General features: G+C 72.8%; 59 protein-coding genes (2 of these 59 only partly in view). 32 read left to right on the forward strand and 27 right to left on the reverse strand.

Annotated elements, in window-relative coordinates; all coding sequences use genetic code 11:
- The 6 genes from ACIA8L_RS08880 to ACIA8L_RS08905 form a co-directional block, all read right to left on the reverse strand.
- Positions 1-93 carry the beginning of an RICIN domain-containing protein gene (locus ACIA8L_RS08880; RefSeq protein ID WP_395902093.1) on the reverse strand. It extends 1,701 nt beyond the left edge of the window, so the window shows 93 of its 1,794 coding nt (coding positions 1-93); its start codon is at positions 91-93; its stop codon lies beyond the left edge, outside the window.
- Positions 94-402: 309 nt separating this feature from the next.
- A complete protein-coding gene (locus ACIA8L_RS08885; RefSeq protein WP_395902095.1) occupies positions 403-1,404 on the reverse strand; it encodes an ABC transporter permease in 1,002 nt (333 codons plus the stop codon).
- Entirely contained in the window at positions 1,401-2,882 is a 1,482-nt protein-coding gene (locus tag ACIA8L_RS08890) for a sugar ABC transporter ATP-binding protein (RefSeq protein WP_395902096.1), read from the reverse strand. The genes ACIA8L_RS08885 and ACIA8L_RS08890 overlap by 4 nt, the downstream gene beginning before the upstream one ends.
- Positions 2,882-3,916: a sugar ABC transporter substrate-binding protein gene (locus tag ACIA8L_RS08895; RefSeq protein ID WP_395902097.1), complete on the reverse strand. Its 1,035-nt coding sequence runs from the start codon at positions 3,914-3,916 to the stop codon at positions 2,882-2,884. Before ACIA8L_RS08895 ends, ACIA8L_RS08890 begins: the two co-directional genes overlap by 1 nt.
- Positions 3,913-5,223 carry an L-fuconate dehydratase gene (locus tag ACIA8L_RS08900; RefSeq protein ID WP_395902098.1) on the reverse strand — a complete coding sequence of 437 codons (1,311 nt, stop codon included), beginning with the start codon at positions 5,221-5,223 and terminating at the stop codon, positions 3,913-3,915. Before ACIA8L_RS08900 ends, ACIA8L_RS08895 begins: the two co-directional genes overlap by 4 nt.
- A gap of 200 nt (positions 5,224-5,423) precedes the next feature.
- Entirely contained in the window at positions 5,424-8,192 is a 2,769-nt protein-coding gene (locus ACIA8L_RS08905) for a fascin domain-containing protein (protein WP_395902099.1), read from the reverse strand.
- A 188-nt stretch (positions 8,193-8,380) separates the two neighbouring features.
- Between ACIA8L_RS08905 and ACIA8L_RS08910 the strand changes: the two genes are divergently transcribed.
- Complete coding sequence (locus ACIA8L_RS08910; protein ID WP_395902101.1) at positions 8,381-9,988, forward strand: methyl-accepting chemotaxis protein; 1,608 nt, start codon at positions 8,381-8,383, stop codon at positions 9,986-9,988.
- Positions 9,989-9,994: 6 nt separating this feature from the next.
- On the opposite strand, the gene ACIA8L_RS08915 is transcribed toward ACIA8L_RS08910, so the two are convergent.
- The 5 genes from ACIA8L_RS08915 to ACIA8L_RS08935 form a co-directional block, all read right to left on the reverse strand.
- A complete protein-coding gene (locus ACIA8L_RS08915; protein WP_395902103.1) occupies positions 9,995-10,480 on the reverse strand; it encodes an SRPBCC domain-containing protein in 486 nt (161 codons plus the stop codon).
- Complete coding sequence (locus ACIA8L_RS08920; RefSeq protein ID WP_395902105.1) at positions 10,477-10,800, reverse strand: ArsR/SmtB family transcription factor; 324 nt, start codon at positions 10,798-10,800, stop codon at positions 10,477-10,479. Before ACIA8L_RS08920 ends, ACIA8L_RS08915 begins: the two co-directional genes overlap by 4 nt.
- 24 nt (positions 10,801-10,824) lie before the next feature.
- Positions 10,825-11,469: a response regulator gene (locus ACIA8L_RS08925; protein WP_395902107.1), complete on the reverse strand. Its 645-nt coding sequence runs from the start codon at positions 11,467-11,469 to the stop codon at positions 10,825-10,827.
- Positions 11,460-12,566 (reverse strand): sensor histidine kinase, encoded by a 1,107-nt coding sequence (locus tag ACIA8L_RS08930; RefSeq protein ID WP_395902108.1) that lies wholly within the window; start codon positions 12,564-12,566, stop codon positions 11,460-11,462. Before ACIA8L_RS08930 ends, ACIA8L_RS08925 begins: the two co-directional genes overlap by 10 nt.
- A 63-nt stretch (positions 12,567-12,629) precedes the next feature.
- The gene (locus tag ACIA8L_RS08935; protein WP_395902110.1) at positions 12,630-13,202 is read right to left on the reverse strand and encodes a hypothetical protein; all 573 of its coding nucleotides are present in this window, start codon (positions 13,200-13,202) and stop codon (positions 12,630-12,632) included.
- A 106-nt stretch (positions 13,203-13,308) separates the two neighbouring features.
- On the opposite strand from ACIA8L_RS08935, the gene ACIA8L_RS08940 reads away from it, so the two are divergent.
- The 19 genes from ACIA8L_RS08940 to ACIA8L_RS09030 all read left to right on the forward strand — a co-directional run bounded on the left by ACIA8L_RS08940 (position 13,309) and on the right by ACIA8L_RS09030 (position 29,281).
- Positions 13,309-13,890, forward strand: a complete 582-nt coding sequence (locus tag ACIA8L_RS08940; protein WP_395902112.1) for a hypothetical protein — start codon at positions 13,309-13,311, stop codon at positions 13,888-13,890.
- 9 nt (positions 13,891-13,899) lie between these two features.
- Positions 13,900-14,661 (forward strand): DeoR/GlpR family DNA-binding transcription regulator, encoded by a 762-nt coding sequence (locus ACIA8L_RS08945; protein WP_395902114.1) that lies wholly within the window; start codon positions 13,900-13,902, stop codon positions 14,659-14,661.
- Positions 14,658-15,608 (forward strand): 1-phosphofructokinase, encoded by a 951-nt coding sequence (gene pfkB / locus ACIA8L_RS08950; RefSeq protein WP_395902116.1) that lies wholly within the window; start codon positions 14,658-14,660, stop codon positions 15,606-15,608. The genes ACIA8L_RS08945 and pfkB overlap by 4 nt, the downstream gene beginning before the upstream one ends.
- 13 nt (positions 15,609-15,621) lie before the next feature.
- The gene (mtlA, locus tag ACIA8L_RS08955) at positions 15,622-16,764 is read left to right on the forward strand and encodes a mannitol-specific PTS transporter subunit IIC (protein WP_395902118.1); all 1,143 of its coding nucleotides are present in this window, start codon (positions 15,622-15,624) and stop codon (positions 16,762-16,764) included.
- A 5-nt stretch (positions 16,765-16,769) separates the two neighbouring features.
- Positions 16,770-17,078 (forward strand): PTS lactose transporter subunit IIB, encoded by a 309-nt coding sequence (locus ACIA8L_RS08960; RefSeq protein WP_395902120.1) that lies wholly within the window; start codon positions 16,770-16,772, stop codon positions 17,076-17,078.
- Positions 17,071-17,505, forward strand: coding sequence for a PTS sugar transporter subunit IIA (locus ACIA8L_RS08965; RefSeq protein WP_395902122.1), 435 nt, complete (start codon positions 17,071-17,073; stop codon positions 17,503-17,505). The genes ACIA8L_RS08960 and ACIA8L_RS08965 overlap by 8 nt, the downstream gene beginning before the upstream one ends.
- Positions 17,502-18,542 carry a zinc-dependent dehydrogenase gene (locus ACIA8L_RS08970; RefSeq protein ID WP_395902124.1) on the forward strand — a complete coding sequence of 347 codons (1,041 nt, stop codon included), beginning with the start codon at positions 17,502-17,504 and terminating at the stop codon, positions 18,540-18,542. Before ACIA8L_RS08965 ends, ACIA8L_RS08970 begins: the two co-directional genes overlap by 4 nt.
- Before the next feature lie 12 nt (positions 18,543-18,554).
- On the forward strand, positions 18,555-18,833 hold the full coding sequence (locus ACIA8L_RS08975) for an HPr family phosphocarrier protein (RefSeq protein ID WP_395902126.1): 279 nt from the start codon (positions 18,555-18,557) through the stop codon (positions 18,831-18,833).
- Entirely contained in the window at positions 18,826-20,463 is a 1,638-nt protein-coding gene (gene ptsP, locus ACIA8L_RS08980) for a phosphoenolpyruvate--protein phosphotransferase (protein ID WP_395902128.1), read from the forward strand. The genes ACIA8L_RS08975 and ptsP overlap by 8 nt, the downstream gene beginning before the upstream one ends.
- A 91-nt stretch (positions 20,464-20,554) precedes the next feature.
- Positions 20,555-21,799, forward strand: coding sequence for a hypothetical protein (locus ACIA8L_RS08985; RefSeq protein ID WP_395902129.1), 1,245 nt, complete (start codon positions 20,555-20,557; stop codon positions 21,797-21,799).
- Entirely contained in the window at positions 21,796-23,646 is a 1,851-nt protein-coding gene (locus ACIA8L_RS08990; protein WP_395902131.1) for an AAA family ATPase, read from the forward strand. Before ACIA8L_RS08985 ends, ACIA8L_RS08990 begins: the two co-directional genes overlap by 4 nt.
- Positions 23,643-24,290 (forward strand): 4Fe-4S cluster-binding domain-containing protein, encoded by a 648-nt coding sequence (locus ACIA8L_RS08995; RefSeq protein ID WP_395902133.1) that lies wholly within the window; start codon positions 23,643-23,645, stop codon positions 24,288-24,290. The genes ACIA8L_RS08990 and ACIA8L_RS08995 overlap by 4 nt, the downstream gene beginning before the upstream one ends.
- Entirely contained in the window at positions 24,278-24,793 is a 516-nt protein-coding gene (locus tag ACIA8L_RS09000; RefSeq protein WP_395902135.1) for an FHA domain-containing protein, read from the forward strand. The genes ACIA8L_RS08995 and ACIA8L_RS09000 overlap by 13 nt, the downstream gene beginning before the upstream one ends.
- Positions 24,790-25,530, forward strand: coding sequence for a PP2C family protein-serine/threonine phosphatase (locus ACIA8L_RS09005; RefSeq protein WP_395902137.1), 741 nt, complete (start codon positions 24,790-24,792; stop codon positions 25,528-25,530). The genes ACIA8L_RS09000 and ACIA8L_RS09005 overlap by 4 nt, the downstream gene beginning before the upstream one ends.
- A complete protein-coding gene (locus ACIA8L_RS09010) occupies positions 25,527-27,539 on the forward strand; it encodes a protein kinase (RefSeq protein ID WP_395902139.1) in 2,013 nt (670 codons plus the stop codon). Before ACIA8L_RS09005 ends, ACIA8L_RS09010 begins: the two co-directional genes overlap by 4 nt.
- 41 nt (positions 27,540-27,580) lie before the next feature.
- Entirely contained in the window at positions 27,581-27,904 is a 324-nt protein-coding gene (locus ACIA8L_RS09015) for an ArsR/SmtB family transcription factor (RefSeq protein ID WP_395902141.1), read from the forward strand.
- On the forward strand, positions 27,901-28,386 hold the full coding sequence (locus tag ACIA8L_RS09020) for an SRPBCC family protein (protein ID WP_395902143.1): 486 nt from the start codon (positions 27,901-27,903) through the stop codon (positions 28,384-28,386). Before ACIA8L_RS09015 ends, ACIA8L_RS09020 begins: the two co-directional genes overlap by 4 nt.
- Positions 28,386-28,697, forward strand: a complete 312-nt coding sequence (locus ACIA8L_RS09025) for a hypothetical protein (RefSeq protein WP_395902144.1) — start codon at positions 28,386-28,388, stop codon at positions 28,695-28,697. The genes ACIA8L_RS09020 and ACIA8L_RS09025 overlap by 1 nt, the downstream gene beginning before the upstream one ends.
- A complete protein-coding gene (locus tag ACIA8L_RS09030) occupies positions 28,697-29,281 on the forward strand; it encodes a carboxymuconolactone decarboxylase family protein (RefSeq protein ID WP_395902145.1) in 585 nt (194 codons plus the stop codon). The genes ACIA8L_RS09025 and ACIA8L_RS09030 overlap by 1 nt, the downstream gene beginning before the upstream one ends.
- A 47-nt stretch (positions 29,282-29,328) precedes the next feature.
- Here the strand turns inward: ACIA8L_RS09030 and ACIA8L_RS09035 are convergent, their stop codons facing one another.
- From ACIA8L_RS09035 to ACIA8L_RS09045, 3 genes are read right to left on the reverse strand one after another with little or no spacing between them, the layout of a single operon-like run.
- A complete protein-coding gene (locus ACIA8L_RS09035) occupies positions 29,329-30,153 on the reverse strand; it encodes a polysaccharide deacetylase family protein (protein WP_395902147.1) in 825 nt (274 codons plus the stop codon).
- Between the two features lie 52 nt (positions 30,154-30,205).
- A complete protein-coding gene (locus ACIA8L_RS09040; RefSeq protein WP_395902149.1) occupies positions 30,206-31,414 on the reverse strand; it encodes an RNA polymerase sigma factor in 1,209 nt (402 codons plus the stop codon).
- Positions 31,411-31,749: a YciI family protein gene (locus tag ACIA8L_RS09045; protein ID WP_395902151.1), complete on the reverse strand. Its 339-nt coding sequence runs from the start codon at positions 31,747-31,749 to the stop codon at positions 31,411-31,413. Before ACIA8L_RS09045 ends, ACIA8L_RS09040 begins: the two co-directional genes overlap by 4 nt.
- 94 nt (positions 31,750-31,843) lie before the next feature.
- Between ACIA8L_RS09045 and ACIA8L_RS09050 the strand changes: the two genes are divergently transcribed.
- Positions 31,844-32,962 (forward strand): PQQ-binding-like beta-propeller repeat protein, encoded by a 1,119-nt coding sequence (locus ACIA8L_RS09050; protein WP_395902153.1) that lies wholly within the window; start codon positions 31,844-31,846, stop codon positions 32,960-32,962.
- Here the strand turns inward: ACIA8L_RS09050 and ACIA8L_RS09055 are convergent.
- Positions 32,950-33,297, reverse strand: a complete 348-nt coding sequence (locus tag ACIA8L_RS09055) for an MmcQ/YjbR family DNA-binding protein (protein ID WP_395902155.1) — start codon at positions 33,295-33,297, stop codon at positions 32,950-32,952. The genes ACIA8L_RS09050 and ACIA8L_RS09055 overlap by 13 nt on opposite strands.
- Positions 33,294-34,034: an SRPBCC domain-containing protein gene (locus ACIA8L_RS09060; RefSeq protein ID WP_395902157.1), complete on the reverse strand. Its 741-nt coding sequence runs from the start codon at positions 34,032-34,034 to the stop codon at positions 33,294-33,296. The genes ACIA8L_RS09055 and ACIA8L_RS09060 overlap by 4 nt, the downstream gene beginning before the upstream one ends.
- 516 nt (positions 34,035-34,550) lie before the next feature.
- On the opposite strand from ACIA8L_RS09060, the gene ACIA8L_RS09065 reads away from it, so the two are divergent.
- Both ACIA8L_RS09065 and ACIA8L_RS09070 read left to right on the forward strand, forming a co-directional pair.
- Positions 34,551-34,697, forward strand: a complete 147-nt coding sequence (locus ACIA8L_RS09065; protein WP_395902159.1) for a hypothetical protein — start codon at positions 34,551-34,553, stop codon at positions 34,695-34,697.
- Positions 34,698-34,947: 250 nt separating this feature from the next.
- Complete coding sequence (locus ACIA8L_RS09070; protein ID WP_395902160.1) at positions 34,948-35,379, forward strand: SPW repeat protein; 432 nt, start codon at positions 34,948-34,950, stop codon at positions 35,377-35,379.
- 35 nt (positions 35,380-35,414) lie between these two features.
- Here ACIA8L_RS09070 and ACIA8L_RS09075 read toward each other — a convergent pair whose 3' ends face one another.
- Positions 35,415-35,930: a DinB family protein gene (locus ACIA8L_RS09075; RefSeq protein WP_395902162.1), complete on the reverse strand. Its 516-nt coding sequence runs from the start codon at positions 35,928-35,930 to the stop codon at positions 35,415-35,417.
- 74 nt (positions 35,931-36,004) lie between these two features.
- On the opposite strand from ACIA8L_RS09075, the gene pgm reads away from it, so the two are divergent.
- Positions 36,005-37,636, forward strand: coding sequence for a phosphoglucomutase (alpha-D-glucose-1,6-bisphosphate-dependent) (gene pgm, locus ACIA8L_RS09080; RefSeq protein WP_395902164.1), 1,632 nt, complete (start codon positions 36,005-36,007; stop codon positions 37,634-37,636).
- Positions 37,637-37,646: 10 nt separating this feature from the next.
- Here pgm and ACIA8L_RS09085 read toward each other — a convergent pair whose 3' ends face one another.
- Both ACIA8L_RS09085 and ACIA8L_RS09090 read right to left on the reverse strand, forming a co-directional pair.
- Positions 37,647-38,294, reverse strand: coding sequence for an adenylate kinase (locus ACIA8L_RS09085; RefSeq protein ID WP_395902166.1), 648 nt, complete (start codon positions 38,292-38,294; stop codon positions 37,647-37,649).
- Between the two features lie 207 nt (positions 38,295-38,501).
- Positions 38,502-38,882, reverse strand: coding sequence for an FKBP-type peptidyl-prolyl cis-trans isomerase (locus ACIA8L_RS09090; RefSeq protein ID WP_395902167.1), 381 nt, complete (start codon positions 38,880-38,882; stop codon positions 38,502-38,504).
- 65 nt (positions 38,883-38,947) lie between these two features.
- Between ACIA8L_RS09090 and ACIA8L_RS09095 the strand changes: the two genes are divergently transcribed.
- Positions 38,948-39,502 carry a hypothetical protein gene (locus ACIA8L_RS09095; protein WP_395902168.1) on the forward strand — a complete coding sequence of 185 codons (555 nt, stop codon included), beginning with the start codon at positions 38,948-38,950 and terminating at the stop codon, positions 39,500-39,502.
- Here the strand turns inward: ACIA8L_RS09095 and ACIA8L_RS09100 are convergent.
- A complete protein-coding gene (locus ACIA8L_RS09100; RefSeq protein WP_395902170.1) occupies positions 39,493-39,921 on the reverse strand; it encodes a DUF6069 family protein in 429 nt (142 codons plus the stop codon). The genes ACIA8L_RS09095 and ACIA8L_RS09100 overlap by 10 nt on opposite strands.
- Positions 39,922-40,026: 105 nt before the next feature.
- The gene (locus ACIA8L_RS09105) at positions 40,027-40,767 is read right to left on the reverse strand and encodes an SDR family oxidoreductase (RefSeq protein WP_395902172.1); all 741 of its coding nucleotides are present in this window, start codon (positions 40,765-40,767) and stop codon (positions 40,027-40,029) included.
- 27 nt (positions 40,768-40,794) lie between these two features.
- Between ACIA8L_RS09105 and ACIA8L_RS09110 the strand changes: the two genes are divergently transcribed.
- Positions 40,795-41,385 carry a TetR/AcrR family transcriptional regulator gene (locus ACIA8L_RS09110; RefSeq protein WP_395902174.1) on the forward strand — a complete coding sequence of 197 codons (591 nt, stop codon included), beginning with the start codon at positions 40,795-40,797 and terminating at the stop codon, positions 41,383-41,385.
- A gap of 53 nt (positions 41,386-41,438) precedes the next feature.
- Positions 41,439-42,998: an MFS transporter gene (locus tag ACIA8L_RS09115; protein ID WP_395902176.1), complete on the forward strand. Its 1,560-nt coding sequence runs from the start codon at positions 41,439-41,441 to the stop codon at positions 42,996-42,998.
- Here ACIA8L_RS09115 and ACIA8L_RS09120 read toward each other — a convergent pair.
- Positions 42,898-43,959: an NYN domain-containing protein gene (locus ACIA8L_RS09120; RefSeq protein WP_395902178.1), complete on the reverse strand. Its 1,062-nt coding sequence runs from the start codon at positions 43,957-43,959 to the stop codon at positions 42,898-42,900. The two genes, ACIA8L_RS09115 and ACIA8L_RS09120, sit on opposite strands and share 101 nt — an antisense overlap.
- A gap of 81 nt (positions 43,960-44,040) precedes the next feature.
- Between ACIA8L_RS09120 and ACIA8L_RS09125 the strand changes: the two genes are divergently transcribed.
- From ACIA8L_RS09125 to ACIA8L_RS09135, 3 genes are all read left to right on the forward strand, one after another.
- Entirely contained in the window at positions 44,041-45,450 is a 1,410-nt protein-coding gene (locus ACIA8L_RS09125) for a sigma 54-interacting transcriptional regulator (protein ID WP_395902180.1), read from the forward strand.
- A gap of 2 nt (positions 45,451-45,452) precedes the next feature.
- Positions 45,453-47,405 carry a VWA domain-containing protein gene (locus ACIA8L_RS09130; protein ID WP_395902182.1) on the forward strand — a complete coding sequence of 651 codons (1,953 nt, stop codon included), beginning with the start codon at positions 45,453-45,455 and terminating at the stop codon, positions 47,403-47,405.
- Positions 47,406-47,484: 79 nt separating this feature from the next.
- Complete coding sequence (locus tag ACIA8L_RS09135; protein ID WP_223092164.1) at positions 47,485-47,640, forward strand: DUF6131 family protein; 156 nt, start codon at positions 47,485-47,487, stop codon at positions 47,638-47,640.
- A 659-nt stretch (positions 47,641-48,299) separates the two neighbouring features.
- On the opposite strand, the gene ACIA8L_RS09140 is transcribed toward ACIA8L_RS09135, so the two are convergent.
- The 3 genes from ACIA8L_RS09140 to ACIA8L_RS09150 form a co-directional block, all read right to left on the reverse strand.
- Positions 48,300-48,569, reverse strand: coding sequence for a hypothetical protein (locus ACIA8L_RS09140; RefSeq protein ID WP_395902184.1), 270 nt, complete (start codon positions 48,567-48,569; stop codon positions 48,300-48,302).
- Between the two features lie 316 nt (positions 48,570-48,885).
- Positions 48,886-50,310, reverse strand: a complete 1,425-nt coding sequence (locus tag ACIA8L_RS09145) for a hypothetical protein (RefSeq protein ID WP_395902186.1) — start codon at positions 50,308-50,310, stop codon at positions 48,886-48,888.
- A 42-nt stretch (positions 50,311-50,352) separates the two neighbouring features.
- Entirely contained in the window at positions 50,353-51,630 is a 1,278-nt protein-coding gene (locus ACIA8L_RS09150; protein WP_395902188.1) for an MFS transporter, read from the reverse strand.
- Positions 51,631-51,719: 89 nt separating this feature from the next.
- Here ACIA8L_RS09150 and ACIA8L_RS09155 point away from each other — a divergent pair, with 89 nt between their 5' ends.
- Together ACIA8L_RS09155 and ACIA8L_RS09160 are read left to right on the forward strand one after the other, a co-directional pair.
- Positions 51,720-52,208, forward strand: a complete 489-nt coding sequence (locus ACIA8L_RS09155) for a MarR family winged helix-turn-helix transcriptional regulator (RefSeq protein WP_395902190.1) — start codon at positions 51,720-51,722, stop codon at positions 52,206-52,208.
- Complete coding sequence (locus ACIA8L_RS09160; protein ID WP_395902192.1) at positions 52,205-54,046, forward strand: tetratricopeptide repeat protein; 1,842 nt, start codon at positions 52,205-52,207, stop codon at positions 54,044-54,046. Before ACIA8L_RS09155 ends, ACIA8L_RS09160 begins: the two co-directional genes overlap by 4 nt.
- Positions 54,047-54,059: 13 nt before the next feature.
- Here ACIA8L_RS09160 and ACIA8L_RS09165 read toward each other — a convergent pair whose 3' ends face one another.
- A complete protein-coding gene (locus tag ACIA8L_RS09165; RefSeq protein WP_395904162.1) occupies positions 54,060-54,818 on the reverse strand; it encodes a leucine-rich repeat domain-containing protein in 759 nt (252 codons plus the stop codon).
- Positions 54,819-55,059: 241 nt separating this feature from the next.
- On the reverse strand, positions 55,060-55,075 hold the final stretch of the coding sequence (locus ACIA8L_RS09170; protein ID WP_395902194.1) for an NUDIX hydrolase. 494 nt of this gene lie beyond the right edge of the window; the window shows 16 of its 510 coding nt (coding positions 495-510); its start codon lies beyond the right edge, outside the window; its stop codon occupies positions 55,060-55,062.

The following is a 55,075-nucleotide window of genomic DNA, read 5'->3' on the forward strand; positions in this document are numbered from 1 at the left end:
CCCGGCCGGCCCGAGCGGGACGGCGGCCGCCAGGATCAGGCCGATCACGATCGAGGCTCTCCCGAGCCGGCTCCGTGTTCGTTCGGACTGCATCGGTGTCTCCTTCCGGGCGTCGCCCTCGGCTTCGGCCGGGCCCGACGGGCCTGTCGAATCGATTCGTGGACACCGTAGAGAGCCACCGGCGTCGATGTCAACGGACAGATGCCACAGACGCCAGGACGCGCTGTTCAGCCAGGCCGTACAGCGCATTGCGTCTCGGGCAGTCCATGCCGCGCCCGCGCCAATGTCTGCGAATCGGTTCGCAACCGCGCCGGAAACTTTCATCGTGCTCGGCCGGGCCGCGGCGGGTGGCGCCTGACGCGCGCGGTGGGGCCGGCCACCCGGAGCCGGCCCCACCGACGCTCACGAGTCCTGGGTCTTGCCCGTGGTGACGCGGGCGATGATCAGGGCGACCAGGATGATCAAGCCGTACACCGCCTGAATCCACTGCGCGGAGACGCCGGCGAGGGTCAGGATGTTGGTGATCAGGCCGAGGACGAGGACCCCGCACAGCGCCCCGAACAGGGTGCCCTTGCCGCCGTTCATGCTGACGCCGCCGATGACCGCGGCCGCGAAGACCTGGAAGATCATGCCGTTGCCCTGGGCCGAGGCGATCGAGCCCAGCCGGCCCGTCATGAGCAGGCCGGCCAGCGCCGCGAGGAGACCGGCGACCATGAACACCGCGTACATGACCCGGTCGGTGCGGATGCCGGCGGCCCGGGCGGCGTCGACGTTGCCGCCGATGGCGTAGACCGCACGGCCGTGGCGGAACCAGCCGAGGAACGCGATGCCGGCCGCGAACAGGACCGCGCAGATCCAGATCGACAGCGGCAGGCCGAGCCAGGCGGTGTTGCCCAGGTACATCACCGACGGGGGCAGGTCGAACAGGCTCTGGCCGCCGGTGACGCCGATCTGCACCCCGCGGACGGTGATGAGCATGCCGAGCGTCACGATGAACGCCGACAGCCCGAACCGCAGGATCAGCAGCCCGTTGACGGCGCCGATGGCCACGCCCACGAGCAGGCAGATCGGCACCGCGAGGGCCGGGGACCACTCGGTGCCGAGACCGTGGCTCGCGGCCGGGATGACCAGCGCGACGCCGAGTGCGGGGGCCAGGCCGACGGTCGACTCGAGGGACAGGTCGAACCGGCCGCCGATCAGGATCAGCGTCTCGGCGAGGACCAGCAGGGACAGCTCGGTCTGCTGCTGCAGGACATTGACCAGGTTGTTGTGCGACAGGAACACCGGGTCGATCAGCGCGCCCACGATGAGCAGCACGATGATGGCCGGGACCAGGGTGAGGTCGCGCAGCCGGGCGAGGCGCGGGGCCGACAGCCGGCGGCCCGGTGACTCGATGGTGGTCATGCGGCGATCCCTTCCACGGCGGCGACCACGTCGGTGTCGCTCCAGCCGGCCGGCAGTTCGGCCGTGACCCGGCCGTGGAACATGACGAGGACGCGGTCGCAGTGGCGCAGGTCGTCGAGCTCGTCGGAGACCATGAGCACGCCGGTGCCCGCGTCGGCGGCCGCGCGGACGGCGCCGAGCAGCGACTCCTTCGAGCGCACGTCGACGCCGGCGGTCGGGTTGATGAGCACCAGGACCTTGGGTTCGGCGGCGAGCGCCCGGGCCAGGACGACCTTCTGCGCGTTGCCGCCCGAGAGGCTGGCGACCGGTGCGTCCGGACTTTCGGTGCGGATGTCGTAGCGCCTGATGAACTCCTCCGCCACGCCCGTGCGCCGCGACGGGACGACGGCGCCGAGGGGGCCGAGCCGGTCGGCGATCGGCAGGGTGGCGTTCTCGGCCACGGACAGCAGCGGGATGAGCCCCTCGCGGTGCCGGTCCTGCGGCACGAGGCCGATCCCGGCCTTGAGCGCGTTGGGCACGCCCGGCCGGACCGCGGACCCGTCGACCGACACGGTGCCGGCGGTGGCCTTCCGCAGCCCGCCGACCGTCTCGGCGAGGGAGACCTTGCCACTGCTGCCGGAGCCGGTCACCCCGACGATCTCGCCCGCACCGACCTCCAGCGTCAGCGGTTCGAAGGCATCCGCGAGCGCGAGGCCGTCGAGCCGCAGTACCGATGCCGCCGCCTGGAACTGCCGGGGCGCGGTCGACGTCAGGCCGGCCGCTTCACCGGTCATGGCGGCCACCAGCTCGTCGTGCGAGATCGAAGCGACGGGCGCGGTCAGGACCCGGCGGGCGTCGCGCAGGACGGTGACGGTGTCGCACACGGAGTACACCTCCTGCAGGTGGTGCGAGATGAACAGCATCGTCACGCCGGCCTCGCTCAGCGACGTGAGCCGGGCGAACAGCCGCTCGATCGCGGTCGCGTCGAGGCGGGCGGTGGGCTCGTCGAGGATGATGAACCGGGCCCCCTGTGACAGGGCGCGGGCGATCTCGACCAGCTGCCGCTGTTCGACGCCGAGGTCGCCGGCGAGCGAGCGGGGGTCGACGTCGACGGCGTACTCGTCGAGCAGCGCCGCGGCCCGGCGGCGCAGCGCCGGCCAGCGGATGACGGTGCCCTGGCGGTTGAGGAACAGGTTCTCGGCCACGGTCAGCGTCGGGATGATGGTGGAGCGCTGGAAGACGCAGGCGACCCGGGCCCGCCAGGCGCCGCGGTCGGCGACCGGCGGGGCGGGCTCGCCGCCGAAGCGGATCTCGCCGGCGTCGGGCTTGTGCAGGCCGGTGAGCAGCGAGACGAGCGTGGACTTGCCGGCGCCGTTGCGGCCGACGAGCGCGTGCGTCTCGCCCGGCGCGATCCGCATCGACACCTCGGACAGCGCCGTGGTGGCGCCGAAGCGTTTGGTCACTCCGGCGGCCACCACGGCAGCGGTTTCGACGGTCATTACTTCCCGATCTGGTTGCCCCACAGGGCCTTGTCGTCGACGTTGTCCTTGGTCACCAGCGGGGCCGGGAGCTGGTCCTCGAGGACCCCGGCGCGGACCTGCACGATCGTGCTGTCGTGGTCGGTCGGGCCCGGCTGGAACGTCTTGCCGTCGACGGCGGCCTTGGCGTAGAAGAGGGCGTACTTCGCGTAGAGGTCGGCCGGCTGCGAGACCGTCGCGTCGATCTCGCCCTTGCGGATCGCGTCGAACTCCTGCGGGATGCCGTCGTTGGACACGATGAAGACGTGCTTGGGGTCGGTCGCCGGCACCAGGAGGTTCTTGGAGCGCAGCAGCTGCAGCGTCGGGGCCAGGAAGACGCCGCCGGCCTGCATGTAGATGCCGTTGATGTCCGGGTGCTGGGCCAGGCGGGTCTGCAGGGCGGCCGAGGCCTTCGCCCCTTCCCAGTCGGTCGGCTCGGCGAAGACGGTGATCCCGGGGTACTGCTGCTGCATGCAGGCGGCGAACGCGTCGGACCGGTCGCGCCCGTTCACCGAGGACAGCGCACCTTGAAACTCGACGACCTTGCCCTTGCCATTGAGCTTCTGGCCCAGAAACTCGCAGGCCTTCTGGCCGTACGCCTTGTTGTCCGCGCGCACCACCATGAACACGTTGCCCTTGTCGGGCCGGGTGTCGACGGTGACCACGGGGATCTTCTTCTGCTCCAGGGTGGTGAGGGTGGTGGCGATCGCGCCCGTGTCCTGCGGTGCCATCACGATGGCCTTGGCGCCCTGGCTCGTCAAGGCCTGGGTGTTGGCGACCAGCTTGGCGATGTCGTTCTGGGAGTTCGTCGGCGTCATCAGGTTGAGGCCGGTCTCCTTGGCGTACTGCGGGATGTACTTCGCGTAGGAGTTCCAGAAGTCGGAGTCGGCCCGGGGCAGGTCGACCGCGATCGGCGGGTTGCCGGTGCCGGTGTCGCCGCTGGACGACGGGGAGTCGCCGCAGGCGGCGAGGGACACGAGGAGGGTGGCGGCGATGAGAGGCGGGAGCATTCTCATGACGGGGTCTCGTTCCAGATAGGGCCGTCGGGGTAGGCGTACTGTTCGCGGCTTTCGGGCCGCATGGTGGAGCTGAACCCGGGCGCGGTCGGCGCCAGATAGCGGCCGGCGCGTATGCGGACCGGGTCCACGAAGTGCTCGTGCAGGTGGTCGACGTACTCGATCACGCGGTTGTGCGTGCTGCGGGACACGGCGACGTAGTCGAACATCGACAGGTGCTGCACCAGCTCGCACAGCCCGACGCCGCCCGCGTGCGGGCAGACCGGGATGCCGAACTTGGCCGCCAGCAACAGGATCGCGACGTTCTCGTTCACCCCGGCGACGCGGGCGGCGTCGAGCTGGACGAACGAGACCGCGTTGAGCTGCAGCAGCTGCTTGAACACGACCCGGTTCTGGACGTGCTCGCCGGTGGCGACCGGGATCGGGGCGATGCGCCGGGCGATCTCGGCGTGGCCGACGACGTCGTCGGGTGAGGTGGGCTCCTCGACCCACCAGGGGTGGAACGGGGCCAGGGCCCGCACCCACTCGACGGCGGTGCCGACGTCCCAGCGCTGGTTGGCGTCGACGGCGATGCGCACGTGCGGCCCGCAGACCTCCCGGGCGATGCGCATCCGCCGCAGGTCGTCGCCGAGGTCGGCGCCGACCTTGAGCTTGATCTGGGTGAACCCGGCGGCGATGGCCTCCTGGCAGAGCCGGGTCAGTTTGGCGTCGTCGTAGCCGAGCCAGCCGGGGGAGGTGGCGTAGCCGGGGTAGCCGTCGGCGAGCAGGGTGGCGATCCGCTCCTCGCGGCCCTCGGCGCCGGGCTTCAGGATCGCCAGTGCTTCGGCCGGGGTGAGCGCATCGGTGAGGTACCGGAAGTCGACGAGGTCGACGAGCTCTTCCGGCGACATGGCGGACAGCAACTGCCAGAGCGGGAGGCCGGCCCGTTTGGCCTTGAGGTCCCACAGGGCGTTGACGACGGCCGAGATGGCCATGTGCATGACGCCCTTCTCGGGGCCGAGCCAGCGCAGCTGGGAGTCGTGGACCAGCTCCCGCCACAGGCCGCCGAGGTCGTCGAGCACGCCGCCGGTCGGCCGTCCGACGAGATACGGCCGCAGGGCGAGGATCGCGGCGGTCTGGACCTCGTTGCCGCGGCCGATCGTGAACGCGAACCCGTGGCCTTCGTGGCCGTCGGCAGCGTCGGTGCGCAGCACCACGTAGGCGGCCGAGTAGTCGGGGTCCGGGTTCATGGCGTCGGAGCCGTCGAGCTGGCGCGACGTGGGGAACCGCACGTCGTAGGTGTCGAAAGACGTGAACCGATCGCTCATACATCGGATGTTTAGCAGGTGTCGCCCGGCGCTGGCAAGGCTTTGTTCCGCCGTGACAGAAGTTCGGCGTGTGCTTGACGGACGGATACCTCGGATGTTCACTCTTACGTCGAGGGTCGCCGATCCATGGGCGGAGCCACCGCCGTGGGCTCGGGGACTCCCGGGGTGCCGTGACGCCGACGCGGCACCCCGGATCTCACTCAGCCGTTGACGAGGTCGAACTTCTCCCAAGGGCCAATGGCGTCCCGGTTGGCGATCAGTGGATTGGCTCCGGCGCTCTCGGCCGTCACGTACTTGCTGTTGACCGTGGCTTGGAGGCTCACACTGTTGTCGCTGTTGCGAATCAGCCTGAACGTCTCCCACGAACCGGCCTGAGCCCGGTTGGCGATCAGCGGGTTGGCGCCCGCGTTCTCGGCGCAGACGAACTGGCCGTTGACCCGGGCCTTGAGCGCCACCAGGCCGCCGCCCAGGTCGACGACGTCGAACTGCTCCGCGGTGCCGATGGTGGTCTTGCTGGCGATGAGCGGGGCGGTACCGCCGCTGTCGGCCGTCACGTAGCGGGTGTTGGCCTGCGCCCGCAGTGCCTGACCGGCCGGCGGGGGCGTCGTGCCGCCGGTGGAACCGAGCGTGGAGGCGGTGCCCGGCAGCGTCTTCCGGCCCTGGTTGGCCGTCCCGGTCAGCGTGGTGCGGGTGTATGCCGACAGTGGTTTCGCCGTGCGCTCCACGACGTACACGGTGTTCGCGGCGGTGGCGAACGTGACCTCACCGGCGGTGGTGGTGGCCAGGATCGCGCCGTCGGAGACGCGGCGGACGCGCAGCTCCTGCCCGCTCCACGGGTTCACCACCCGGGCCTGCTTGCCGTACAAACTCTTCAGTCCGATGTATTTGGTCTCGTTGCCCTCCCGCTCGGCGGTGACGAGGAAGCCGTCCTTGGCCAGGAGCGTGAACTTGCCGGTGAAGTTCGCGTCGTTCGGCGCGGCCGGGAAGACGCGGATCTTGTCGTTGTAGGACTGCATGAGCGCCTCGTTGGTGGCGGCGAGGTGCACGCCGAGGTACTCGAAGACGCCGTTGGTGTTGTTGGTCATGCCGTTGGGGTAGTTCTGGTAGCGCTGCAGCATCAGCTTCATCCCGGACAGCGCCTGGTCGCCCAGGCCCAGCCGGGCCGCCTGCACGGCGTCGTTGGCCCACACGTTGCTGTACGGGTTGGGCCGCGTGTTCCAGCTGTTGAGGGCCGTGGAATAGTCGGCGGCGCCGATGCCGGTCAGGTCGTAGGGCCAGATCAGCTCCGACGTCACGTTCTCGCCGTTGCGCTGCTGGGCCGGGGCCGGCGGGTCGTGCGGCAGCCACGCGCCGTTGCTCACCTTGTAGGGCTCGATGTTGTTGAGCACGTTCTGCCAGCCGGCCCGCAGACCCGCGTCGAGGCCGAGCTGGTTGCTCACCGCGATCGTCAGCGGGAAGATCAGCCGGACGGCGGCCAGGTCGGTGATCGCGTTCTTGACGTCCCAGTAGGTCTCGTGTGCGTTGGAGCTGGCCATGAAGTAGCGGCCGGTGCTCGGGTCGCGGGACAGCTTGGCCTGGTAGAACTTCACGACCTCGCGCATGAACGGATATGCGGTCGCCTGCAGGTAGGCCGTGTCGTTCGTGTAGCGGTACTGCAGGTACATGTTGTAGGCGGCCTCGGTGCCGGTCGAGTAGATGTCGTTGACGAAGTCCGAGCCGACCGTGCCGCGCGCGTTGCCGTCCCAGCCCATCGTCTCCGGCGTCCAGATGCCGTCGATGGCGTACCGCGTCTGCGTGAGCGACTTCAAGGCGGCGTAGTTGCGGCTGTAGAGCTTGTTCTCGGTGGCGAAGACGTCGACGTGGTTGGAGGCGAGCAACGAGTTGTAGACGTCGCGCTGGTTCCAGTACCAGTAGCCGTTGCTCCACTTCGTGTTGTCCTGCGTCGCCCGGAACACGCCGTTGATGAAGTGGAACGGGTAGTTGCCGTGGCCGCCCGCGGCGATCATGTAGGTGGCCAGGTAGTAGACGTTCTCGAGGTAGTCGCCGGTGCCGGCGGCGCCCGAGTACTGCACGAAGGACTTCTGCCAGAACGCGTGCCACCAGCTGCGGTAGTTGTTCGCGGCGGTCAGGTAGCCGGTGCTCTTCGCCGCGGCCAGCTGGCTGCGGGCGGCGGCGAGGGAGTCGCGGTTGGCCGCGTTGATCCGGCTCGCGGCCGTGAACCAGATCGTGTAGCTCGCCGTCGGGGTGATGTTCAGCCGCACCTGGCGGCCGCCGACGACCTGCGTCGTGTACGCGGCCCCTTCGACGGTCGCGGCCAGGGTGTAGCCGAAGCCGCCGGGGTCGTTCTGGCCGCGACTGAACCCGGCGACACCGCTGTCGGCGAACGTGCTGATCTGCTTCCAGGTGTCCAGGTTGGGCACGTCCCCGCTGTTGGTGACCGTCGCCGGGTCCCACATGCTCAGGTCCAGGGTCGTGGTGGCGAGGCCGGTGCGGGCGTCCTCGACGTGCAGGCCCATGACCTCCGTGCCGGGCACACCCAGTACCGTCACCGTGCGGTTGTTGTCGTACTTCGTGGTGAGCGTGCCGTCGTAGAGCGACAGCCGCTGCTGATAGGCGGTGGAGCCGCTGTCGAGGCCCGGATTGGTGTTGAGGTTGACCAGGCCCGCCGCGTAGGCCGACTGCTCCGAGAGGTCGGCCCCGGACACCTGCATGGTCAGGCCGTTGGCGCTCCACACCATGGCCCCGGTCTTGCCGTTGCCGACGGTCAGGCCGTAGAGCGGATTGGTCTGCGGGGTGTTGTAGACGATGTCATGCTTCGACAGGTAGCCGGCGTAGTCGACGTCGAGCGCACCGGTGGCGGGGTTGAACGCCTGGTCGGTGCCGGCGGCGGTGGCGACGCTGCCCGGCGTGACGGCGGCGGTGAGGGCGGCGACGGCCGCCAGGAGGGCGAGTCGGCGGATCTTGCCCACGCTGGTTCTCCTTCTGCATTGGCGCTCTGGCCCGCACCCGCCGAAAGCGCGAAGCCCTTGCGTGCAGTCAACATGGGAGGTTTGCGTTCGTCAATGGCCATCGGCGCCGGTTTTGTCAGCATTCATTGTGTCAGACATTGGATGGGTACATCATTCAGTTGCGGCCGGCCGCTGCCGATCGGAAGGGTATGCGTCGCTGGCGGATCACCACCCGGATTCTGCTGCTCGCCGTGATCGGCGTGCTCGTCTCGGCCGCGCTGCTCAGCACGGCCGTCATCGGCTTCGGCGCGCAGAACACCGCGGCCGCCGAGACCAGCACCCTCATGCGGCTGTCCCGGCTGGCCATGGAGGCCAAGTTCCGGGCCGCCGACATCGCCGGCTGGCAGACCGGCTACGCGTTCGACTTCGCCCGCGGTGTGCCGGGCGCCCTCGACGACACCGTCGGGCAGCGCAAGGAGTTCCTCGACTCCGCGGCCGCCCTCCGGCCCGTCTTCGCCGAACTCGCCGCGGGCACCCTGACCGCCGGTGAGCGTACGAAGCTGCAGCAGGCCACGACCGCCTTCGACACCTTCATGGCCATCGACGCCAAGATGATCCAGTTGTACCGCCAGGGCGCGCCCGCGGCCACGGCGACCGCCGACGACCTGGCCTCCGGCGACTCCATCGACGCCTTCAACGTGATGGCCACCGCCACCAACGGCATGGCCGCCGACGTCACCGCCCGCGGCCTCGCGGTCGCCGCGTCGGCCCAGCGCACCGCCGGCACCGGCCGCCGGACCGTATGGATCGCCGGGCTCGCCGGCCTGCTCCTCGCCGCGGCCGTCGCGGTCGCGGTGGTGGCCAGCATCGCCCGGCCGCTGCGGGCCCTGGACGCCCGGCTCACCGACATCGCCGACGGCGACGGCGACCTGACCGCCCGCCTCGAGGAGCACGGCCGCGACGAACTGGCCACGGTGGCGGCCTCGTTCAACCGGTTCGTGGCCGGCCTGGCCGACGCGATGCGCTCCGTCGACGACCGGGCGAAGGTCGTCGCCAGCCACTCCGGCGACCTGTCCGGCGTCTCCGCCGACCTGGCCGTCTCCGCCGAGTCGTCGGCGGCCCGGGCGGCCGCGGCGACGACCGCGACCGAGGACATCTCGCACAGCGTGCAGACGTTCGCGGCCGGGACCGAGGAGATGGGTCAGTCGATCGCCGCCATCTCGGCCAGCGCGCAGGAGGCGGCCGCGGTCGCCGTGGCCGCGCACGAGCTGGCCGGCACGGTCACCACGACGATGGCCCAGCTCGGCCGCTCGAGCCGGCAGATCGGCGAGATGGCCCAGGTGATCAGCGGCATCGCCCGGCAGACGAACCTCCTCGCGCTCAACGCGGGGATCGAGGCGGCCCGGGCGGGGGAGCTGGGCCGGGGGTTCGCGGTCGTCGCCGGTGAGGTCAAGGACCTGGCCACGGAGACGGCCCGGGCCACCGAGGACATCTCGGCCCGGATCACCGCCATCCAGGACGACACCGCCGGTGCGGCCGGGTCGATCGAGCGGATCGCCGAGGTGATCGGCCGGATCAACGACCTGCAGGTGACGATCGCGTCGGCGATCGAGGAGCAGAGCGCGACCACGGCCGACCTGTCCCGGACCATCACCGGCGTGGCCCTCAGCACCGACGAGGCCCGCCAGGACGTGGCCGCGGTCGCCGACGCCACGCGCGCCACCACGGTGACGGTCGCGGGCGTCGGCTCGGCCGCCGGCAGCCTGGCCCAGGTGTCGTCGGACCTCCGCGGCCTGGTGGGCCGGTTCCGTTACTGACTTCGTTTACCGATCGGCCAGGGACTTGCCGGTCTCGAGCAGGGACTTGAGGTCGGACAGGACCCAGGCCCAGCCGCCGCCGGCGCCCATCTCCTCGAACTCGCCGGCCATCAGGCGGGCCATGTTGGGGGCGTCGCTGAGCTCGTGGGTCACGGTGAGCGCGGTGACGCCGTCCTTGCCCTCCTTGAGCTCGTAGGTGAGCCGGGTGAACCCCTCGGCCGCCATGGTGGGGTCCATGAGCATGCGGAACGTCTGCACCAGCCTGTGCGGCGGGTCGACCTCGACGACCTCGCCGTCGGTGCCGATCTCGGGCGCGCCCATGGCGAGCATCCCGGCGTTGGACCGCCCGACGACCGCGCCGCCGGGCCGCAGGTCCAGCTCGGTCCGGCCGCGGAACCCGTAGCGGGCGGTCCACTCGGGCGTGGTGATGGCGTCCCAGACCTGCTTGGCCTCGGCCTTGATGTACACCTTGTAAACCTGTGTGCCGCTCATTCGTCGTCCTCCAGGGCATGCTTGAGATCGAGCAGGGCTCGGGCGTGGTCGGTGGTGTACTTGTCGATCCACCGGTCGTGGACCTGGCGGATCGGCACCGCGTTGAGGAAGTGCAGCTTCTCCCGGCCGCGGCGCCGGGTGACGACGAGGTTGGCCTCTTCCAGGACCTTGAGGTGTTTCATCACGCCGAACCGGGTCATGTCCGGCCGCTGCCCCTCCAGCTCGCTCAGCGTGCGGCCGTCACGCGCGAAGAGCAGGTCGAGCAGGAATCGCCGGGTCGGGTCGGCGAGCGCCTTGAAGACGCGGTCGTCGTCGTCCACGCTCCTTATTATGTGACCTCCTGGTCACATGTCAAGGTTCCTCCGCTGGCGCGCCGCGATCGCGGCCTGCATCCGGCTCTGGAGTCCCAGCTTGGCCAGAATGCGGCTCACGTGAGTTTTCGTGGTCGCCTCCGCGATGCCGAGCCGGGCCGCGATGGCCGCGTTGGACAGACCCTCGCCGAGGCACTCCAGGACCTCGCGTTCCCGGGCGGTCAGGAGTCCGATCGGCACGGCCACCGGCGCCGACTCGCGCACCGGGCCGGCGAACGCGCCCAGGACCCGGCGGGTGACGGCCGGCGCCACGACCCCGTCACCGCGGGCCACCGTCCGCACCGCGGCGACCAGCTCGTCGGCCGAGGCGTCCTTCAGCAGGAAGCCGGCGGCACCGGCGCGCAGGGCCCCGAAGAGGTACTCGTCCAGGTCGAACGTGGTCAGGGCGAGCACGCCGGTGACGCCGTTGCGGGTCAGCTCCCGGGTGGCGGCGACACCGTCGAGGCGTGGCATCCGCAGGTCCATCAGCACCACGTCGGGCCGCAGCCGCAGCCCCAGCTCGACCGCCGCGGCGCCGTCGCCGGCCTCGCCCACGACCTCGATGTCGGGGTGCGAGTTGAGGATCAGCACGAGCCCCGCGCGTACCGCCGGCTGGTCGTCCACAACGATCACCCGCACGGGAGCCTCGCCTCGACGACCCACTGACCGCCGCACGGGCCGGCCGTCAGCTCCCCGCCGAGCAGCGCCGCCCGTTCGCGCATCCCGATCAGCCCGGCGCCGTCGTTGACCGCGCGCCCCGGAATCACCCCCGAGGCGACCCGCACCGTGACGGCCTTCGGCCCGCCGCCGACGTCGACCGTGACCGGCCCGCCGTCCCCGTGCTTGAGGGCGTTGGTGAGGGACTCCTGGATGATCCGGTAGGCGGCCAGGTCGACACTCACCGGCACGTCCCCGGGGCCGAGGTCCACCGCGAGCCGGACCGGCAGCCCGGCCCGTTTGGCGAGGTCGTCGAGGGCGGTGAGCCCGCCCGGCGCGTTGTCGGGCAGCGCCGCCGGATCGCGCAGGAACCCCACCATCCGCCGCATCTCGGCGAGGCCCTGGACGCTGTTCTCCCGGATGACCGACAGCGCCCGCTTCGTGCCGTCGGCCCCGAGATCGGCGGAGAGGGCGGCCGTGGCGTGGATGGCGACGGCGCTGAGATGGTTGGCGATCACGTCGTGCAGCTCCCGCGCCATCCCGGCCCGCTCGGCCGCGACCGCGTTGGCCCGGTCGGCCGCCGCCAGCCGCGCGACCTGCTCCGCCGACCGCCGCGCGGTCTCGGCCTGGTCCCGATGGTGGCGCACATGCGACCCGGTCAGGATCGGCACGACGGTCACGAGCGCGAGCAACACTCCGAGCCCGACCGCCTGCACGTCGCGGATGACGACCAGGCACACGATCGCGGTGACGACGGACCCGACGACACTGGTGGCGAGCAGCACCTTCGCCAGCCGGGCACTACCGTGCAGGCAGGCGTCGTAGAGCACCTGCGTGTAGACCAGCGGCGTGGCCAGCGAAGGTCCGATGACCACATCCCCGGCCACGGCCACCGTCCCGACGAGCACCGACGTGACGGGCGCACCGCGCCGCAGCAACAGGGCCGAGCAGCACACGACCAGCGGCACGAACAACCACCGGGCGTCGACCCGCGCCTGATACTGCCCCGTGAAGAACATGAGCGCGCCGGCCGCCAGCCCGCTCCCGGCCAGCACCCGGTCAACCGTCCGCCCACGCACCCCACGATGGTTGCATCCTTCGCGATCAGGCGACATGCGACCAACGATGTACGCGGCCGCTCCTCAGCCGGCCAGCAGGACGGCCAGGACCTCGGCGATCAGGGCGGTGACCAGCAGGCTGACCGCGGTGTGCAGGTATCGCGCCTTGCGCTGGCCGACGTCGTGGGCCACCGCCCACAGCGCCAGGCGGGTCGCGGTCGTCTTCGCGAGAGGGTCGTCGCCGGGGTGGCCCCATCGCGCCCAGACCTCGTCCGGCAGCGTGGCCGGGTTGATGGTCCGGGTCCGCCACGCGGCGCCGGTCTGCGCGGCGACGGCGGCCGCGACGAGCAGGAAGAGGACGGCCAGGACGGCCAGGACGGCGGCCGGGGCCGAGACGTCCGGCGGGTCCGACGCCCGCAGCAGGAGCAGCCAGCCCAGCTGGCTCAGCAGCAGCACGGCGGCGACGGTGACGACGGCGAAGGCCCGCGCGTCGAGGCTGCGGTCGCGCCGCTCCTCGGTCGCGAGGAGGTCCCGGATCAGCGCGGCGTACTCGGCGCCGGCGGCCGTGGCCGCGGGCGGCGCCGGGGCCAGCACCGCCGGGTGGCCGAACGAGGTGTGGTTGGTGCCGGCGATCGAGGCATCGGTCGGGGTCGACATGGCTGCATTGTGGGGTATCGGGGGAAGCGCGGGTGCGACCAAGGATGTAGAGGAACCGTCAGCGGTGGCGACGTAATCGGGGGTTGCGGGCGCGAGGCTCGTAGGCATGTTGATTGCTTGGATCGTCGGGTGCGAGATCGCGTTCTGGGTGGTGCTGGCGGCCGGGCTCAGTGCCCGGTATCTGTTGCGGCGCAAGCGGCTCGGGGCCGTGCTGCTCGCCCTCACGGCCGTTGTCGACCTCGTGCTGCTCATCGTGTCCGCCATCGATCTGCGGGGTGGGGGAGTGGCCGGGCGGGCGCATGCCGTCGCGGCGGTGTTCCTCGGGTTCTCCGTCGCGTTCGGGCGCTCGATGATCAGGTGGGCGGATGTCCGGTTCGCGCATCGGTTCGCCGGGGGGCCGCCGCCGCGCGTTGTGCCGAAGCGGGGGCCCGAACGGGTCCGGTACGAGTGGCGGGAGTGGGGTAAGGCGGTCGTCGCCGGCGCCGTGGCGGTGGCGCTGTTGCAGGGCGGGCGGGCCTGGATCGGGGATGACGAGCGGACCGAGGCGTTGCAGGGGATGACGCGGTTCGTGGGGTTTGCGCTGGTGGTCTGGCTGCTGGGGTGGCCGGTGTGGGTTTCTGTGGTTCAACTCTTGACTGCCCACACAATCGGGCGTAAACAAAACACAAGCAAAACGAAACGGCGGTGAAACCACATCATGTACGCCGAGGAGCGGCAGCAGGCGATCGTCCGGATCGCCCGTGAGCAGGGGCGGGTCGAGGTGGCCGGGCTCGCCGACGAGCTCAACGTCACGTCGGAGACCATCCGGCGGGACCTGACCTCGCTGGAGCGGGCCGGGGTGCTGCGGCGGGTGCACGGCGGGGCCATCCCCGTCGAGCGGATCGGGTTCGAGCCCGCGCTCGCCACCCGCGACGCGGTGCTCGTGGAGGAGAAGGAGCGCATCGCCAAGCTGGCCCTCGCGGAGGTCCCCGAGGAAGGCGCGATCATCCTCGACGCCGGCACCACCACCGTCAAGCTCGCCAACCTGCTGCCCGCCGACCGGGAGCTGACCGTCGTGGTCAACTCGCCGGTCATCGCGACCGCACTGGGCACCCGCACCAACCTCAACGTGCTGCTGCTCGGCGGGCGGCTGCGGGGCAAGACCCTGGCCACCGTCGATGACTGGTCGCTGCGACCCCTGGCCGACCTGTACGTCGACGTCGCCTTCGTCGGCACGAACGGCATCTCCGTCGAGCGCGGGCTCACCACGCCCGACCCGGCCGAGGCGGCGGTGAAGCGGGCGATGATCCGCGCCGCCCGCCGCACCGTCCTGCTCGCCGACCACACCAAGCTCGGCAACGACTACCTGGCCCGGTTCGGCGAGCTGGCCGACCTGGACCTGCTCATCACCGACAGCCGCGCCGACTCCGACCTCGTCGGCGACATCGAGGGTGCCGGTGTCAGGGTGGTCCGAGCATGATCGTCACCGTCACCTTGAACCCGAGCCTGGACCGGGCCATGGACATCGGGCGGTTGAGCCGGGGTGAGGTCATCCGGGCCACCGCCGCCCACCTCGACCCCGGCGGCAAAGGGGTCAACGTCTCCCGGGCCCTCCTGGCCAACGGCGTGCCCTCCGTCGCCGTCCTGCCCTGTGGTGGGGACGAGGGTAGCCAGCTGGTGCGGCTGCTCAAGGCCGAAGGTGTGGAAGTTCTGGCCATCCCGATCGCCGGGCGGACCCGCTCCAACATCACCCTGGCCGAGCCCGACGGCACCGTCACGAAGGTCAACGAGCCCGGGCCGGCGCTGGTCGGCGCCGAGTTCGACGAGATCACCGACCGGGTCCTGGCCCGGGCCGGGTCCGCGGACTGGGTGGTGCTGTGCGGCAGCGTGCCGCCGGGGCTGCCCGCCGACGCATACGCCCAGCTGTGCCGCCGCCTCAGCGCGGCCGGCATCCGGGTCGCCGTCGACACCAGCGGCCCGGCGCTGCGTGAGGCCGCGGCCGCCGGGGCGACACTGCTCAAACCCAACCGCGACGAGCTCGCCGAAGTGGTCGGGGCCCCCCTCGCCGACCTCGGCGACGTCGTCGCCGCCGCCCAGCAGTTGCGCGCCTGGGGCGCGCAGACGGTCCTCGCGAGCCTCGGCGCCGACGGGGCCGTGCTCGTCGACGCCGACGGTGTCGTCACCGGCACGTGCCCGGTCACCCGCCCGCGCAGCACCGTCGGCGCCGGCGACGCACTCCTCGCCGGCTTCCTGGCCGCCGGGGCCCGCGGCGCGGCCGCCCTCGCCGAAGGTCTCGCCTGGGGCGCGGCCGCGGTCAGCCTGCCCGGCAGCAGGATGCCCGGCCCCGCCGACCTGATCCGCCACAACGTCACCATCCACCCCCGACCGGACGAGCTCCGCCCGCTGCTCTCCGGCCCGTCCTCCTGAAGGAGACACCCCGATGTCGAGCTACACACCCCAAGTCACCGGCTCGGGTTTCCGAGCCTCCGTCCAGCGCGTCGGCGGCTACCTCGCGGCGATGGTGATGCCCAACATCGGCGCGTTCATCGCCTGGGGTCTCATCACCGCCCTGTTCATCCCCACCGGCTGGATCCCCAACAAGCACATCGCCGAGCTCGTCGGCCCGATGATCACGGTGCTGCTGCCGCTGCTGATCGGCTACACGGGCGGCCGGCTCGTGCACGGCCAGCGCGGCGCGGTCGTCGGTGCGGTCGCCACGATGGGCATCGTGGTCGGCGCCGACGTGCCGATGTTCCTGGGCGCCATGATGATCGGCCCGCTGACGGCCTACATCCTCAAGCTGTGGGACGGTCTGGTCGAGAACCGCATCCGGCCCGGCTTCGAGATGCTCGTCGACAACTTCAGCGCCGGCATCATCGGCGGCGCGATGGCCGTCGGCGGCCTCTACGGCATCGGGCCGGTCGTCGAGTGGCTGACGAAGCGGGCCGGCGACGGCGCCAACTGGCTCGTCTCCCACGACCTGCTCCCGCTGACCTCGATCGTCGTCGAGCCGGCGAAGGTGCTGTTCCTGAACAACGCCATCAACCACGGCGTGTTCGGCCCGCTCGGTGTCGCCGAGGCGGCCGACAAGGGCAAGTCGATCCTGTTCATGATCGAGTCGAACCCCGGCCCGGGCCTCGGCCTGCTGCTCGCGTTCTTCCTGTTCGGCCCGCGCAACCTGCGCCCGAGCGTGCCGGCCGCGATCATCGTGCAGTTCCTCGGCGGCATCCACGAGATCTACTTCCCGTACGTGCTCATGAAGCCGAAGCTGATCCTGGCCATGATCTGCGGCGGCGCCGCCGGTGTCGGCACCTTCATGATCACCGGGGCCGGTCTGGTCGCCACCCCGTCGCCGGGCAGCATCTTCGCCTACATGGCGGTCACACCCAAGGGCGGCTACTTCGTCGTGCTGCTCGGCATCGTCATCGCCGCCGCGGTCACCTTCGCGGTCGCGTCGCTCCTGCTGGGCTTCGGGCGCAACGAACCGGCGGAGGACGAGGCCATCGGCCCCGACGAGGAGACCGTCGTCAACCCGGATGAGGCCGAGAACGTCGCGGCCAAGCTGTCCCGCCAGGAGGCTTAGAGCCAATGCCCACGATCAACGGTACCGAAATCAAGAAGGTCGTCGTCGCGTGTGACGCCGGCATGGGCAGCAGTGTCATGCTCGCCAGCCAGCTGAAGCGCCAGCTCGCCAAGAACGAGGTGACCGTCGAACACACCCCGGTGAACTCGATCCCGGCCGACGCCGACGTCGTGCTGTGCCACAAGGGGCTCGCGGCCCGGGCCCGGGTCAGCGCGCCGGACAAGGTGATCATCCCGTTCCAGGTGTTCATCGGCGACCCCGCGGTGGCCAAGGTCGTGCAGGTGGTGCAGCGCGGCGGTGAACTCAGTGGGTGACCTGCTCGCCCGCGACGCGATCCGGCTCGGCGAACGGGCCGGATCGCGCGAGGAGGCCATCCGCCGCTGCGGCGCGGTGCTCGTCGAGATCGGGGCGGTGGCCCCCTCCTACATCGAGGCGATGCTCGAGCGCGAGCAGAGCGTCTCGACGTACATCGGGGAGGGCGTCGCGATCCCGCACGGCACCCTCAACAGCAAGGAGACCGTCGTGCGGGACGCCCTGGCGGTGGTCTCCTTCCCCGACGGCGTCGACTGGGGCGGCGAGGACGTGCGCGTGTGCGTCGCGATCGCCGCCGCCGGCGACGGGCACGTGGACATCCTCTCCGCGCTCGCCGAGATCCTGATGGAGCCCGACGACGCCGCCCGGCTGCGCGCGGCGAGCACCGCGGACGAAGTACTCGAACTGCTGGTTTTGGAGAAGTCGTGAGAGTTGTACGGTTCCATGCCCCCGGTGACGTCCGCATCGAGGACGCGCCCGAGCCGGCACCGGGCCCCGGTGACGTCAAGATCCGGGTGCGGGCGTGCTCGACGTGCGGTACCGACGTCAAGATCTTGAACTTCGGCCACCATCACATCGTGCCGCCCCGCGTCATGGGCCACGAGATCGCCGGTGAGGTCGTCGAGGTCGGCGCGGACGTCACCGGCTGGCAGGCCGGCGACCGGGTCCAGGTCATCGCCGCGATCCCGTGCGGGACCTGCGGCGAGTGCCGGCGGGGCCGGATGACCGTCTGCCCCAACCAGGTGTCGATGGGCTACCACTTCGACGGCGGCTTCGCCGAGTACATGATCGTGCCGCCGAACGTCCTGAACGTCGACGGGCTCAACCGCATCCCGGAGGGGCTGAGCTTCGCCGAGGCGTCCGTCGCCGAACCCCTCGCGTGCGTGCTCAACGGCCAGAACCTGGCCGGCGTCGGCGCGGGCGACGACGTGGTCGTGATGGGCTCCGGCCCGATCGGGTGCCTGCACGTGCGGCTGGCCCGGGCCCGCGGCGCCGCCCGCGTGTTCCTGGTCGACCTCAACCGGGAGCGGCTCGACCTGGCCGCCGACCTGGTCCAGCCGGACGCCGCCATCTGCGGTGCGGAGGTGGACGTCGTCGACACCGTCATGAAGCTCACCGAGGGCCGCGGCGCCGACGTCGTCATCACCGCCGCCGCGGCCGGTGCCGCCCAGGAGCAGGCCGTGCAGATGACCGCCCGGCAGGGCCGGATCAGCTTCTTCGGCGGCCTGCCCAAGGACAAGCCGATCATCGCGCTGGACTCCAACCTCGTGCACTACCGCGAGCTGACGATCGTCGGCGCCAACGGCTCCAGCCCCGCGCACAACAAGGAGGCGCTGCGGCTCATCGCCGACGGTGCCGTCCCCGTCAACGACCTCATCACCCACCGTCTGCCGTTGCAGGACGCGCTCGACGCGTTCGGCATCGTCGCCCGCGGCGAGGCGATCAAGGTGACAATCGAACCTTAGGAGAGGTGTCCTGTGCCCACCCGGACCGTTGTCGTCGGCTCGTCCAGCGGCCTGCACGCCCGCCCCGCCGCCCTGTTCGTCGCCGCCGCGGCGAAGCAGCCCGTGCCCGTGACCATCAGCACCGAAGGGGCCAGGAAGCCGGTACCGGCCCGTAGCATGCTCGGTGTGCTGTCACTGGGCGCCAAGCAGGGGACCGAGGTCACCCTCGCCGCCGACGGCGACGGCGCCGAGGCCGCCCTCGACGAGCTGGCCGAGCTCCTGGCCCGTGACCTGGACGCCCCCGATGCCTGAGCTGCGGGGGATCGGCGTCTCCCCGGGCCGGGCGGCCGGCCCGGTCCTGCACCTGGCCCCGCCACCGTCCCTGCCGGCCCCGTCGGCGGTGACCTCCGCAGAAGCCGAGAAGGATTCGGTACGTGCTGCGGTCGCATCGGTCGCCGCCGAACTCGAACGCCGGGCTGCCGCCGCGGCCGACGAGACCGTCGCGGAGGTGCTGCGGGCGCAGGTCCTGATGGCCACCGACGAGATGCTGGCCGACGCGGCGTTCGACCTGATCGACGCCGGGTCCGCGGCACCGCACGCGCTGGCGGCGGCCCTGGCCGAGCACCGCGCCGCGTTCGAGGCGGCCGGGGGTTATCTCGCCGAGCGGGTCGCCGATCTCGACGATCTCCGCGACCGCCTGGTTGCCGCTTGTCTCGGCCTGCCCATGCCGGGGATTCCGTCGCCCGGGCATCCGTTCATTCTCGTCGCCCGGGACCTGGCTCCGGCTGATACCGCGGGGCTCGATCCGGCGGTGGTGCTCGCTCTCGTTACCGCTGAGGGTGGACCCACGTCCCACACCGCGATCCTCGCGCGCACGCTCGGGATCCCGGCCGTGGTGCGCTGCGCTGACATTTCGGATTTGTCGGATTTGTCCATCGTCTCGGTCGACGGGTCGAGTGGCTCTGTGGCCACAGGGCTTTCCGTCGACGAAGCCGACGCCGTCAACGGGGCGGAAGCGGAGAAGCGGGCACATCGGGCGGGTTCAACGGGACCGGGTCGGACCGCCGACGGGCATCCGGTGGCGCTGCTGGGCAACATCGGGTCGGCCAGGGACCTGACCACCGAGGTCGAGGGGGTCGGGCTGTTCCGGACCGAGCTGCTGTACCTCGACCGCGCCGACGCCCCCACCGAGCAGGAGCAGGTCGCCGCCTACACCGCGGTGTTCCAGGCCCTGCCCGGCAAGAAGGTCGTGGTCCGCACCCTCGACGCGGGCGCCGACAAGCCCCTGCCGTTCCTGAAGATGGCCGACGAACCCAACCCCGCCCTGGGCGTCCGCGGGCTGCGCATCGCCCGGCGGACCCCGTCCGTCCTGGCCACCCAGCTCGCCGCGATCGCCACGGCCGCGGCCGCCGCCGAGGCCGACGTGTGGGTGATGGCCCCGATGGTCGCCACCGCCGCCGAGGCCACCGGGTTCGCCGACGCCTGCCGGGCCCACGGGCTGCCCACGGCCGGCGTGATGATCGAGATCCCGGCCGCGGCCCTGCGCGCCCCGGCCATTCTGCGCGACGTCGACTTCCTGAGCCTCGGCACCAACGACCTGAGCCAGTACACGTTCGCCGCCGACCGCATGTGCGGCGACCTGGCCGAGCTGCTCGACCCGTGGCAGCCGGCCCTGATCGCGCTCATCGCCGCCTGCGCCACCGCCGGGCAGGAGGCGGGCAAGCCGGTCGGCGTGTGCGGCGAGTCGGCCGCCGACCCGGACTTCGCGCTGGTCCTGACCGGTCTGGGCATCTCCAGCCTGTCCATGGCCCCGCGGAGCATCCCGGCCGTCCGCGAGTCCCTCGCCGCGCACACCCTCGACGAGTGCCGCCAGATCGCGAAGGCCGCGCTCGCCGCCGACACCCCCGAGGCCGCGCGAGCCGCCGTCCGCCGCACCGCCTGACGAGCACCGCCTGACGGGCACCGCCTGACCACAACGCCCGGCTGACCCGCGACGTGCGGGCTCGGCCGGGCGCTGTCCGTCAGAGTCTCCCGTGAGCGCTGAAGTCGGTGTCCTCCTCCTGCCGCTGCTCGCGGCGCCCGTCCTCGCGGCCGGCCTGGCCGCCGGGGTCGGCCTGCTCGCCGTCGCGGCCGGGGACAAGCTGGCCGAGCGGCAGCAGCGGGCCTGGAACGCGTCCGACCGGCTGGCCCAGGCCGTCGCCGAGCACGACCTGCTGCGCGGGCGCATCGAGCGGGAGCGGGCGCGGTTCGGCGAGCTGATCAGCCCCCTGGCCGCGCTGGCCCGGCCGGGCGCAGTCGGGGCCGACGTGGAGCGGGCCAACGCCATCGGCGCCCACATCGACGCGCAGGTCGCCGCGGCCGAGCGGCGGTTCCGGGCCGAGGTCGCGGCGGCCCGGGCCGGGCGGATCATGGCCGACGTCGCGGCCGCGATCGCGCGCATGGCCCCGCCACCGTCCACTCCGGACCGGCCGGCCCCGGCGGTCGCGGCCCAGCCGAGCGCCGAACTGCGGGCGTCGCTGGAGCGCGTGTTGCGGCGCATCGACGGGGCTGTACCCCCGAAGCAGTCCGCGGTTCTCGAGCAGCGGGCCGCCGACGCGCTGCGGGTCGCGTCCGAGGCGACGGCGCTGCGCCTCCTCGACGATCTGCGCTACTCGGTCGAGCGGGCCAACACCGAGGCCGGTGGGCGCCGCACGGCGCTGCGCGAACTGTCGCGGCGGGTCGGCGGGTTCTCCGGGCCGGCCATCGACGACATCCGGGCCCGGCTGCTGGCCGCGCACGACGAGCCCGAGCCCGACCTGCCGGCCCTCGCCCACGCCGTCGACGCGGCCATCGAGACGACCCTGGCCCCGGTGGTGCGCGACTACACCCGGCGAGCGCTGCGCGAGTCGCTGCAGGAGATCGGCTGCACCGTCGAGGAGGACTTCGAGGTCGCCCTCGGCCGCGACGGCCTCGCCCACGTGCAGGGCCAGGGCTGGGACGACCTGGCCGTGCGGGTCCGGGCCCGCGACGACAACGGCTACCGCTTCAACCTCGTCGCGCCCAGGGACGCCGAGGAGCCCGACCTGGCCGCCGTCGAGCACCGCTGGTGCGGCGCCGTCGACCAGCTCATGACCGCCCTCGCCGCCCGCGGCGTCGGCGTCGAGACCACCCACCGCAGCGAGGAGGGCGACCCGCACGTGCAGTACGTGGACCCGGCCCGGTTCCCGTTCGAGCGCCGCCACCGCGACGGCCGCCGCCGCGCCGACGAGCAGCGACGCCAGCGGGAGCTACCCCGATGACCGCACCGGGCACCGCCGCGATCCCGGCCTGGCTGCGCGAGATCCGCACCGCGCTCTCGATCAACTCGCAGGTCGTCGTCTACGGCAACGTCCGCGACGTGTTCCTGATGCCCGCCGCCCACGGCTGGGAGCCCTGCGACCTGCAGACCAGCCTGCACCGGGTGCTCGCCGACGAGGGCTTCCCGTATCTGGTCGTCGCCGACGCGGTCGCCGGCCTGGGCGTGCTCCCGGCCGACCAGCACGTCGCCCGGCTCGCCGCCGAGGTGACCCAGCGGGACAACAAGCCGCCGTGGGGCCCGTGGAAGGACAGCCCGCTCGCGCCGCTGTCCGACGTCATCGAACGGGTCGTGCACGCCGACACCCGCTGCGCCGTCCTGATCGACTTCGCGTCCCGGCTGATGCTCGACGCGGGCCGCCTCGAACCGGCCGAGCACGCGTTCTTCGCCCGCTGCGACCGGCTGTCCCGGGTCGCCTACCCGAAGATCGCCGGGCCGGACACCCGGCCGTTCTACAACCCGGTCATCTGGTCGGTCAACAACGAGCGGGACCTGCCGGTGTGGCTCACCGCCGGCAACGACGACGTGCGCAAGATCGCCGTGCCGCTGCCCGACTTCGGCGGCCGCGAGACCGCCGCCCGCTGGCTCGCCGGCGCGATGCGCGGCTACCGCGACGCGAGCGAGGACGACCGCCGCGACCTGGAGCAGCGCCTCGCCGAACAGACGCAGGGGATGACGCTGCGCAGCATGATGGCCATCACCCGGCTCGCGGTGCGGATGGAGACGCCGATCGGCGACATCGACGAGGCGGTGCGCTGCTACCGGGTCGGCATCCACGACAACCCGTGGCGGACCTCCCACCTGCGCCAGCGGATGGAGGGCGCCACCGAGCGGATCTCGGAGCGGGTCAAGGGCCAGCGGGAGGCCATCCAGCGCTCCGTCGACATCCTCGTCCGGGCGGTGCTGGGCCTGTCCGGCGCGCACGCCGGCGGCAACGTGTCCCGGCCCCGCGGCGTGCTGTTCTTCGCCGGCCCGACCGGGGTCGGCAAGACGGAGCTCGCGAAGGAGCTCACCCAGCTGATCTTCGGCGACGCCCGCGCCTACACCCGCTTCGACATGAGCGAGTTCTCGGCCGAGCACTCCGCCGACCGGCTCATCGGCGCGCCGCCCGGATACGTCGGGCACGACGCGGGGGGCGAGCTCACCAACGCGGTACGACAGAAGCCGTTCAGTCTGTTGCTCTTCGACGAGATCGAGAAGGCCAACCCTCGCATCCTCGACAAGTTCCTGCAGATCCTGGACGACGGCCGGCTCACCGACGCCAGCGGGTCGACGGTGTACTTCTCCGAGACGGTCCTGGTCTTCACGTCCAACCTCGGCATCACCGCCGAGGAGTACGCCATCCAGGCCGAGGCCGACCCGCTGCACGCGCCGTTCACCCGGCCCGAGCTCGAGCAGCGCGTCCGGCGGGCCGTCGAGGAGCACTTCACGACCCGGCTCAACCGCCCGGAGCTGCTCAACCGGCTCGGCGACAACATCGTCGTGTTCAACTTCATCGACGCCGAGACGGCCGCGCAGATCTTCGACGTGCTCATCAGCCATGTCCGGGAGCGGCTGCGGGCCGAGCACCAGCTCGACCTGGCGATCAGCGAGCCGGTCCGCCGCCGGCTCCTCGAGGGCGCGACCCAGAACCTCGGCATGGGCGGGCGCGGCATCGGCTCGCACCTGGAGAGCGCCCTGGTCAACCCCCTCGCGCGGGAGCTGTTCCGGCACGGGGACCTGCGCGGCCGCCAGGTCACCGTCACCGACCTGCGCCACACCGACGGCACCTGGCAGGTGGTGCTCGCATGAGGATCCGGGTCAACCGCGTCCACTACCCGGTGGTGGTCCTCGGCTACGGCCGCCGGGCCGGGCTGTGGGTGCAGGGCTGCGGCATCGGCTGCGCCGGCTGCGTCGCCCGCGACACCTGGGCCGCCGACCCGGCCACCGAGGTCGAGGTCGGCGCGGTCGTCGACTGGCTGCGCCGCCTGCCGTCCGATGTGGACGGTGTCACGATCAGCGGCGGCGAGCCGTTCGACCAGCCGGACGCGCTGCTGGCGCTGCTGCGTGCCCTGCACGCCTGGCGGGCCGGGACCGGCCGCCCGGTCGACCTGCTCGGCTACAGCGGCCGGAGCCTCACCGCGCTGCGGGCCCGGTTCGCGCCGCACCTCGAGCTCCTCGACGCCGTCGTCCCCGGGCCGTACGTCGCCGCCGAGGCCCCGGGCGGGATGTGGCGGGGCTCGGCCAACCAGGACCTCGTCCCGCTGACCGCGCTGGGCCACGAGCGCTACGACGCCGACGTCGACCGCCCGGCCGGCCCGACCCGGATGCAGCTCGGCACCGACGGCGAGCGTGTCTACCACATCGGCATCCCGGCGCCGGGCGACCTCGAGGCCCTCGAGGCGGCCCTCGCGCGGCGCGGCCTCGTCTACGGGGAGGTGTCGTGGCGGAGCTGATCTGCCCCGGCTGCAAGACCACCATCGAGCCGGGCACCCCCTACTGCCCGACCTGCTTCTCGATCCCGGTCGCCCGCCCGGCACCCGCGCCGGCGCCGCCGACCACGACCGGCCCGCGGATCTGCGCCGACCCCGACTGCGACACCGGCGGCGTGCCACCGGCCGGCGGCTGCCGGGCCTGCGGGCTGGCCGGTGCGGCCGCGCGGGCGGGACTGCGCTTCGAGTGGGGGACCGTGCCGGTGGAGGCGGACACGGCCCTGCTGATCGGCCGGGAGGGCTCACCGCTCGCCGACCGGCTCGCCGGGTTCTCCAACGTCTCCCGCCGGCATGCCGAAATACGCTGCGACGGTACCGCCCTGACGGTGACCGACCTCGAGTCGACGAACGGCACCTTCGTCAACGACACGCGCATCCCGGCCGGCGAGCCCACGACGGCCAGGCCGGGTGACCGGATCCGCTTCGGCGCGACGGCCGAGGCCACAGTGATCGGAGCGTCCGGGTGAACCTGGTCGAGGTCGTCGCCGTGACCCATCGCGGCCGCGAACGCACGCACAACGAGGACACGGTCGCGGTCGCCGGCTTCCAGTCCAGCGCCCTGGAGGGCCGGCCGGTCCGGCTCACCGTCGACACCGTCCGCCCGGTCACGTGCCTCGTCGCCGACGGGCTCGGCGGGCACGCGCAGGGCGAGCGGGCCAGCCGCCTCGCCGCCGCCGTCGTCACCGACGCCGCGCCGGGCTTCCACGACGCCGACGCCGTCACCGCGGCCGTCCACGCCGCCAACGACGCCATTTACGCCGAGATGGCGCACACCCCGCGCTGGGCCGGCATGGGCTCCACGGTCGTCCTGCTCGTCCTGGCCGGCGCCGAGGCGATCTGCGTCAACGTCGGCGACAGCCGCTGCTACCTGCACCGCGACGACGTCCTCGTGCAGCTCTCGGCGGACGACTCGCCACCGCCGGCGGCCGGGTCGGCGGCCGCGACGAGCGTGCTCACCCAGACCCTCGGCGGCCGCTCGGCCCCGGCCGCCGTCGCGCCGCACGTCCACCGCACCGAAGTGCGCGACGGCGACCGGTTCCTGCTGTGCAGCGACGGCCTCTCCGCCGTCGTCCCGGCCGACCGGATAGAAGCGGAACTGAGCAAAGCCGGCAACGGTACCGCCGCCGCCGAAGCCCTCCTCCGGGCCGCCCTCGACGCCGGCGGCCCCGACAACATCTCGATCGCGGTGGTGGACCTGCCATGACCGACGAAGCACCCCGCACCTCCCTGGACGCCGTCGCCCGGACGTTCCTGGACGCCGTGCCCCACACCACCAGGGACGCGGCGCCGTCCACCACCCGGGACGCGGTCGTGCCGGGGCCGCGCTACCAGCGGCTCAACCTGCCGCCGGCGTTGGCCGCGCGGTTCGAGGTGGACCGCGAGCTCGGCTCCGGTGGCGAGGCCGACGTGCTGCTCGCCGCCGACCAGCACTCCGGCGACCAGCGGGTGATCAGGCTGTACCGCCGCCAGGATCTGCCCCTGGACCGGGAGAAGCTCGACCGCCTCTGCGCCGCCGACCCGCAGCACCTGATCCGGCTGTACGAGTACGGCACCGGCGACGGGTTCAGCTGGGAGATCCTCGAGTACGCGGCCCGGGGCTCGCTCGAGGACGTCCGGCGGCGGACCCCGGGCCCGTGGACCCCGGCCGCCGTCCTGCCGGTCTTCGACCAGCTGCGGGCCGCGATCGCCTACGCCAACTCGATGGGCATGGTCCACCGCGACATCAAACCGGCCAACATCCTGATCCGCGCCGAGCAGCCCCTCGACCTGGTCCTCGCCGACTTCGGGCTGACGAAGTTCCTCACCGGCACCCGCCAGATGGGCACGACCTCCCGCACCGTCGCCTACGCGCCGCCGGAGGCCGTCAGCGGCGAGGCGTCGCGCTCCGTCGACTGGTGGTCGTTCGGCATGACCCTCGTCGAGCTCCTCGCCGGGCTGCACCCGTTCCAGCGGCCCGACGGCACCTGGCAGGACGACGCCATGATCGTGCGGGAGCTGACCACGCACGACATCGACCTCGACGCCGTCACCGACCCGCGGTGGCGGCTGCTGTGCCGGGGCCTGCTGACCCGGGCCCCGGAGCGCCGCTGGGGCGCCGGCGAGACGGCCGAGTGGCGGCGCGGCGGCAGCCCGTCCGTCGCCGCCCCGCTGCCCGTCCCGCTGGCGGCCGCCCGCCGGCCCGGCGGGTCCACCTACGTGTTCGCCGGCGTCGGCTACGACGACCCCCGCGCCCTCGCGGTGGCGCTGCGGGGCAACTGGAACGAGGGCCGGCGGCTGATGGCCGGGCGGGCCGTGCGGGCGCCACACTACCTGACGTTCCGGGACTGGCTGGCCCGCCTCGACCTGCACGACGCCGTGCGCGCCCTCGACGGCGGCGTCGCCGAGCGCCCCGAACGCGGCCTGGCGCAGGTCCTGCTCGCCCTCGACCCCGACAGCGTCCCCGAGTACAACGGCAGCCGCCTCGACCGGGCCGGGCTGCACCGGCTCGTCGGCGACGCCGTGCTCAACCCCGGCTCCAACGCCCGCGGCATCGTCGACGTCCTCTTCGCCGACGGCATCCTCACCATCTGCGACGGCGCCCCCGGCTGCGACGGCTACGCCCTGCTCGACGACGCCTGGCACCGGGCCGTCGAGCAGACCGAGGCCCGGCTGCACGGCCTGCACGTGCCGATCTCCGCCGCCGACCGGCAGTCGATGCATGCCCAGCTCCTGGCGGCCGCGTTCGGCGGGCAGTGGAGCCTGTTCCTCGCCCCGGCGCAACGGGCCGTGCAGGACCAGGCGGCGGTACAGCAGCCGTGGTTCCGGGCCATGGCGCAGGAGCTCGGCCGCCAGCCCGACAACGTGGCCCTGCACACCGCCATCCTGCTCACCCAGCCCCGGGCCGCCCAGCAGACCGCCGTCCAGCAGGCCGAGGCGCAGCGGCTGCAGGTCCTGGCCGAGCAGCAGCGGGTCCGGCAGCGGCGGGCGAACCGGGACAACACCAGCGCCTGGCTCGGCCTGCTGTTCGGGCTGCTCGGCCTGATTCCGTACCTGGGCCTGGTGACCGGCCCGTTCGCGCTGTACTTCGGCGTCCGCGGCCGCCGCTCGGCCAACCCCGGCGCGGCCGGCTGGGCCCTCGCCCTCGGCGCGCTCACCATGCTGTTCTCGCTGTGCTGCTGGGGCTCGATCCTCGGCCCCCTCCTGACCAGCCCGGCTCCCAGCCCCACCCCGTAGGGGGCTTGCGCGACGGCTCCGTAAGTCGTAGCTTTCCGTTCGTGGCCACTTACGAAGCGGCCGGGGGCTGGGAGGCGCTCGGCGACCCGAGCCGGCTCGCCATCGTGCGGTGCCTGGCCGAACGGCCGCGCGCGGTGGGGGAGCTGGCCGACGAGCTGCCGATCAGCCGGCCGGCGGTGTCACAGCACCTCAAGGTGCTCAAAGGGGCCGGCCTGGTCACCGACCGGGCGGTCGGGACCCGGCGGGTCTACCGGCTCAACCCGGCCGGGATGGCCGCCCTGCGCGATCAGCTGGAGACGTTCTGGAACCGTGCCCTGGCCGGCTATCAGGACGTCGTGGAAGACGAGACCGAGGAGACTTCATGACGCAGGCAGCAGCGGCGGCGGTGGTACGCCGCCGGATCGTCGTGCACGCGCCGATCGAGCGGGCGTTCACGGTGTTCACCGACCGCTTCGGCGACTTCAAACCGCGCGAGCACAACCTGCTCGGCGCGCCCCTCGCCGAAACCGTGTTCGAGCCTCGGGTCGGCGGCAACATCTACGACCGGGCCGTCGACGGCAGCGAGTGCCGGTGGGCGCGCATCCTCGCCTACGACCCGCCGCACCGGGTCGTGTTCAGCTGGGACATCGGCCCGACCTGGCAGCTCGAGACCGACCCGGCGCTGACCAGCGAGGTCGAGGTCACGTTCACCGCCGAAGCCCCGGACCGCACCCGCGTCGACCTCGAACACCGCCACCTCGACCGGCACGGCCCGGGCTGGGAGTCGGTCCGCGACGGCATCGCCGACGACGAGGGCTGGCCGCTCTACCTGGACCGCTACGCCGCCTTGTTCGGCGCGGACACCTGATGGGCCCCGACGACCGGCGGGCCGCGCACCGGGCGCTCGTCGACCGGGTCGTGCGCGGCCCGGGCACGGCCACCGTCGAGCAGCGGGCGGCGGCCTTCGCGAACGACGGCCTGGACGCCGACCTGCAGCCGCTGCTCGCCAAGGTCGCCACCGCCCCCACCCGGATCACCGACGCCGACTTCGACCGGGCCCGCGCCGCCGGCCGCACCGACGACCAGGTGTTCGAGCTGGTGATCGCGGCCGCCGTCGGCCAGGCTTCCCGGATGTACGAGTCGGCGCTCGCGGCCCTGGACGCGGCGGCGAACGGCTGATGCGCCCCGGCGTCCTCAACCACGGCTACAAGCCGGGCACCAAGGTGCTGTTCGCGATGATCCGCCTCTTCTCCGGCCGCCCCCTGCCCGACGCCGCGAAGCTGACCTTCTACCGCCGCGACTTCTACGGCGGGCCGGCCGGCCACCTGACGCAGCTGGCGCTGCGGGGCCCGTCGCAGTGGTCGGTGGGCGACCGCGAACTGATGGCCGCGGTGGTGTCCCGGGCCAACGGGTGCTCGTTCTGCGTCGGGGCGCACACCGCGACCGCCGAGCTGGCCTACGCGGACCGGGGCCGGGTCCGGGCCGTCCTCGCCGACCTGGCCACCGCCCCGATCGAGGAGGGCCTGCGGGCGACCCTCCGGCTGCTCGACGTCCTGACCCGCGACGGCTCGGTGAGCGTCGGCGACATGCGCACGGTCCTGGCCGCCGGGGTCAGCCGGGAACGGATCGAGGACGCACTCGCCGTGGCGGCCGCGTTCAACATCACCAACCGCCTGGCCGACGCGTTCGCCTTCGCGACGCTCGACCCGTCCGGCTACGCGGCGGGCGCGAGGTTCCTGCTCAGACGCGGCTACGGCAAGTAGGTGCTCGCCGCTCGGCCGCGGTCACGGCCGGTGCGCCCGGCGCCGGCTCAGAGCTGGACGCCGAGGGCGACGAACTGCAGGCCGCGGGACTGTAGTGCCGGGATGACGGTGCGCAGGGCGGCGCAGGTCTGTGAGCGGTCGCCGCCGCCGTCGTGGCACAGCAGGATGTCGCCGGGGCGGGCGGCCAGGAGGTGGTTGGTGATGGACTGGGTGCCGGGCTTCGTCCAGTCCTTCGGGTCGCGGTCCCAGTTGACGGGGACCATGCCGCCCTTCGCGGCGGCCGCGAACACGGCCGGGGAGACGGCGCCGCCCGGGGAGCGGAAGATCGTCGGGGTGCGGCCGGTGGTGTCGTGGATCTTCTCCTGGGCGCGCTGGACCTCCTGCTCGACCCGGTCGGGGGGCAGCTGGGCGAGGCCGGCCGGGTGGCTCCAGGTGTGGTTGGCGACCTGGTGGCCGGCGGCGACGACGCTGCGGGCGACCGCCTCCTGACCCAGGATCTGGTTGCCGATCATGCAGAACGTGGCCGGGACGTGGTAGCGCTCGAGGATGCGCAGCACCTGCGGGGTCCAGCCGCCGTGGGGGCCGTCGTCGATCGTGAGGGCGACCGCGTTGTCGGGGAACGCGGGGCCGGGGACGACCTGGCGAAACTCCTTCAGCGTGAACACGGGCCGGTTGAGGGTCGGCGTGCCCGGCTCGGACGGGGCCGGTGACGGCGCCGGGTGAGGCGGGGTCAGCAGCAGCGGCGGCGGCGCGTCGGCCAGGAATGTTTGCGCGGGCGCCGGCTGGGCAGCCGGTTCCCGGGCGACCAGGGCGGCGCCCATCGCGGCCAGGCCGGCGCCGAACAGGCGGCGGCGGGTGACGTGCGTCCTCATGGGCTCCTCCGTCGGGTGTGCGACTTGCACTGATCCAGACGTGTCGGGCCGATTATCCGTTGCATCCCATTGCGTCGAGACGGCGGGTCAGGAACGCGCGCTCGGCCTCGTTGGTGGTCAGGGCGAGGGCTTCGGTGTAGGCGAGGGCCGCCTCTGCCCGCCGGCCGAGGCGCCGCAGCAAGTCGGCCCGGGCCGCCGCCAGGTAGCCGTAGCCGGCCAGGGCGGGCTCGCTGAGCAGAACGTCGAGCTCGGCCAAGCCGGCCGCCGGGCCGTCGCGGAAGCCCACGGCCACGGCCCGGTTGAGCCGGACCACCGGGTTGGGCCAGAGGGCCAGGAGCGCGTCGTACAGGCCGCAGATCTCGGTCCAGTCGGTCGCCTCCCAGCTGGGCGCCTCGGCGTGGACGGCGGCGATCGCGGCCTCCACGGCCCACCGCGTCGGCGGCCGGCGCAGGGCCTCGCCGAGCAGGGCGGTGCCCTCGGCGATCTGGGCCGAGTCCCACCGGGAGCGGTCCTGCTCGGACAGCAGGAGGAGGCGGCCCTGCGGGGTCGTGCGGGTACCACTGCGGGCATCTATGACGAGGAGCAAGGCGAGCAGGGCGGCGACCTCGTGGTCGCGGGGCAGCAGCAGGCGCAGCATCCGGGCCAGGGCGACGGCGCCGCCGGTCAGGTCGGGGCGGTGCAGGTCCGGGCCACTGGGGGCCGTATGGCCGGTGGTGAAGACCAGGTGGACGACCTCGCAGGCGGCCGAGACCCGGGCCGGCAGGGCGGCCGGGCCGGGGACCCGGAACGGGATGCGGGCCGTGGCGATCTTGCGTTTGGCGCGGGTGATCCGGGCCGCCATCGTCGGCTCCGGCACCAGGTACGCCCGGGCCACCTCGGCCGTCGACAGGCCGCAGACCAGCCGCAGGGTCAGCGCGACCTGGGCGTCACGGGACAGCGCCGGGTGGCAGCACATGAGGATCAGCCCGAGCCGGTCGTCGGCGGGCGGGGCGACGTCGTCGGTGACCAGCTGCGGCAGGACCCGGCGGAACGCGGCCTCGCGGCGCAGCCGGTCCAGGGCCCGGTTGCGGGCGACCGTGGTCAGCCAGGCGCCCGGCCGGTCCGGGACGCCGGCCTCCGGCCAGGTGCGCAGGGCCTGCGCGAACGCGTCCTGGACGCACTCCTCGGCCAGGTCGAGGTCGCGGGTCAGGCGGACGGTCGCGGCCAGGACGCGGGCCCACTCCTCACGGTGGGCCCGCTCCACGGCCGCGGCGACCGTCACCCGTGCTCCACGATCGGCCGGACCTCGACGCCGCAGTGCCCGGACCTGAGCTCCGGCAGCAGCGCGGCCAGGGCCAGGGCGGCGTCGAGGTCCGCGGCCTCGATCACGTAGAAGCCGCCCAGAGCCTCCTTCGTCTCCAGGAACGGCCCGTCGGTCGGCGTCGGGCGCAGGGTCGTCGCCGTCGCCGAGGGCTCCAGCTCCTGCCCGGTGAGCAGGGCCGGGCCGGCGGCGGCGGCGAACGCGCGGTGCCCGGCGTCCTTCGCGGCCCGCTCCTCGGCGGTCTCGGCGTCCCAGCGCTGCTCGTCGCCGTAGATCAGCAGGAGGTACTTCGCCATGGTCGGTTCCAATCGTCGGAGGTTCACCGTCTCACCTCCCCGACGATCGGGGGCGGCCGGATTCGACAACCGGCCCGCCGTACGATCAAGCGCCATGACGATGACGCGGCGAACCCTGCTGCGGGCGGCCGGCGCGGCCGCGGGGGCGGTCGCCGTGGGCGGGGCGGCGGTCTGGTTCGGCGGCCGCGGCTCGGAGCCGGCCCCACCCGGCCACGACACACCGCCGCGCTGGCGGGTGGCGGCGGCCGACCAGCCCGACACGCTGCTGCTCAGCGGAGACACGCTGCTCGCGCTCGGTGACGGCCTGACCGCGTTCAACGCGGCCACCGGTGCGGTCCGCTGGCACCAGGACCTGGGCCGCAACACCGTCCTGCCGGCCCGCCTGCGCACGCCCCCGCTCCGGGCGGCCGGCGACACGTTGGCCTACCGCACCCAGGACGCGGGCAAAATCCAAATACGCACAGCCAAACTCCTCGACGGTACTGAACGCTGGCGGCGCGACTTCGAGCAGTACGTCGGCGACCTGGCCGCCACCGCCTCCGGCCTGGTGGTCGCGGTCAGCGATGCCGCCGACGGCCGCGGCCTGTCCGGGTTCGACGGCCCCGCCGACCGGTGGCGCCAGGCCGTGCCGGTGAGTGACGGTCCGCTGGACCTGCTGGCCGACGACCTGACGGTCTACGCGGCCGCCCGGGAGCTCGTCGCGTTCGACGCCGCGGCGGGGAGCCGCAAGTGGTCGCTGGACTCGGCCGACGGCTACGTGTTCGGCCGCCCCGCGGTGCACGGCAACCTGCTGGTCGCGTTCGGGATGCGCTACGTCGACGACGAGTACCTGTACCGCCTGGAGAACCTGTTCGCCGTCGACGCCGCCGCGGGCACGGTCCGCTGGGAGTACGACCCGCCCGGCGGCCACCTGGTCGACGCCGTGCCCATCGTCACCGGCCGCGGCATCGTCGCCGTCCACGAGGACGGCACGCTGACCGGCCTCGACCCGGACACCGGCGCGGAGCGGTGGAACTTCGTCTGGGACTTCGCCGACATCATCGCCCTGGGCGAGCACGTGTACGTCGCGACGGCCGACGGCGTGGCCGAGCTCGACCCCGGGACCGGCCGGCGCCTGAAGCTGCTGAACGAGCCCAACGCGTACAAGCTCGCCGGTCTGGGCGGCCGCCTCTGCGTCGCCTCCGCCAACGGCCTGTCCGGCTACGACGTCTGAGCGGGCCGGTCCTTCTTCGGCAGCTTCGACACGACCCAGCGGTAGGACTCGTCGATCGCCTCCCGGATCTCGTCGTCGGGGATGGCCCCGCCGACCTTGAGCGAGTTCCACCCGGACCGCCCGATGTAGGGCATGGAGGCCGCGTCGTCCGGGTAGCGGTGCAGCCACTCGTCGGCCGCCTCCCGGCTCGGCGCGCACTTCACCCCGACGCCGTCCCCGCCGAGGAAGGCGAAGATCTTCGGCCCGACCTTGGCCACGACGTCGCCCTCCCACGGCCGGTCCTCCCACGCCCCGGGCTTGGCCAGGCAGTAGGCGACAAGCTCGTCGCGCGTCACGGCCGCCGCCCGGCGAAGCACGGCAACCGGGTCTGCGCGTCGGCGCCCGCGGGTGCGGGAACCGGTGCCCGGAAGGCGCCGGTGGCGACCAGCCCGGCCGAGGAGGGCTCGGCGGCGGCGTGGACCCGGGCGACCTGCGCGGGGTCGAGGGTCTCGTCGCCACCGGTGGCGCGGGCGAGGTCCCACGTGTGCACGAGCCACCTCCAGGCTTCCGACGACGGACACGGCCTGCTCGATCGGCACCGCCCCCATCGGCCCCGCCCGGCCGGCGGCGGCCGGTCCGCTCGGGGTCGGCCGGCATGGCCAGCATATCGTCGCGGACTCCGGTGAGCGCCGCGACCAGGTCGGCGCCCGGCTCGACCCGGCCGCTCCCAGGCGTCGGACATGACGAGCGCGGCCCGCTCGAGGCCGGGGCCGCCGCTCCGGTGCGGGAAGAGCCGCGTGCCGTGCCCGTCGGGGTGCAGGGTCCAGGTGAGGGCCCACGCCTCGCGGCTGACGGCGTCGCGCCAGGCGACCCGCAGCTCGCGCTCCGGATCGAAGCCGAGCACCTCGGCCTCGATCCGGGCGGAGAACCCGGCCGCGGGCATCGGGGCGACGCGCATCGAGTAGCGGTGGCCGGCCTCGAGGCGGAAGTCGCCGGGCATCAGCCAGCGGGCGATCAGGTCGGGTTCGGTGAGCGCGCGCCACACCTTCGCGGGCGGGTGCGGGTAGAACGCGTCCGTCGACAAATCGGTCACGGCAACTCGCCCAGGACGGCGCCGACGTCGGCGAGCTTGAGCGCCCGGAAGCGCTCGAACGGGGCCAGCCAGTCGCGGACTTCGGCGAGGGGTCCGGGGAAAAACCCGACGTGTCGAAGTCGCGCCGCGCGCCCGGCGTTGGGATGCGGACCGCTCGCTCGTCGTGAAAGTTACGAACCGGTAGCCGGGCACCGGCCAGCGCAATGTCCTTGAGGTCCAAGGCCATTGCTGGCAGGGCCCAGGCGGCTCCCATCCGCGCGGCAGCGAGGATTCTGGCATGGGAGCGCTCCCGGAACAAGCGGCGCTACGGTCACCGCACCCATCGATCCTCATGGAGGTGATGCCCAACCCCCGATTCGCGGCTCCCACGCGAAACCCGCCGGGCGCGGCGGAGCAGGACGTCTGCAGCGGCCGCCCACCGCGCCCGGTCCTTCGATAACCTTCCGCACCCGCGTGGTACGGCTCCAGCGAACCGGCACGCACCCGGTCCCGACGTCCCGCCGGGTGGTGCCGGTGATGCCGGCCATCGCGGCCACAGCGGCGACGGCGAACCACGCGGCCCGCGGCGGCGACCGCTCCCAGACCTGCGCCGCCCCGCGCGCCGTCATCCCGGCGCTGCAGTCGCGCGGCCTGCGGTTCGTCGCCCTGGGCGGGCCGCTCTGACCCGCCGCCCCGGACGCCCCGCCGTCGGTCGCGAGTTCTGGTCACGAAACGTCGCGAAGCGGCGTGATGCGGTGCGGACATCGGCCGTGACAGCCCCGCGAGGCCGCCGGCCGTTGGGTTCGTCGTGGGCGGTCGGCGCGGGCCTCGGGGTGGGGGAGCCGGACGGGCGGTGTGAGATTCGGGTCCGGTGGTGGTTAGTTCTCGGCGATCGGGGTTAGTCCAGGGCTCATCCGAACGGAAGGGGGTCGTCATGGTCCGACCCATCGCAGACCTCGAAGGGCACCCGGACATCGCCGAGTTGCGGGCCCGCTACGACCAGGTGTCGGAGACACCGGCGGCGCGGATCACCGACGGGGTGCTGGTACTGGCTGGGCTGTACCTGGCCCTGTCGCCGTGGGTGGTGGGGTTTCCGCCCTTCGAGGCGAACCTGTCCGTCAACAACTTCATCTGCGGCATCGCGGTCGCGGTGCTGGCCGGCGGGTTCGCCGTCGCCTACGGGCGCACGCACGGGCTGGCCTGGCTGCCGGTCGCGATCGGCGTGTGGACGATCGTCGCGCCGTTTGTCGTGCAGCGGGGGTACAGCTCCGGCGGCGCGATCGCGAGCAACATCGTGATCGGCATCGTCACGATCGGCCTCGGGCTGGTCGCGATGCGGCCGGGGATGATGGCGCGGCGCAGGTGAACGACCGCGGCGGGGCCGGCCGGTGACGTGACGTCTCAGCCGGTCTCGCCGTCGATGCGCTGGCGGAGCAGGTCGGCGTGGCCGTTGTGCCGCGCGTACTCCTGGATCAGGTGCAGATGCACGGCGCGCAGCGACATCGGGCCGCGGAGGTCGTCCTCGAACGCGGTGTCGAGCGGCACGTCGGCGACCGACTGCCGCGACGCCTGCCACTCGGCGATCAGGCGCTCGTAGTCGCGCTCGGCGTGGGCGGGGTCGACCTCGTCGAAGGCGGCGTCCCTGGCGTCCGGGCGCTTGTAGTAGTACACCACCGGCCGCTTATGGAAACGGTGCTGGAACCACTCGCGTTCCACGTCGGTCACGTGGCGGATCAGGCCGAGCAGCGAGAGCGTCGACGGCGGCACGCCGGGTGCGGCCAGCTCGGCGCCGGTCAGGCCGGTGCATTTGCCGACGAGGACGGCGCGCTGCCAGTCGAGGAAGCCTTCCAGGAGGGTCCGCTCACTCGCGACGAGCGAACCCCCGAACGGTGGTGGTGGCGGTGCGACCCAGGTCATGGAGCCGATCTTAGGCGGCCGCGAAGACCTGCGTGTCCGCGCGCTTTTTCGTGACGCGTGGCAACGTATGGGGCATGTCCGTCCATCCCCGTGCTGGGCAGCCCGCGGAGCGTGCCGACCTCGTCGACGTCCCGCGGCTCATCACCAGCTACTACGCCGTTCACCCCGACCCGGCCGACCCCGCCCAGCAGGTCGCCTTCGGCACGTCCGGGCATCGCGGTTCGAGCCTGCGCGGCTCGTTCAACGAGGACCACATCGTCGCCACCAGCCAGGCCATCTGTGACTATCGGGCCGCGCAGGGGTACACCGGGCCGCTGTTCCTGGGTCGTGACACCCATGCGCTGTCGGAGCCGTCGACCGTCAGCGCCCTGGAGGTGTTCGCCGCCAACGGGGTGACCGTGCTGATCGACAGCCGCGACGGGTTCACGCCGACGCCGGCCGTGTCGCACGCGATCCTCGTCAACCGGCACCGGGGCGCCGACGGGGTGGTGGTGACGCCGTCGCACAACCCGCCGGAAGACGGCGGGTTCAAGTACAACCCGCCGAACGGCGGGCCGGCCGACACCGACGTGACGAGGTGGATCCAGGACCGGGCGAACGAGCTGCTGCGGGCCGGGCTGGACGGGGTCAGGCGGGTCACCTACGCCAAGGCCCTGGCCGCGGAGACGACGCAGCGCTACGACTTCCTGGCCTCATACTGCGACGACCTCGGCGCGGCCGTCGATCTCGAGGCGATCGCCGCCGCCAAGGTGAAGATCGGGGCCGACCCGCTCGGCGGGGCGAGCGTGGCCTACTGGGCGTACATCGGGGAGCGGTACGGGCTCGAGCTGACCGTCGTCAACCCGGTCGTCGACCCGGCGTTCGGGTTCATGACGCTGGACTGGGACGGCAAGATCCGGATGGACTGCTCGTCGCCGAACGCGATGGCGTCGCTGATCGGGCGGCGGGCCGAGTATCAGCTCGCCACCGGCAACGACGCCGACGCGGACCGGCACGGGATCGTCACGCCCGACGCGGGGCTGATGAACCCCAACCACTTCCTCGCCGTCGCGATCGACTACCTGTACCGCAACCGGGACGGCTGGGCCGGGACCGCGGCGATCGGCAAGACCCTGGTCTCCTCGTCGATGATCGACCGGGTCGCCGCCGACCTCGGGCGGACGCTGATCGAGGTGCCGGTCGGGTTCAAGTGGTTCGTGCCCGGACTGCTGGACGGGTCGGTGGCGTTCGGGGGTGAGGAGAGCGCCGGGGCGTCGTTCCTGCGCCGGGACGGTTCGGTGTGGACGACCGACAAGGACGGCCTGCTGCTGTGCCTGTTGGCTTCGGAGATTCTCGCCGGTACCGGCCGCACGCCGTCCGAGCACTACCGCGATCTGGTGGCCCGCCACGGTGAGCCCGCCTACGCCCGCCTGGACGTGGCCTCGACACGGGAGGAGAAGGCGGTCCTCGGCAAACTGTCGCCGGAGCAGGTCACGGCCACGTCCCTCGCGGGTGAGCCGATCACCGCGAAACTGACGGCGGCCCCGGGGAACGGGGCCGCGATCGGGGGTCTGAAGGTGGTCACGGCGTCGGGCTGGTTCGCCGCCCGCCCGTCCGGGACCGAGGACGTCTACAAGGTGTACGCGGAGTCGTTCCAGGGCCCCGAACACCTCGCGCAGATCCAGTCGGAGGCCCGCGAGGTCGTGGCGGACGCCCTGAAGGGGTAGCGGGTGAGCGTCAGGCCACTGCCTTGTCGGTGGTGGCCTGGCGGGGCGCCGCGTGCGTGTTGGGCTTCTTGAACGCCCGCTGCAACTGCACGACGATCGACCAGGTCACCTCGGCGACCGGGCGGGCCCCGTTGACCTGGATCAGGATCTCCCGGCTGGCGTAGTACTCCAGCAGCGGCCGGGTCTTCTCCTCGTACACCTTGATCCGGTGCCGGATGACGTCCTCGGTGTCGTCGGCGCCGCGGGCCCGGGCGAGGAGCCGGCGGGTGAGCTCTTCCTCGGGGACTTCCAGGTGTACCGCGATCTGCACGCCGACGCCGAGCGTCCCCGCGGTGCGGTAGGCGGCCTCGGCCTGCTCCACGGTCCGGGGGAACCCGTCGAGCACGTAGCCGCCGGTCTCGTTGGCCGCCATGACCGGCTTGCGCAGCATGTCCATGATGACGGCGTCGGGCACGAGCTCGCCCTTGTTGACGATGTCCTCGACGGTCTTGCCGATGGTGGTGCCGTCGGCGATGTGTTTGCGCAGCAGGTCACCGCTGGCGATGTGGGTGATGCCGAACTGCTTCGCGATCGCGTCCGCCTGGGTCCCCTTGCCCGAGCCCGGCGCACCTACCATGAGGATCCGCTTCGCACGTGGTGCCGCCGACTGCATCGTCATATGCACACCCCTTCGTATGCCCCGCCACCGATCGGTCCGGCGAAGCCGCCGCCGGCCGGCAGCGTCCGAACCGACGGGGTCTGTGTCGCCTGAACTGATGGTCTAGCTTCGCATCCCGATCTCAGGTATGTGCTGAGGGGCGGCTGTGAATTTCCGCATGCCCGGCTGTGGGAATTTTGTCCCGCCAGCCGGGAATGCAGTCGCTTGTTACGCCTTGGTGCCGAGCAGGTCGACGACGAACACCAGGGTCTCGCCCGGCTTGATCAACCCGCCGCCGGCGCCCCGCTGGCCGTAGCCCAGGTGCGGCGGGATGACCAGCTTGCGCCGCCCGCCGACCCGCATCCCCTTGACACCCTGGTCCCAGCCGGCGATGACCTGCCCCGCGCCGAGACCGAAGTCGAACGTGCCGCCGCGGTTCCACGAGGCGTCGAACTCCTGCCCGGTGGACAGCGCGACACCGACGTAGTGGACACTGACCAGCTGCCCCGGCTGCGCCTCGTCCCCGTCGCCGACGGTGATGTCCTCGATCACGAGGTCGGCGGGCGGCGGTCCGTCGGGCAGCGTCACTTCGGGCTTACTCAACGCCATGCGCTTGACTCCTTCGTTACGAAACGTCGGCTCCATCCTGCCCTATCCCGTCGTACCGTCGGCGTGTGCATCCCGTCCGGGTGGCTTTCCGGCTGGTGACGGCGTGCGCCGCGCTGCAGCTCGGCCAGGCCGCATCGGCGTGCTGGCTGCTGCTGCGATACGGCCGCAAGGTGGATGAGCTGGGCCCCTGGTCGCGCAACGAGGCCCTGATCATCGAGTCGGTGTATGTCCACCTCACCGGGGCCGCCGTCCTGGCCGCGGGCCTGTCGGCGCTGCTGGTGGGCGTCGCGGTGGCCATTCCGCGGCGCACGCAGTACACCCGCGGCCTGGTCGGTTGGGTTCTTCTGCTGGTCGCCCTGGCCCTGCTCCTCGGGGTCGTCTACAGCCCCGACGCCGTGCTGCTGCCCGACAACCAGGTCCAGCTCGACCACCTGCAGCCGCTGCTGCCGCTGTGGTACACCGCCCAGCAGGGCCTCACGGTCACGCTGGTGATCACCGGCGGGGCGATGGCGGTGATCCGCCTGACGAGGGAGGCGGCCGGCGAGTACTACCAGCGTCACGACCCGACCGCCACCTGGCGCGGCTTCACGTCCTGGCTGGACGTCCGGTTTCAGGACTGAGGGTGCATGAACCGGCGGTAGGCGGGCACGGCCACGGCGGCGACGGCGAGGTGCATGAGCATCAGGGCGACGACACCGGTGGTGGTGGTCCCCGGCTGGCCCTTCGTCGCCAGGAGGACCACGTCGGGGATGAGCGAGAGCACCAGGACGACGGGGACCAGAGTCCGCAGCACCCGGGCGGCGTCGCGGCTGCGGGCGACGACGAGGCGCCAGGCGACCGCGGAGAGCAGCACCCCGGCGACGGACAGCGTGCCGTAGACGGGGAAGGTGAGCGGCTGGAACTCGTCGGGGGCGCCGAGTGCCTTCGCGACCAGGGCGATGACGGTGTTGACGACCAGGCTGCCGGCGATGGCGACGCCGGCGGCGGCGAGGGTGGCCTTCCAGGTGGTACGGGCGGCGGGCAGAGCGGTCGCGGTCATGTCGAGCCCCTTTCGGTCAGGTGGCTGTGACCATAGGGTCGCGTCGATAAGAGCCGTGCTCTGCGCCGGCTAAGAATTGCGTAAGCCTGTGTGTGCCGGTGCCTGTCAGCCCTGCCGGGTGGGCCTCATGGTGAGGTCCCCGATCTCGACGTCGTCGGGCTGGTCGACGGCGAACGCGATCGCCCGCGCCACCGCCGCCGGATCGATGCCGAGCTCCGCCATGGAGCCGGCCATCCGCTCCCGCAACGCCGGGTCGTCCACGGCGTTGTCGATGAGCTCGGTGCGCACGTACCCGGGGGAGATGGACGTGGTGCGCAGCCCGCCGTCGGTGCTCTCCTGCCGCAGCGCTTCGAGGAGCGTGCGGACGGCGTTCTTCGTCCCCGCGTACACGCCCTGGGTGGGCACGATCTTCAGCCCGGACGTCGACACGACGGTGACGAGGTGCCCGCTACCCTGCCGCCGGAACACGGGCAGCGCCGCGGCGATGCCGTGCAGGACGCCCTTGACGTTCACGTCGACCATGGCCGACCACCCGGCGACGTCGAGTGCGGCGACGGGCCCGATCCGGGTGATGCCGGCGTTGCCGACGAGCACGTCGAGCCGCCCGAACCGCTCGACGGCGGTCTCGACCAGGCGGTGCATGTCCGCGGGGTCGGTGACGTCGACCCGGACCGCGACCGCCCGGCCACCGCTCGCGGTGATCTCGGCGGCGAGCGCCGCCAGGCGGTCGGTGCGCCGGGCCCCGAGCACGACCGGCGCGCCGAGGGACGCGAGATGACGCGCGGTGGCGGCCCCGATCCCGCTGCTGGCCCCGGTGACGGCGACAACCTTGCCCGCTACGGCCACGGCAGTTCCTTTCGCTAGAGTGGACACATGTCCGGTTACCCGTCCGACTCTAGCGGACATGTGTCCGGTTCGGCCAGGCTGCGTGCCGACGCCCAGCTCAACCGCGACCGCATCATCCAGGCCGCCCGGGAACTGGTCCGGCTGCCGGGCGAGCTGAAACTGCACGCGGTGGCGAAGGCGTGCGGCATCGGCCAGGGCACGCTGTACCGGCACTTCCCGACCCGCGAGGACCTGCTCGCCGAGGTGTACCGGCACGAGGTCGACGCGCTGGTCGCGGCCGCGCCTCGGCTGCTGGAGACGCACGAGCCCGTGGAGGCTCTGGCCGCGTGGTTCGCCCGGGTGGCCGCCTATGCCCGCGTGAAACGGGACGTGTTCGCGGCCGTCGAGGCGTCGACCGGGCGGAACCTGGCCGCCCACAGCCTCGGACCGATCGGCGAGGCGGTGGAAATGCTCCTGGCCGCCGGGCGCGACACCGCCACCATCCGGCCCGACGCCGAAGCCCGCGACGTGATCGTCCTGATCAGCTGGCTGTCGCGCCTCGACGACACCGAACTCGACGCCCGCGGCCCCCGCCTCCTGGGCATCCTGATCGACGGCCTGCGCGTCCGCGCCGGCTGAAAAGCGCCGAAGCGCGGATGTCGAGCGCGGGGGAGCGGCTCCGACCGGTTGGCATGATGAAGCGTTCGCCCTGGTTGGGGCTGGCTGTGCTGGCGCTGCCGGCGCTGCTCGTGTCCATTGACGTGTTCGTGTTGCTGCTCGCCATGCCGCGGATCGGGGCTGAGCTGCAGGCGAGCAGTACCGAACAGTTGTGGATTCTCGACGTGTACGGGTTTCTGCTGTCCGGGTTCATGATCACGATGGGGACGCTCGGGGACCGGATCGGGCGGCGGCGGCTGTTGCTGCTCGGGGCCGGGGCGTTCGGGGTGGCGTCGGTCGTGGCGGCGTACAGCTCCGGGCCGGTCATGCTCATCGCGGCCCGGGCCGTGCTCGGCATCGCCGGGGCGACCCTCGCGCCGTCGGCGCTCGCGCTGATCAGCGGGCTGTTCCCGGACCCGCGGCGGCGGGGGCTCGCGATCGGCGTGTGGATGGTGTGCTTCATGAGCGGCGCCGTGATCGGGCCGGTCGTCGGGGGCCTGCTGCTCGAGCACTTCTGGTGGGGCTCGGCGTTCCTGCTCGGAGTACCCCCGATGCTGCTGCTGTTGGTCCTTGGACCGCTGCTGCTGCCGGAGCAGCGGCATCCGAACACCAAGCCCTTCGACCTCGCGAGTGTGGGGCTGTCACTGGCGGCGATCCTGCCATTTGTGTACGGTGTAAAAGAACTCGCCCGCAACGGCTGGTCCCCGCTGCCGCTGGCCGCGCTCGCCGCCGGACTGGTGCTCGGTGCCGCCTTCGTCCGCCGCCAGATGACCGCCGGCACGGCCCGCGAACCGCTGCTCGACCTGCGGCTCTTCCGCGACCGCGGGTTCGCCACCGCGCTCGGCGGGCTGTTCGCCGGGACGATGCTGACCGGCGCGATGATGGTCTTCATCACCCAGCACCTGCAGCTCGTCGACGGACTGTCGCCACAGACGGCCGGGCTGTGGATCCTGCCGGCCGCGATCGCCACCGCGGTCGGGTTCCAGGTCGCGCCGCTGCTGGCCCGGCGGGTCCGCCAGGGGTGGCTGATGGCGGGCGGGCTGCTGCTGTCCGCGGCCGGCGTCGCGGCCGTCATCCTGATCCCGGCCGACGCGGGCCCGTTGCCGATCATCGCCGCGTTCATCGTCACCAACCTCGGCATGGGGCCGATGGTGACCCTCGCGACCGGCATCGTCCTCGGCTCCGCACCGCCGGAGCGGGCCGGGTCGGCCGGGGCGCTCAACGAGGTCAGCGGCGAGTTCGGCTACGCCCTCGGCATCGCCCTGCTCGGCAGCCTCGGCACCGCGGTGTACCGCGCCGTCGTCGACCTCCCCGCCGGCCTGTCCCCCCAGGCCGCCGCCGGGGCCCGCGACACCGTCACGTCGGCCGTGGCCGTGGCCGCGGGCCAACCCGGCGACGCCCAGGGCCTCCTCGACGCCGCCCGGGCCGCGTCGACGACCGGTCTGCACGTCGTGGCCGCGGTCTGCGCCGTGGCCCTGGCCGGCCTGGCCGTCGTCACGTTCCGGATGCTGCGCCACCTGCCGCCACTGACCGCGGCGCCGGCTCCGGCCGAAGGCAGTGCCGACACGGTGGCCGCCGACGCAGGTGGTAGGTGACGGCGGCCGCCCCGAGCGCGACGCCCCACACGATCCACAGGATGCCGGGCGCGGTGAGCCCCCACGTGGCCGCCGTGACCGGCAGCCGCAGGTTCATCAGCCCGGCCGGGATGAGCACGACGGCGACGACCATCGCGGGGACGACGGCGAGCATGGGCGGCACCCGCCGCCCGGCTTTCCAGAAGAGCCAGCGGGGGTACCGTTCTCCCCACGACGACACCAGGCCGTGCGTGAGCACCCCGCCGCCGATCGACAGCACGGCACACCCGAGGCCGACCTCCAGCATCCCCGGCGTCGCCCGCATCTCGGCCAGAAAGCCGGCGGGGACGCCGAGGGGCACACCGAAGTACCAGGCCAGCCGGGTCACCTCGTACGGTATCGGGGCCAGGACCGCGACGAGCACCGCCCGCCGCCCCCATCGCCGCAGGTCGCCCTCCGGCCGGGCCGAGCCCCCGCACCGGACGCAGACGCCGCGGGCGTGCCGGCCGGCGAGGAGGGCCGCGGCCGCCCACAGCAGGCCACCGGCGAACAGGATCAGCAGGTTGGTCCGGTGCCAGTACATGATGTCGCCGACCCCGTCCTGCGGCCCCGGCACCCCGGTGAACGCGAACACGACCAGCACCGGCGCGAACGCCACGAACGCCAGCAGCGAGTAGTCCGGCAGCAGCAGCGCGAGGACGGCGGCCAGCCCCCACCCGAACCAGATCGCGGCCCGCCCCGGGCCACCGGCCGCGAGGTACACCGCGACCGCCGTGGCGAGCGCGCACACGAGCACCATGACCGGCGCCACGACCGCGGCCGGGGTGCCTTCCAGGATCGACGCCGAGCTGCGGTCGTCGGCGACGGGCGCGAACGGGAACTCGCCACCACCGCCCCACCAGACGGCGGCCATCACGCCGTACAGGGCCGACCAGCCGGCGGCCGCCCACGCGACCAGGCTCCGCACATCGAGGATCTTCATGGCGTCATCGTCGGTGTCACCCACTGTGACGGTACTGAGGCCGCCTGAGAAACCTGATGATCCGCGCTAAGGTCGGAAAATGTGACAGTGACGCCAGACCAGCCCCTTGACCTTCCCCGCACGGCAGGCGAGCTCCGGGCGAGCGGACACCGGTTCCGCACCGTCAAGGAGGAGCTCCGCGAGAACCTCCTCGACCGGCTGCGCTCCGGCGAGCCGCGCTTCCCCGGCATCGTCGGCTACGACGACACCGTCCTGCCCGAGCTCGAGCGGGCCATCCTGGCCGGCCATGACGTGGTGCTCCTCGGCGAGCGCGGGCAGGGCAAGACCCGGGTCATCCGCGGCCTGATCTCCCTGCTCGACGAGTGGACGCCGATCATCGCCGGGTCCGAGCTCAACGAGCACCCCTACGAGCCGATCACGCCCGCGTCGCGCCGCCTGGCGGCCGAGGCCGGCGAGGCGCTGCCGGTCGAGTGGGTGCACCGGTCGGTGCGCTACGGCGAGAAGCTCGCCACCCCCGACACCAGCGTCGGCGACCTCATCGGCGACGTCGACCCGATCCGGGTCGCGCAGGGGCGGACGCTCGGCGACCCCGAGACCATCCACTTCGGACTCGTCCCGCGCACCAACCGCGGCATCTTCGCCGTCAACGAGCTGCCCGACCTGGCCGAGCGGATCCAGGTGTCGCTGCTCAACGTGCTCGAGGAGCGCGACATCCAGGTCCGCGGATACAACCTGCGCCTGCCCCTCGACATCCTGCTCGTGGCCAGTGCCAACCCCGAGGACTACACCAACCGCGGGCGGATCATCACGCCGCTCAAGGACCGGTTCGGGGCCGAGATCCGCACCCACTACCCGCTCGACCTGGAGCTGGAGATGGACCTGGTGCGCCAGGAGGCCCAGCTCGTCGCCCAGGTGCCCGACCACGTCATCGAGGTCCTGGCCCGGTTCACCCGGGCCGTGCGCGAGTCCCCGTCCGTCGACGCCCGCTCGGGTGTGTCGGCCCGGTTCGCGATCGCGGCCGCCGAGACCGTGTCCGCCTCGGCGCTGCGCCGGGCCGGGCTGCTGCGCGAGGACCGGCCGGTGGCCCGGATCGGCGACACCGAGTCGGTGACGTCGACGCTGCGGGGCAAGGTCGAGTTCGACAGCGGCGAGGAGGGCCGCGAGGTCGAGATCCTGGCCCACCTGCTGCGGACCGCGACCGCGGAGACGTTCCGGGCCCGCCTGGCCGGGCTGGACCTGTCCGGGTTCACCGACCTCGTCGCCGAGGGGCAGGTCGTCGAGACGGGCGAGCTGGCCGGGGCCGACGAGATCCTGCGCCAGGTCGGCACCGTCCCGGGCCTGGCCAAGGTCCTGGACCGGCTCGGGCTCGGCGACGCGCCCAGCCGCGGCGAGGCCGCCGCGGGCGTCGAGTTCGCCCTGGAGGGGCTGCACCTGACCCGGCGGCTGTCGAAGGACCTCACCGACGACGGCCGCACCGTCTACGGAGGCTGATCGTGCGCAACAACAGGTTCCGCTACGGGGCGTGGCGGGGCGGGCCGGACCCGCTCGCCCCGCCCTACGACGTGCGGGCCGCGGTCGACCAGGTCGGGCAGGAGGTCCTCGAGGGCGGCAGCCTGCGCGACGCTCTGCGCAACCTGCTGCGCCGCGGTCCGCAGAACGGTCGCGGCCTCGACGATCTCCTGGCCCGGGCCCGGCGGATGCGCCGCGAGGCCATGCGCCGCGGCCAGCTCGACGGGGCGGTGACCCGGGCGACGCAGCTGCTCGATCAAGCCCTTGCTCAGGAGCGCGACGCCTTGGCTCGCCTCGACACCGACGACGCCCGCTTCGCGGAAGCGCAGCTCGACGCTCTGCCGCGGTCGACGGCGCGGGCGGTTTCCGAATTGTCGGAATATAACTGGACATCTCCGGAGGCGCGGGAAATATACTCGCAAATCCTCGACCAGCTCCGGCAGGAGGTCGTCGAGCAGCGCTTCCAGGGCATGCAGCAGGCCCTGCGCGACCCCGAGGCCCAGGCCGCGATGCGCGAGATGCTGCAGGACCTCAACGGCCTCCTCGCGAAGCACGCCCGCGGCGAGAACACCGACGACGCGTTCGCCGAGTTCATGAACCGCCACGGCGACTTCTTCCCCGAGAAGCCGGCCAACGTCGACGAGCTCATCGACGCCCTCGCCCGGCGGGCCGCCGCCGGCGAACGGCTCATGCGCTCCCTCACCCCGCAGCAGCGCGCCGAGCTGCAGGACCTCATGGCGCAGTCGCTGGGCGACATGGCCGGCGAGTTCGCCCAGCTCACCGACAACCTGCGGGCGCTGCGCCCCAACCTCAACTGGGGCCGGGGCGAACGGGTCCGCGGCGAGAACGACCTCGGCTACGGCGACGCCGCCGGTGCCCTGGAAGAGATCGGCGACCTCGACGACCTGCTCGACCAGCTCGGCCAGGAACACCCCGGCGCGACCCTCGACGACGTCGACGTGGAGGCGGTCGAACGCCAGCTCGGCCGGGCCGCGGCCGACGACGTGCGGCGGCTGCGGGAGCTGGAGCAGCAGCTGCGCCGGCAGGGCTGGGTCACCCGGGGAGCCGACGGTCTCACCTTGAGTCCAAAAGCCTTGAGACGCCTCGGGGGTACTGCCCTGAGGACGGTCTTCGCCCAGTTGCACGCCGGTCGCCAGGGTCAGCACGACCTGCGGGACGCGGGTGCGGCCGGTGAACTGACGGGGGCGTCGCGCCGCTGGCAGTACGGTGACGAGCAGTCGCTCGACGTCGTGCGCACCATCGGCAACGCGGTGCGCCGCCAGGCGACCGGGGGAGCGGCGGTCCTGCCGATCGGCCTCGACGTCGAGGACTTCGAGATCGCCGAGACCGAACGCCGGGTGTCGGCCGCGGTCGCGCTCTGCGTCGACCTGTCGTTCTCGATGATGGCCGACGGCCGCTGGGGCCCGATGAAACAGGCCGCGCTGGCCCTGTCGCACCTGGTCGCGACCAGGTTCCCGCAGGACGCGCTGCAGATCATCGGCTTCGGCCGCTACGCCTCGACACTGTCCCAGGAGCAGCTGGCCGCCGTCGAGCCGGACATGGTGCAGGGCACCAACCTGCAGCACGCCCTGAAGCTGGCGGCCCGGCACCTGCGCCGCCACCCGGCCTCGGACCCGGTCGTGCTGGTCGTCACCGACGGCGAGCCGACCGCGCACCTGCTGGACGACGGCAGCTCATACTTCATGTGGCCGTCGACCCGCGAGACCGTCCGCGCCACCGTGCACGAGGTCGACCAGCTCACCCGCTACGGGGCGGTGCTCAACGTCTTCATGCTCGGCGAGGACCCTGGCCTGCGCCGATTCGTCGACGCGGTGGCCCGCCGCAACGGCGGCCGGGTCTTCACCCCCGACGCCGACGACCTGGGCCGCTATGTGATCTCCGACTACATCCGGGCCCGCCGCGGCCGGCGCGGGTGAAATGACGTTTGGCGACCGCGGTCGTGGGGGTACCTACATCAACGTAGATCGGTCCCCCCACTCCTACCGGGAGCTCACAATGATCGTCCTTGGCTTGATCCTGTTCCTCGTCGGCCTGTTCCTGCACGTCGGCATCATCGAGACGATCGGGATCGTCCTGCTCATCGTCGGTGCGGTCCTGTGGATCCTCGGCGCCGTCGGCCGCCCCATCGCGGGCCGCCGCCACTATTGGTAAAGCGAACGCGTGAAAACAGGGCCGGTCAACACCCGGCCCTTTTTCATGCCCACCCACCACTCCACCACGCCACCACCCCATCGCCCGTCGCGGAGAGCCGGCCGGCTTCGTGCGATCCGGCCCTCGTGTCGAGGGCCTTGCGTCGCTTCCTGGCACACAGGACCGCCGCCCCCGAACGCCGCCGCCGCTCGCACCCGACCGCGGCTTCGAACCACCGCCCCGACCCGCCGACGGACCCGGCCGCTCAACCACAGCCAGCCCGACGCCCACGTCCGGCACCACGCACACGGCATGAACCGCAGCGCACCCATCCGCCGCGCGGCTCAACACCGGACGATCATCCAGCCGGGTCCGCCGGCGATGTTGCCGCCGAAGGTGATCCGGTCGACGATCTGTGGCCCAGGGCCGCGGGTCGCCGAGGGTCTCGGTCGAGCGCGCGGCTCAACACCGGACGATCATCCAGCCGGGTCCGCCGGCGATGTTGCCGCCGAAGGTGATCCGGTCGACGATCTGTGGCCCGGGGCCGCGGGTCGCCGAGGGTCTTGGTGGAGCCGGAGCATGCGTCGTCGGATGCGATCGCTCGGACGCCTGCTGTCCGCATGCGGGCCGGACCCTGGACAAGGAGCTCCGCGCCGCGTCGACTGTCAGCGCGTTCGCGCTCAGCCCGCAAGTTTGTCGCAGCGGATGCGGCCGGTGGGGACACCACCGAGCGCGGCGAACGCGTGGACGCGACCCTCCAGAGACGCTTCCGTCCCGCCGGACGAGAAGATCCTGGGCATGGCCTCGGTGCCGACCGTCGCGGCAGTGGTCGGCGCTTCGGCGTCGCGGTCGACGAGGTGGCGCTGGTCGTCGTTCTGGAGGCTCCGGCGCAGGGCCACGCCGGCGACCTTGGCGACGAACACCCCGCAGGCCCGCAGGCCGAACGCCACGGCTCCGACGAGTGCTCCGACAAGGGTGACGCCAGTCGCAGGCCGCCCGGTATGCAGCGCGGGCAGTCACACGCGACTCAGGACGGCGTACAGCAGTCCGGCCACAGCCGCCGCGGAGAGTGCGAACATGACGCCGCCGACCACCGCGACCACGAGCAAGCGCAGCGCACGGCCTCCTGAACCGGACGCCGGTCCGGTCCGCTCGATGGCGCCGTGGGGAGCGCACCGCAAACGCTCCCTCGGTGCGAGCGCCGCCTCGAGGGAGCGGAACGGACGGGTGTTGGCCCCGGCGGCAATCCGGCCCGCCGGCGGCCGTCTACTGCGCGGGAGGCCAGTTCGGACCGCTCGATTGGGGCGGCGGAGTGCCCGGCAGCGGCGGAATCGGGGCTGGCGGACCGGAGGCGGGCGGACTGGAGGCGGGCGGTGCGGAGGCGGGCGGTGCGGGCGCGGCAGCGGCAGGAGGCGCCGTGCTCGGCGGAGCGGAAGTCGGCGGCCCATACGCGGGCTGCGCCGGTGGAGCGGAAGACGGCGGAGCGTACCCGGGCTGCGCTGGCGGGGCCGACGCCGGCGGAGCGGAGGTCGGCGGCTGGCCCGGGTACGTGGCTTGGCCCGGGTATGCGGGCTGGGCTGGGTACGTGGGCTGGGCCGGGTAGGCCGCGGCCGGTGGTGCGGGCTGGTATGGCGGCGGGGTGCCTAGGGGTGGTGCGGCTGGCGGCGGGTAGCCGGGAGGGAGTGCGCCGGGCGGCGGGAACTGGGACGGGGACGGCGGGGTGGCGTGCGGGGTGGCGTGGAGGGGGGTTGCGGGGGTGGTGACCAGGGGTGAGGCTCGGCGGCCGATGAGTTCGAAGAGCCACACCACGAGGAGCCCCAGCAGGCCGAAGCCGGCCTCGACCAGGAGGGTCACCCAGAACGCGCCGTTCCACAAGGTGACCCAGCGGCGCATGCCGTCCAGGATGGCTACGGCCAGGACGACGCCCAGGATGCCCGCTCGCCGGCCGAACGGGCTCACGCCGGCCAGGAGGGCGGCGGCGAGGGCGGCCAGGGTGAAGCCGTTGTCGACCGGGGTCGCCGCCTGCAGGGCGATGGTCAGGATGACGCCCGCGAAGCCGGCGGCGACGCTGGAGCCGAACACGCCGACCAGTGCGCCGACGAGCTTGGGGCCGGTGAACGCGCCGGCCTCGCCGCCGGCGGGGCGGTTGGCGGACAGGAAGCGGCGCACGGCGGGGATGGCGAAGACGGCGCCGCCGGCGATGGAGATGACGATGAAGGCGACGCCCCACGTCCAGTAGGTCTGGGGGCGGTCCTTGAGGACGGTTGTCTGCGCGTCGCTGGCGCCGAGGACGATGGCCTGGGCGATGAGGCCGCCCATCAGCGTCACGGCCCAGCCGGGCATGGTCGTGAGGGCGACCAGTGCGGCCAGGACCAGGCCTATGCCGGCGGCCGTGGCGATGCCGGCGGCCATGCTGCCGCTGTCGGCGTAGATGTAGGAGGCGAGCAGGGCGAGGGGGCCGATCGCCAGGTTGGGGGTGCCGGTGCGCAGCGACAGCGACATGCCGGCGGTGGCGAAGCCCAGGGACGCGAAGGACAGCCAGTAGCCGCCGCTGGTGAACAGCGGTTCGGCCCGGTTGTACAGCGAGAGCACGACGCCGGCCGCGGCGACGAGGAGGACGGCCTCCCAGATGAGGTGGGGCAGCAGTTCCCGTAACGGCCGGGCCGGTGGCGGCGCCGTGACTTCGCTCATGCCGGGCAACATACCGTGCATCGAGGGCGGCGGCTGGCGACGTCATTCGACATGCCGTGGGAGTAGTGGGCTCAGCACTGCCAGTAGCAGGCCGAGGCCCGCGGCGATGAGGAAGACCCGGTCGAACGCCCCCACCGTGGCGAGGACCGCGAGGCCGATCGAGGAGCCGGCCTGGGCGGCGGTGCTGGCGAGGCCGCCCGCGGTGCCGGCGTCGCGCGGCGGGACTCCGGCCGTCGCCGCCGCCATGAGCGTCGGGAACGTGAGGCCGATGCCGGTGGCGACGATCAGCGTCGGCCCGAGGACCGCGGTCCAGTACCCGCCGCCGGCGGCGGCGAGCCACAGGAATCCGGCGACGAAACACAGCGCCCCGGCCAGGACCGGCGGGCGGGGGCCGGTGCGTGGCAGCAGTACCGCGGCGACCCGCGCGACCGCCAGGAAGAGCACGGCCGCCGGGGTCTGGCCGAGGCCGGCCGCCAGCGCGCTGAACCCGAGGACGTTCTGCAGCAGCAGGGCGGAGAAGTACCACAGGCCGATGGCGAGGGCCCCGAAGATGAGCAGCATCGCGCCGGCCGCGGTGGTGGCGCGGCGGGTGAACAGCCGCCGGTCGACGCGCGCGAACACGGCGAGGAGCAGCGCGCCGGCCGCGATCGTCCAGATCTGGCCGCCGCGCATGACGCCGTAGCTGAGCAGGGCCAGGCCCGCGGTGCCGGTGAGGGCGCCGAGGAGGTCGAGGCGGGGCCGGGACAGTGCGCCGCGGGGCAGGGCGGCGAGGGCGGCGGCGATGAGGACGGCGCCGATCGGGACGTTGATGAGGAACACCCAGCGCCACGACAGGCCGGTGGTGATGGCCCCGCCGGCGAGCGCACCGGCCATGCCGCCGACCCCGCCGGACGCGGACCAGGCGCCGAACGCCCGCGCCCGGGCGGCCGGTTCGGTGAACGTCGTGTTGATGACGGCGAGGGTGGCCGGGGCGAGCAGGGCGGCGCCGAGGCCCTGCACCGCTCGGGCGCCGACCAGGACCGCCGCGTCCGGTGCGAGGCCGGCGGCCAGGCTGGCCGCGGCGAACAGCAGCAGGCCCGCGGCGAGCGAGCGGCGGTGGCCGAGCAGGTCGGCGAGCCGCCCGCCGAGCAGCAGGCAGCCGGCGAACGTCAGCAGGTACGCGTCGACGACCCAGGCCAGACCGGTCGGGCTGAGGCCGAGCTCGGCCCGGATCGACGGCAGCGCCACGTTCACGATCGACGCGTCCAGGATGACCATGAACTGGCTCGCGCACACGAGCGGCAGAACTAGCGGCAGGAACGGTCCGGCGGTTCTCGGCACGTCAGGGCTCCTCGTGTAGAATTAGTTATGCACATAACGTTATGCGCGTAACTATCTCTGTCAAGCCCGCGACGATCGAAGGGGCCGCTGTGGACTTCGCCGAAGCCGACGCGCTCAACCAGGCCATCCGGCTGCTGAGCCTGCGCCACCGGGCCCGGGCCGCCGCGCTGCTGGCCCCGCTCGGCCTGCACACCGGCCAGGAGGCGCTGCTGCTCGAGCTCGACCGCACCGGCCCGCGCATCCAGGCCCAGCTCAGCGACGCCCTCGGCTGCGAACCGCCGAGCGTCACGCTGATGGTGAAGAAGCTCGAGGCGTCCGGGCACATCCGCCGCACCCCCGCGCCGGCCGACAAGCGGGCCACCGTCGTCGCGCTCACCGACACCGGCCGGGAGCTGGCCACCGCGGTCAAAGCGCTGTGGTGCGACCTGGCCGACGAGACGGTCGCGGGTCTCGACGCGGCGACCGTCGAGGGCCTGCCGGCGGTCCTCGCGGCCATGACCGCGAACGTCGACTCCCGCAACCGGGCGCACGGGGCGGGTCACGGCAAGGGCACCAAACGCAATACGCTCAGGCAGTGACCGACGAACAGCACGCCGACCTGATCGCGCAGGCCCACGGCGAGCTGTCCCTGGCCCGCGTCGCGCTCGCCGACGGCGACCTGGACCACACGGCCGCCCACGTCGCCGGGGCCATCGCCTACGCGCCCGGCCTGCCCGAGGTCCACGAGCTGCTCGCCGCGATCGCCGCCCGGGCCGGCGACGAGGGCGCGATCGCGCTGTTCCCGGTCGAGCAGCCCGCGTTCATCGGCAACGTCGTCGCCCGCGCGCACCTGCAGGGCCGCCACGACCCGCTCGGCGGGCTGCGGATGCTGGCCCAGGCGACCCGGTTCGAACCGGCCCAGCCGTGGGCCGACGTGAGCTGGGTGCGGGCCCTGGAGCCGCGCCGGCTCGACCCCGAGCACCTGGCCCGGCTGTTCGTCGCGGTGATGTCCGGCCTCGGCGACCCGGCCGAGCCTGCGGTGGCGCGGGCCAACGAGGTGTACCTCGACCTGGCCCGCCGCGCCTGCGTCGCCCACCCCGGCCACGCCCTGCTGCACGGCGCCGCGGCCGGCCTGGCCCGCCGGTTCACCGCGATCGCACCGGGCGTGCTGGCCGACGCGGTGCGGTGGGGCGGGCACGGCTACCGGCTGCGCCCCGACAAGCTCACCGCCGTCTGGTACGCCTACGCCCTCAAGGCCGACGGCCGCCTCGACCAGGCCCTGCAGGTGATGCGCCAGGCCTGGGCGGCCCAGCCCGACGAGGTCGACCTGTGCGCCGACATGGCCAACTGGCTGGCCGAGGCCGGCCGCCCCGACGAGGCCCTCGACCTGCTCGACGCCGCGATCCGCCGCGCACCCGACTACGACTGCGCCGTGCACACGGCGGCCCGGCTGCGCTTCCAGCGCGACGGCGACGTGCGCCACCTCATCGCCCTCATCGACTTCCTGCGCGAACACCCCGTCAACAGCCACGAGCACAACGACCTCGACGCCGCCTGCCAGGGCCGCCCGTGGCTGAACTTCGTCAACGGCCCCGCCGAGTCCGTCATCAACCTGCTCCACCAGATCCCACGCGACGACCGGGCGATGGGCGGCACGGCGACCGTTTCGGCTCTGGAGGTACCGTCCGCGCTGCGCATCGTCCACCGCGAGCTGCCCAGCCTGGCCCTCACCGTCGAAGGCGCCGCCCCACCGGACATGGTCACACCGCAGCGGCCGGACGGCCGGGTCCTGTGGCACTACTCGGGAATGGCGGCGGCACCGGCGGTACCCCCGCCGGATGCTCGCGCTTCGGCACTGCTCGCCGGCCTCGTCTCGCCGTTCTGGGCCAACCCCGTCGCCGCCTACGACCAGGCGCTGCCGCTGGGGCAGCTCCCGGCCGAGGAGCTGGTCGCGCTCCTGGTCCACCCGCCGGCCCCGACCGACCCGCGGCTGCCGGACGGCGTCTGGGAACGGGCCGCGCAGACGTACGCGTGCCTGGGCCTCCTGCACTGCGAAGAGCTCCGCGCCGGGGCCGAGCCCGGTGACACGACCCGGTCCCGGGAGCTGCTGACCGCGATCGCGTTCGGCGTCGAGGACTGGACCACCGAGGCGGCGCTGTTCGCCCTGGTCGTGGCCGCCTGGCTGGACCCGGCCGGCCGGCGCGAGGTCCGCGACACGGTCGGGCGCCGGTTCGCCGCCGCGGTGCGGCAGTCCCGCGACCGGGTCGTGACGATCCGCGAATCCCTGGCCGCGCTGGCCCTCATCACCCCCGACATGGTGCCGGAGGTGACGTCCCTGGCCCGTGACGTGCTGGACCGCACCGACGAACCAGCACCCCCGCCGCCGCCGTCCGCGCAGCCGCCCGCGAAGAAGCGCCGCTGGTTCGGGCGGCGCTGAGCCGCGGACCGGGTCAGAGGGCACAGTGGTCGATCGCCGCCAGCCAGTCCGGGTGGTGCCTGATGGCATTGCCGCGCAGGTCGAGCCTGGTCAGGTGCAGGTTCCGCAGGTCCGGCGGCACCTCGGTGAGCTGGTTGTCGTCGGCGAAGAGCCAGGTCAGGTGGGTCAGGCCGGACATGGCCGGGGGCAGGGCGGTCAGGTGGTTGTCCGACAGGTACAGCATCGACAGCGCTGACAGGTCGGTGATCGTGGCCGGTAGGTGGGTCAGGTGGTTGTTCGTCAGGATCAGGCGGCCCAGGCGGGTCAGGCGGCCGATCGAGTCCGGGAGTTCGGTCAGGCGGTTGTTGGCGGCCTCGAGGAGGTAGAGGTGCTCCAGGTCGCCTATCGACTCCGGGAGGGTGGCCAGGCGGTTGCGGGAGACGTCGAGCGTGGTCAAGGCCGTCAGGTTGCCCAGGGATTCGGGTAGGGCGGTCAGGCGGTTGTTCGCGGGGGTGAACTCGGTCAGGGTGGTCAGGTTGCCGAGCTGGTCCGGCAGTGCGGTGAGTTTGTTGCGCGACACGTCCAGCGTGGTCAGGGACGGCAGGGTGGTCAGCGCGTCCGGCAGTTGCTTGAGCTGATTGCGGTCCAGCTGCAGGTGTGTCAGCGCGCGGAGTTCGCCGACCTGCTCGGGAAGCGCGGTCAGACGGTTGTCGGACAGGTTCAGCATCGTCAATCGCCGCAGGTCGCCCAGCCAGTCTTCGACCTCGGTCAACGTCGTGCCGGGCAGGGCCAGCTTCTCCGGTTCGCTTGGCTTCCGCGATCAGTTGCTCGGCCCTGGCCGGCATGTCGTGCGCCCCTCCCGCTGCTGGTGAAGGTCCAAGCGTTGGGTGTTCCAGGCCGTTCCTCGACGGCTGCGGGTGGGGCGTCGCAGGGGTGCAGGGGGCGGGAGCCCCCTGCCCGGGGCGGGAGCGAAGCGGCCCCGGAATCCGAAGCCTCGTCGTTCTTGGCTTTTGGCTCGATCGGCGGCTCGTTCGTTACACGGAATGGCGG

This window comes from Dactylosporangium sp. NPDC051541 (genome assembly GCF_044454505.1).
Taxonomy (GTDB): domain Bacteria; phylum Actinomycetota; class Actinomycetes; order Mycobacteriales; family Micromonosporaceae; genus Dactylosporangium.

What these genes read in the sequence shown, in the direction of transcription:
- ACIA8L_RS08945 (WP_395902114.1), top strand. Translation starts at nt 13,900, where the DNA reads ATGTACGCCGAGGAGCGGCAGCAGGCGATCGTCCGGATCGCCCGTGAG.
- ACIA8L_RS09020 (WP_395902143.1), top strand. Translation starts at nt 27,901, where the DNA reads ATGACGCAGGCAGCAGCGGCGGCGGTGGTACGCCGCCGGATCGTCGTG.
- ACIA8L_RS08910 (WP_395902101.1), top strand. Translation starts at nt 8,381, where the DNA reads ATGCGTCGCTGGCGGATCACCACCCGGATTCTGCTGCTCGCCGTGATC.
- ACIA8L_RS08960 (WP_395902120.1), top strand. Translation starts at nt 16,770, where the DNA reads ATGCCCACGATCAACGGTACCGAAATCAAGAAGGTCGTCGTCGCGTGT.
- ACIA8L_RS09090 (WP_395902167.1), bottom strand. Translation starts at nt 38,882, where the DNA reads ATGGCGTTGAGTAAGCCCGAAGTGACGCTGCCCGACGGACCGCCGCCC.
- ACIA8L_RS09135 (WP_223092164.1), top strand. Translation starts at nt 47,485, where the DNA reads ATGATCGTCCTTGGCTTGATCCTGTTCCTCGTCGGCCTGTTCCTGCAC.
- pfkB (WP_395902116.1), top strand. Translation starts at nt 14,658, where the DNA reads ATGATCGTCACCGTCACCTTGAACCCGAGCCTGGACCGGGCCATGGAC.
- ACIA8L_RS09075 (WP_395902162.1), bottom strand. Translation starts at nt 35,930, where the DNA reads ATGACCTGGGTCGCACCGCCACCACCACCGTTCGGGGGTTCGCTCGTC.
- ACIA8L_RS09145 (WP_395902186.1), bottom strand. Translation starts at nt 50,310, where the DNA reads ATGAGCGAAGTCACGGCGCCGCCACCGGCCCGGCCGTTACGGGAACTG.
- ACIA8L_RS09050 (WP_395902153.1), top strand. Translation starts at nt 31,844, where the DNA reads ATGACGATGACGCGGCGAACCCTGCTGCGGGCGGCCGGCGCGGCCGCG.
- ACIA8L_RS08935 (WP_395902110.1), bottom strand. Translation starts at nt 13,202, where the DNA reads ATGTCGACCCCGACCGATGCCTCGATCGCCGGCACCAACCACACCTCG.
- ACIA8L_RS09010 (WP_395902139.1), top strand. Translation starts at nt 25,527, where the DNA reads ATGACCGACGAAGCACCCCGCACCTCCCTGGACGCCGTCGCCCGGACG.
- ACIA8L_RS08915 (WP_395902103.1), bottom strand. Translation starts at nt 10,480, where the DNA reads ATGAGCGGCACACAGGTTTACAAGGTGTACATCAAGGCCGAGGCCAAG.
- ACIA8L_RS08885 (WP_395902095.1), bottom strand. Translation starts at nt 1,404, where the DNA reads ATGACCACCATCGAGTCACCGGGCCGCCGGCTGTCGGCCCCGCGCCTC.
- ptsP (WP_395902128.1), top strand. Translation starts at nt 18,826, where the DNA reads ATGCCTGAGCTGCGGGGGATCGGCGTCTCCCCGGGCCGGGCGGCCGGC.
- ACIA8L_RS09120 (WP_395902178.1), bottom strand. Translation starts at nt 43,959, where the DNA reads ATGAAGATCCTCGATGTGCGGAGCCTGGTCGCGTGGGCGGCCGCCGGC.
- ACIA8L_RS08990 (WP_395902131.1), top strand. Translation starts at nt 21,796, where the DNA reads ATGACCGCACCGGGCACCGCCGCGATCCCGGCCTGGCTGCGCGAGATC.
- ACIA8L_RS09035 (WP_395902147.1), bottom strand. Translation starts at nt 30,153, where the DNA reads ATGAGGACGCACGTCACCCGCCGCCGCCTGTTCGGCGCCGGCCTGGCC.
- ACIA8L_RS09070 (WP_395902160.1), top strand. Translation starts at nt 34,948, where the DNA reads ATGGTCCGACCCATCGCAGACCTCGAAGGGCACCCGGACATCGCCGAG.
- ACIA8L_RS09025 (WP_395902144.1), top strand. Translation starts at nt 28,386, where the DNA reads ATGGGCCCCGACGACCGGCGGGCCGCGCACCGGGCGCTCGTCGACCGG.
- ACIA8L_RS09065 (WP_395902159.1), top strand. Translation starts at nt 34,551, where the DNA reads ATGCCGGCCATCGCGGCCACAGCGGCGACGGCGAACCACGCGGCCCGC.
- ACIA8L_RS09110 (WP_395902174.1), top strand. Translation starts at nt 40,795, where the DNA reads ATGTCCGGTTACCCGTCCGACTCTAGCGGACATGTGTCCGGTTCGGCC.
- ACIA8L_RS08940 (WP_395902112.1), top strand. Translation starts at nt 13,309, where the DNA reads ATGTTGATTGCTTGGATCGTCGGGTGCGAGATCGCGTTCTGGGTGGTG.
- ACIA8L_RS08890 (WP_395902096.1), bottom strand. Translation starts at nt 2,882, where the DNA reads ATGACCGTCGAAACCGCTGCCGTGGTGGCCGCCGGAGTGACCAAACGC.
- ACIA8L_RS08895 (WP_395902097.1), bottom strand. Translation starts at nt 3,916, where the DNA reads ATGAGAATGCTCCCGCCTCTCATCGCCGCCACCCTCCTCGTGTCCCTC.
- ACIA8L_RS09030 (WP_395902145.1), top strand. Translation starts at nt 28,697, where the DNA reads ATGCGCCCCGGCGTCCTCAACCACGGCTACAAGCCGGGCACCAAGGTG.
- ACIA8L_RS08900 (WP_395902098.1), bottom strand. Translation starts at nt 5,223, where the DNA reads ATGAGCGATCGGTTCACGTCTTTCGACACCTACGACGTGCGGTTCCCC.
- ACIA8L_RS09115 (WP_395902176.1), top strand. Translation starts at nt 41,439, where the DNA reads ATGATGAAGCGTTCGCCCTGGTTGGGGCTGGCTGTGCTGGCGCTGCCG.
- ACIA8L_RS08995 (WP_395902133.1), top strand. Translation starts at nt 23,643, where the DNA reads ATGAGGATCCGGGTCAACCGCGTCCACTACCCGGTGGTGGTCCTCGGC.
- mtlA (WP_395902118.1), top strand. Translation starts at nt 15,622, where the DNA reads ATGTCGAGCTACACACCCCAAGTCACCGGCTCGGGTTTCCGAGCCTCC.
- ACIA8L_RS09085 (WP_395902166.1), bottom strand. Translation starts at nt 38,294, where the DNA reads ATGACGATGCAGTCGGCGGCACCACGTGCGAAGCGGATCCTCATGGTA.
- ACIA8L_RS09045 (WP_395902151.1), bottom strand. Translation starts at nt 31,749, where the DNA reads ATGGCGAAGTACCTCCTGCTGATCTACGGCGACGAGCAGCGCTGGGAC.
- pgm (WP_395902164.1), top strand. Translation starts at nt 36,005, where the DNA reads ATGTCCGTCCATCCCCGTGCTGGGCAGCCCGCGGAGCGTGCCGACCTC.
- ACIA8L_RS09100 (WP_395902170.1), bottom strand. Translation starts at nt 39,921, where the DNA reads ATGACCGCGACCGCTCTGCCCGCCGCCCGTACCACCTGGAAGGCCACC.